This is a genomic window from Pseudomonas sp. BCA17, from assembly GCF_004519405.1.
Taxonomy (GTDB): domain Bacteria; phylum Pseudomonadota; class Gammaproteobacteria; order Pseudomonadales; family Pseudomonadaceae; genus Aquipseudomonas.
This window is the reverse complement of the sequence record NZ_SGWI01000003.1, coordinates 622658-680328: the sequence shown is the minus strand read 5'-3', so window position 1 is coordinate 680328 and position 57671 is coordinate 622658. Positions and strand designations below refer to the sequence as shown.

Below are 57671 nucleotides of genomic sequence, written 5' to 3'. Positions count from 1 at the left end.
GCCGATCTGCTCGGCGCCCTGGCGGAACTGGCGGATCAAGGCATTGAGGTGCTCGCGTCGCCAGTGTTCGGTGCGCAGCAGCTCGAGGCTTTTCAGGGTGGCACAGGCCAGCGCCGGCGGTTGGCTGGTGGTGTAGATATAGGGCCGGGCGAATTGAATCAGGCTTTCGATCAGCGCGTCACTGCCCGCCACGAATGCGCCGGCCGTGCCGAATGCTTTACCCAGGGTGCCGACCAGTACCGGCACGTCTTCCTGGCTCAGGCCAAAATGCTCGACGATCCCGCCGCCGTGCGCGCCCAACGGGCCGAAGCCATGGGCGTCATCCACCATCAACCAGGCGCCTTTGGCTTTGGTAGCGCGGGCCAGCGCGGGCAGGTCCGCCAGGTCACCGTCCATGCTGAACACGCCGTCGGTGACCACCAGCGTATTGCCGGTCGCCTTCTCCAGGCGCTTGGCAAGGCTGTCGGCGTCGTTGTGCAGGTAACGGTTGAAGCGCGCACCGCTGAGCAAGCCGGCGTCCAGCAGCGAAGCGTGGTTGAGGCGGTCCTCCAATACCGTATCACCTTGTCCCACCAGCCCCGTGACCGCACCGAGGTTGGCCATGTAGCCGGTGGTGAAGAGCAAGGCACGCGGGCGACCGGTGAGGTCGGCCAGGGCTTCTTCCAGTTCATGGTGAGGTGTCGCGTGGCCAACCACCAAGTGCGAAGCGCCGCCGCCCACGCCCCAACGGGACGCTCCGGCGCGCCAGGCTTCGATCACCTGAGGATGATTGGCCAGGCCCAGGTAGTCGTTATTGCAGAACGCCAGGAGCGGTTGGCCGTCGACCACCACGTCCGGGCCTTGGGGGCTGTCCAGCAGGGGGCGTTGACGGTAGAGGTGTTCGGCACGGCGAGCCGCGAGGCGCGCAGCGAGATCGAAAGACATGCAGCCCTCGGCTTGGCAGGTTCAACACGGTCAAAAATGTGGAAGGGCCGGCGCGACGATTCGACGTGCCCATGATCGTCGCACCGTCCCTCCCCACATCAGCAGCGCATTTCAATCAAACGGCGGCGTTATAGAACTGCTCGCTGCTCTTTTGCTCCACCAACGCCTGCTCGATCGCCGCCTGATGCACTTCATCAGCGTGCTCTTCGCGGGCTTCCGGCAGGATGCCCAGGCGCGAGAACAGTTGCATGTCCTTGTCGGCCTGCGGGTTGGCGGTGGTCAGCAGCTTGTCGCCGTAGAAGATCGAGTTGGCGCCGGCGAAAAACGCCAGGGCCTGCATCTGCTCGTTCATCGCCTCACGACCGGCCGACAGCCGCACATGCGACTGCGGCATCAGGATGCGTGCCACCGCGAGCATGCGGATGAAGTCGAACGGGTCGATGTCTTCGGCGTTTTCCAACGGCGTACCGGCCACCTTTACCAGCATGTTGATCGGCACCGACTCCGGATGCTCCGGCAGGTTGGCCAGTTGGATCAACAGGTTGGCACGGTCATCAAGGGACTCCCCCATGCCGAGGATTCCGCCCGAGCAGATCTTCATCCCGGAATCACGCACATAGGCCAGGGTTTGCAGGCGTTCGCTATAGGTGCGGGTGGTGATGATCGAGCCGTAGAACTCCGGCGATGTATCGAGGTTGTGGTTGTAGTAGTCGAGGCCTGCCTGAGCCAGGGCTTGAGTCTGGTCCTGGTCGAGACGGCCGAGGGTCATGCAGGTTTCCAGGCCCATGGCCTTCACGCCTTTGACCATCTGCAGCACGTAGGGCATGTCTTTGGCCGACGGGTGCTTCCAGGCGGCGCCCATGCAGAAGCGAGTCGAACCGATGGCCTTGGCGCGGGCGGCTTCTTCGAGGACCTTTTGCACCTCCATCAGTTTTTCTTTTTCCAGGCCAGTGTTGTAGTGGCCCGACTGCGGACAATATTTACAATCTTCCGGGCAGGCGCCGGTCTTGATCGACAGCAGGGTCGACACCTGCACGCGGTTGGCATCGAAATGCGCACGGTGCACGGTCTGCGCCTGGAACAACAGGTCATTGAACGGCTGCACGAACAGTGCTTTGACTTCGGCTAAAGACCAATCGTGACGCAGGGTGGCAGAGGTGCTGGCGCTCATGGGCGATTCCTTGATTATGCTTTGGCAAGCGCTGTGGGAAGGGCAATACCCACAGGCACGACACGGATGCTCGGCATATTTAAGGAAGAATCATGCACTGTCAACCGGACCGCAAACACAAGGTTTACATCTGGTCAAAAAACATACACAACTGTTTAATCTGCGATGAGGCTACCGAATCAAGGGATTGTGTGTGCAACGTCTGCGAAATCGAGCTGCCATGGTTGATGGAGCAGTGCAACGTGTGCGCGCTGCCACTGCCGATGGAGGGCCTGGTCTGCGGACAGTGCCAGAAACATCCGCCCGCGTTTAAACAGGTGGTTGCGCCCTGGACTTATGGCTTTCCGGTCGACACTTTGATCAGTCGCTTCAAGCATCAATCACGATGGCCACTGGGTCATATGCTCGCGCGCCTGCTGGGACACCACCTGCAGCATCGTTTCGACAACGCTGAACTGACCCGCCCCGACTGCCTGCTGCCGGTGCCGCTGGCACGGAACCGCTTGCGCGAGCGCGGCTTCAACCAGGCGTTGATGCTGGCGCGCTGGCTCAGTGACGCCCTCGACCTTGCCTGTGACGAACACCTGTTATTGCGCCCCCATGAAACCGTGGCGCAACAAGCACTCGATGCCAAGGCCCGCAAGCGCAACCTGTTTCGCGCCTTTACCTTGGCCGCTGGCGCCCAGGTGCAAGGCCGGCACTTTGCGCTGGTGGACGACGTACTGACGACCGGCGCTACCGCTGACAGCCTCGCACAATTGTTGATGGACGCCGGTGCACGCCAGGTCGACGTGTATTGCCTGGCCCGCACGCCCAGGCCGGGTACGTAACTTGACTCCCAAGCGCCGCGGCGGCAACGTCCGCTCATTCCATCGAAGCGTGTGCCCATGTCCCTACCCACCCTGCTCAGCCAACACATCGTCCGCCGCCCCCAGCGCATTGCCTTGCTGGCGCATATCGCCGAGCAAGGCTCAATCACCCGTGCAGCCAAGAGCGCCGGCTTGAGCTACAAGGCTGCCTGGGACGCCATCGATGAACTGAACAACCTGGCGCAAAAGCCGCTGGTGGAACGCAACGTCGGCGGCAAAGGCGGCGGGGGTGCCAGGTTGACGGCCGAAGGTGAACGCGTATTGCGCCTCTACCAACGCTTGCAGGTGCTGCAGGCCGAAGTGCTCGGCTCCGATGAAGATGCCAGCGACTTCAACCTGCTGGGGCGCTTGATGTTGCGCACCAGTGCACGTAACCAGCTGCATGGCCAGGTGATCGCCATTGAACAGCATGGCCGCAACGACTCAATTCGCCTGCAACTGGCCGGGGGCTTGAATCTCGACGCGCAAATCACTCACGACAGCACGCTACGGCTGGAACTTGAGGTAGGTGTGGAAGTGGTCGCGTTGATCAAGGCCGGTTGGCTGGAAGTGCTCGCTGTCGGGCAAGCTGCAACACCTGGACACAATTGTATGAGCGGCATTATCGACACGATTCTCGACGCCGATGACGGCCCCAGCGAAGTGCGCATCACCTTGTCTAACGGCCTTGTGTTGTGCGCGCTGGCGCAGCCCGCCGCGCTCAAAGCGTTGGGCGCCGGCGAGCGCCAGCCGATCCAGGTGCAATTCGCCCCGAACAATGTACTGCTCGGCACGCCGGTATAACGCGCCCGCGCCTTCAAACTGCAACAAATTCGTCACGAGGGCTCCTTAAGGTGTCTGCAAAAACCGCAGAGGGAGCCTGAAATGAGCCTATTAGAAGAAAACCAAGCCACCGACCTGGAACAGATGGTCGGCCTCACCCGCCGCCGCTTCATCGGTGCCGGTGCCCTCTGCGGTGCCGCGATGTTCCTGGGCGGCAACCTGCTCAGCCGCAGCGCCCTGGCCGTCAACGCCACCACGGCCAGCCCGCTGCTGGGGTTTACCGGCATCGCCGCCGCCAGCAGCGATGCCATCACCTTGCCGCCGGGCTACAGCGCTTCGGTGCTGATCAGCTGGGGCCAGCCGTTGCACAAGAACGCCCCGGCTTTCGATCCGTCCGGCAACGGTACAGCCAAAGCCCAGGAGCAACAGTTCGGTGACAACAATGATGGCATGAGCCTGTTCGCCTTTCCCGGCGACAACAACCGCGCGCTCCTGGCGATCAACAACGAGTACACCAACTATCGCTACCTCTACGCCCATGGTGGCGCGCCGCAATCGGCCGAAGATGTGCGCAAGGCCCAGGCCAGCGAAGGTGTGTCGGTCATCGAAGTGCAGCGCAAAGGCGGCACCTGGCAGTTCGTCCAGGACTCGCGCTATAACCGGCGCATCCACGGCAACTCGCCCATTCGCCTGAGCGGCCCGGCGGCGGGTCATGCCTGGCTGAAAACCAGTGCCGACAAGTCCGGTAAAAAAGCCCTCGGCACCTTCCAGAACTGCGCCAACGGCAAGACACCGTGGGGCACTTACCTGACGTGCGAAGAGAACTTCACCGACTGCTTCGGCAGCAGCAACCCACAACAAAACTTCGATGCCGGGCAAAAGCGCTATGGCGTGACAGCGGCCAGCAGAGACATCAACTGGCATCAGCATGACCCGCGCTTCGACATGGCCAAGAACCCCAATGAGCTCAACCGTCACGGCTGGGTGGTGGAAATCGACCCGTTCGACCCGCAATCCACTCCCGTCAAGCGCACTGCCCTGGGCCGCTTCAAACACGAGAACGCGGCGCTGGCGGAAACCCGCGACGGCCGCGCGGTGGTGTACATGGGCGACGATGAGCGCGGCGAGTTCATTTATAAATTCGTCAGCCGTGACCCGATCAACCACCACAACTCCAAGGCCAACAAAAACCTGCTCGACCACGGCACTTTGTATGTGGCGATCTTCGACGCGGGCGATGGCAACGCCGACCACCCCAAGGGCAAGGGCCAATGGGTCGAGCTGACCCATGGCAAAAACGGTATTGATGCCGGCAGCGGTTTCGCCAGCCAGGCCGAGGTACTGATCCATGCACGCCTGGCCGCCAGTGTGGTGAAAGCGACCCGCATGGACCGCCCGGAGTGGATCGTGGTCAGCCCCACCGACGGCCAGGTCTATTGCACGCTCACCAACAATGCCAAGCGTGGTGAAGACGGCCAGCCGGTGGGCGGCCCCAACCCACGGGAGAAAAACGTCTACGGCCAGATCCTGCGCTGGAAAGCCGATAAGGATAACCACGGCGCCAGCGAATTCACCTGGGACCTGTTTGTGGTCGCCGGCAACCCGGGCGTACACGCCGGTACGCCAAAAGGCGGCTCCTCCAACATCAACCCGCAAAACATGTTCAACAGCCCTGACGGCCTGGGCTTCGACAAGGCCGGCCGCCTGTGGATCCTGACCGATGGCGACTACAGCAACGCGGGCGACTTCGCGGGAATGGGTAATAACCAGATGCTGTGTGCCGATCCGGCCACCGGAGAAATCCGCCGTTTCATGGTCGGGCCGGTAGCGTGTGAAGTGACGGGGATCAGCTTCTCGCCAGACCAGAAGACGCTGTTTGTGGGCATCCAGCACCCGGGCGAAACCGGCGGTTCGACCTGGCCGGAACACTTGCCGAATGGCAAGCCAAGGTCTTCGGTGATGGCAATTCGACGGGATGACGGCGGCATCATCGGCGCCTGATAAAATGCCATCGGAACAAGCCCCCTCCAACTGTGGGAAAGGGCTTGTTCCCGATAGCGATAGCACAGGCGCCCCTATCTCAAGCCTGGTGCGTTACCATACCCGGCCGGACGCGGCGCCCTGCTGCGCGCAGGAGTTCGCATGGCCCATCCGTTTGAAACACTCACCCCTGACTTGGTTCTTGACGCCGTCGAAAGCATCGGTTTCCTCAGCGACGCTCGCGTAATGGCACTCAACAGCTACGAAAACCGCGTCTACCAGGTGGGTATCGAAGGCTCCGAGCCGCTGATCGCCAAGTTCTACCGACCACAGCGCTGGACCAACGAAGCGATTCTCGAAGAACACCGCTTCACCTTCGAACTGGCCGAGTGCGAAGTGCCGGTGGTAGCCCCGCTGATCCACAACGGCGAAAGCCTGTTCGAACACCAGGGCTTCCGCTTCACGCTGTTCCCTCGTCGTGGCGGCCGGGCGCCGGAGCCAGGCAATCTCGACCAGCTTTATCGCCTTGGGCAACTGCTCGGCCGTTTGCACGCGGTGGGTGCCACTCGTCCGTTCGAACACCGTGAGGCGCTAGGGGTGAAGAACTTCGGCCAGGACTCCCTCAACACCCTGCTTGAAGGCAATTTCATTCCCAAAAGCCTGCTGCCGGCCTACGAGTCCGTGGCCCGCGACCTGCTCAAGCGTGTGGAAGAGGTGTACAAGGCCACACCGCACACGAACATCCGCATGCACGGCGATTGCCACCCCGGCAACATGATGTGCCGCGATGAGATGTTCCACATCGTCGACCTGGATGACTGTCGCATGGGCCCGGCGGTGCAAGACCTGTGGATGATGCTCGCCGGCGATCGCCATGAATGCCTGGGCCAGCTGTCGGAACTGATGGACGGCTACCAGGAATTCCACGACTTCGACCCACGGGAACTGGCCCTGATCGAACCCCTGCGCGCCCTGCGCCTGATGCATTACAGCGCCTGGCTCGCGCGACGCTGGGATGACCCGGCGTTCCCCCGCAGCTTCCCCTGGTTTGGCAACGAACGGTATTGGGGCGATCAGGTGCTGGCGTTGCGCGAGCAACTGGCCGCCCTCAACGAAGAACCCTTGAAGCTGTTCTGACCACTTTATGGGAGGGGCAAGCCCCCCACATGAAGCAAGGCCAATCCCATCAACTGACAAATATCCTTACAATCACGCCTTTGTCAGTTGCCTAAGCAAGGATTTTGCAATGCAAGCCGCCAACCCCCGCAAGGGGTACATCCTGGGCCTGAGCGCCTATGTCATCTGGGGTCTGTTTCCGCTCTACTTCAAAGCCATCGCCAGCGTACCCGCCGCCGAAATCATCGTGCACCGCGTGTTGTGGTCGGCGCTGTTCGGCGGCTTGCTGTTGATGGTGTGGAAACACCCGGGCTGGTTCCGCGAGCTGCGTGACAATCCCAAACGCCTGGCCATCCTGGCACTCAGTGGTTCATTGATTGCAGCCAACTGGCTGACCTATGTGTGGTCGGTGAACAGCGGGCGCATGCTGGAAGCGAGCCTGGGTTACTACATCAACCCGCTGGTGAATGTACTGTTGGGCATGCTGATCCTCGGCGAGCGCCTGCGCCGCCTGCAATGGGTCGCCGTCGGGCTGGCGGCGGCGGGAGTGGCGCAACAGGTATGGCAGGTGGGCAGTTTGCCGTGGGTGTCGTTGGCGCTGGCGCTGACCTTTGGCTTCTACGGGCTGATCCGCAAACAGGCACCTGTCAAAGCGCTGCCCGGGCTGGTGGTGGAGACGTGGATGCTGGTGCCGATCGCCATCGCATGGCTGCTGTTCAACCCTTCGGCCCACAGTGCTCAGCTTGAGTTCTGGGGCACTTCCGAAGCCTGGTGGCTGGTAGCCGCCGGCCCGGTGACGCTGATCCCGCTGGTATGTTTCAACGCTGCCGCAAGGCATTTGCCCTACACCGCACTGGGCTTTTTACAGTACGTGGCACCCACACTGGTGCTGCTGGAAGCCGTGCTGCTGTTCGGCGAACACCTGGCACCCAGCACCCTGATTGCCTTCGCCTTTATCTGGGCGGGGCTGGTGGTGTACAGCCTGGATGCCTGGATGAGCGTGCGCAAACGCTGATCAAATAACGTACAAACCTCTGCAAGCCACAGTGCACGTGGCTTGCAGGCATCCACCCCAAGGTTATCCACAACCTGATCCCCGCCATTTGTGCACAAGCCTTTGAAACTGCTCGTTTTTTGCTCAAGTAGCGGAGAGCCCCGGCCAGTGCGGCCTGGCCTCGAGTCTCTACAGGTTATCCACAGGCCCATGCAAGATTTCCATGCATAACCTTGTGGGTGGATCATTCCTCGTTGTGCAGTTCCACCATCAAGTCATCCGCCAAGGTTTCCAACGACTCCTGCAACGTGTCCAGGGACAATGTCGTCGGCACCTGCAATAACGCCTCGGCAGTGAACAATGGGTCGCCGCTCATGGGGGCCGGGCGTACATCCGTGCTCAGGCTCTCCAGGTTCACCCCCTGCTTACTCAACAACGCCGTGATCTCGCGCACAATGCCCGAGCGATCATTACCCACCAACGTCATCACGATCGACTTGGATGTAGAGGCCTGCCCGCTGCTGCCCTCCCCCACCAGCACGCGAATGCCGTGTGTGGATAAGTCGTCCAGCGCATTCACCAGGTTCTGACGATTCTCAGCAGGCACACTGACCCGCAGGATGCCGGCGAATTGCCCGGCCATATGCGCCATTCGGCTTTCCTGCCAGCTGCCACCGTGGGTGGCGATGTTATGCGCGATGCGTTCAACGACGCCGGGTTTGTCGGCGGCGATAATTGTGAGTACAAGATGGTCCATGGCGAAGCCCTCTGGAATTCAACCTACAAGGTGGACGCAGGCGCCCTCGAAAACAAATCGTGTACCATTTTTATATTTATCTGGAACAATCCAATAGTTTTTTGAGAACATCTCATTCTCCGCTGTGACCGTACGACCAAAGTGGGTCGCTAAACGACGTATTTAGTCTAATTTTCACAACCGCAAGTCATCATGTAGTATGCAAACCCGTGCACTACATAATGAAAATCTGAAAAAGCGCATAAGCTCCGCAGAGTGAGGCAAGCAATGACTGAACACGTTCAAGTCGGTGGCCTGCAGGTCGCCAAAGTCCTGTTCGACTTCGTGAACAACGAAGCCATTCCCGGTACCGGCATCACTGCCGACCAGTTCTGGGCCGGCGCCGACAAGGTTATCCATGACCTGGCACCGAAGAACAAAGCCCTACTCGCCAAACGCGACGATTTCCAAGCGCGGATCGATACCTGGCACCAGACCCATGCCGGCCAGGCCCACGACCCGGTGGCTTACAAAGCCTTCCTGCAAGACATCGGATACCTGCTGCCAGAAGCCGCAGATTTCCAGGCCACGACCCAAAACGTCGATGACGAAATCGCGCGCATGGCCGGCCCACAGCTGGTCGTGCCGGTGATGAACGCCCGCTTTGCCCTCAACGCCTCCAATGCGCGTTGGGGCTCGCTGTATGACGCGCTGTATGGCACCGACGCCATCAGCGAAGCCAATGGCGCCGAGAAGGGCCAGGGCTACAACAAAGTACGGGGCGACAAGGTGATTGCCTTCGCCCGTGCCTTCCTCGACGAAGCCGCACCGCTCTCGGCGGGCAGCCACGTCGACTCCACCGGCTACAAGATCGTCGATGGCAAGCTGATCGTCAGCCTCAAGGGCGGCAGCAACAGCGGCCTGCGCGACGACTCGCAACTGATCGGCTTCCAGGGCGACAGCGCCCAGCCGATTGCCGTGCTGCTCAAGCATAACGGCCTGCACTTCGAGATCCAGATCGACGCCAGCACGCCAGTCGGCCAGACCGACGCCGCCGGCGTCAAAGACGTGCTGATGGAAGCGGCGCTGACCACCATCATGGACTGCGAAGACTCCGTCGCCGCCGTCGATGCCGATGACAAAGTGGTGATCTACCGCAACTGGCTCGGCCTGATGAAGGGCGATCTGGCAGAAGAAGTGGCCAAGGGCGGCAAGACCTTCACCCGTACCATGAACGCTGACCGCGTTTATACCGGTGTAAATGGCCAGGACGTAACCCTGCACGGCCGTTCGCTGCTGTTCGTGCGCAACGTCGGCCACCTGATGACCATCGACGCGATTCTCGACAACGCCGGCAATGAAGTACCGGAAGGCATCCTCGACGGGCTGATCACCAGCCTGGCGGCGATCCACAGCCTCAACGGCAACAGCAGCCGCAAGAACAGCCGCACCGGTTCCGTATACATCGTGAAACCGAAGATGCACGGCCCGGAAGAAGCCGCGTTCACCAACGAGCTGTTTGGCCGCATCGAAGAGGTGCTGAACCTGCCGCGCAACACCCTCAAAGTCGGGATCATGGACGAGGAGCGCCGCACCACGGTCAACCTCAAAGCCTGCATCAAGGCGGCCAGCGAGCGCGTGGTGTTCATCAACACCGGCTTCCTCGACCGTACCGGCGATGAAATCCACACGTCCATGGAAGCCGGCGCGATGGTGCGCAAAGCGGCCATGAAGGCGGAAAAATGGATTGGCGCTTATGAAAACTGGAACGTCGATATCGGCCTGAGCACCGGCCTGCAAGGTCGTGCGCAGATCGGTAAAGGCATGTGGGCCATGCCCGACCTGATGGCGGCAATGCTCGAACAGAAAATCGCCCATCCCCTGGCAGGCGCCAACACCGCCTGGGTGCCGTCGCCTACGGCGGCTGCACTGCACGCCCTGCACTACCACAAGGTTGATGTGTTCGCGCGTCAGGCCGAACTGGCCAAGCGCGAGCGCGCTTCGGTGGACGATATCCTGACCATTCCTCTGGCGACCAACACCGACTGGTCTGACGAAGAGATCCGCAACGAGCTGGACAACAACGCCCAGGGCATCCTGGGTTATGTGGTCCGCTGGATCGACCAGGGCGTCGGCTGTTCGAAAGTGCCGGACATCAACGATGTGGGCCTGATGGAAGACCGCGCCACCCTGCGTATCTCCAGCCAGCACATCGCCAACTGGTTGCGCCATGGCATCGTCACTGAAGCCCAGGTGCTGGAAAGCCTCAAGCGCATGGCGCCGGTGGTGGACCGTCAGAACGCCGGGGATGCGCTGTACCGCCCACTGGCGCCGGATTTCGACAGCAACATCGCGTTCCAGGCAGCGGTGGAGTTAGTGATTGAAGGCACCAAGCAGCCGAATGGATATACCGAGCCGGTATTGCACCGTCGGCGTCGGGAGTTCAAGGCTAAAAACGGGCTTTAAAGACCCGTGAAAACCAAAGAAGCCCTGTCTCGAAAGAACAGGGCTTCTTTGTGTGGCAAAGGTTAATTTGAAGTACATCTGAACGTACCATTGAGCGCCACTTTCTTATCCCCGGACTCCAAGCGCACGTTCAATAGAATGCCCCTGTGCGTAAACTCTGTTCCGAATGGACGCTCGACCTCCAACAGGATTTCCCCTGCTGTCGCTTCGTAAAAAAGCGTCCCATCGGGGTCCGTGTAGGTGATATGTCTGAACCCGGCGACGGGAAAGGTATGCAAGCCTGCGGGCACATCGTGACCATAATCGGTTTGTATGCGTTCAGGCCATTCCCCCAGAATAGCGGTCCAGGACAAGTACCCGATCGTCTCTCCAGTTGTAAAGAAACGCGCGGTATTGTCACGTAATACCAAGATCTGGGCGTCTCCCGATACCATCCTGGCTTTAGCCGCCTGAAGTGCATCTTCGTCCACTTCAAAATAAGTCTTGCTCATAAAAATAACTCCTGTTCATGGGTTTAATGAGGTGGCCGTCATGACCGCCCCTCAGACCACTAAACAGCAGTTACGCAGGCACGCCTACTGTCATAAATGACAGTTGGATCATCAAGCCGATAACCGGTATTACTGCACCATCCCCAACTCCCGCTTCACCAACTTCGCCAGCTTCACGCTATCAATCGGCTTGAGCAGGAAGTCCACCACGCTCAAATGCATGGCATCGATCACATCGGGGGCTTCAGCGTCCCCCGACATGATGATGATGGGCAACGCGGCCCGGGAGGATTCGCGCACCTGGCGGATCAGTTCCAGGCCATTGCTAGGCGCCATGCGCAAGTCGGTGATCAACAAACCGATGGAGCTGTTGGTATTGAGCAAATCCCATGCTGCCTCGCCACTCTCCGCGGTCAAGCAGCGAATACCGTCCAAACCCAGAATTTCCGCCAGCAACTCACGCGCGTCTTTGTCGTCGTCAACAATCAGCACACGTTGTGGCGGTAAATCAGGTTCCAGCATCACGGCGCTCAGCGCCTCACGCTCGGCATCGCTCAGAATATCGTGGTCGGTCATACATCTCTCAGCAGTTCTCATCATCTCCCAGCACACTCGTCAGACATCTGCTGAGGGGAGAACAATGTGCACTTCGTCGGAAAGTTTGCCTAGTGGGTGTTCTACGGGTTTTGCACGATAGCTTGTAAGGTTTTTCCCTAGTCATGAATCGTTCAGCCGCTACCTAGACTTACGTCCAATGGGCACCCGCGGCACGGGAGTTGACCATGAAGGACGATAACGACAAAAAACTGCGGTCACTGTTATGAGTAAAGCTGATGCTTTCACGCAGGCGGGAAAAACCGCCGTGTTGCAGAACATCCACGGCACCCTGCAATTCCTGCAACGCTTTCCCCCGTTCAACCAGATGGAAAATGCCCACCTGGCATTTTTGGTTGAACAATGCCAATTGCGCTTCTATGCGCCCGGCGACAGCATCCTGAAACCGTCGGGCGGCCCGGTTGAACACTTTTATATCGTCAAGCAGGGTCGCGTCGTGGGCGAGCGACCGGACAGCACCGAAACCACCTTCGAAATCACCACTGGCGAGTGCTTCCCCCTCGCCGCCCTGCTCGGTGAACGGGCCACCCGCACCGAACACAAGGCCGCCGAAGACACCTTCTGCCTGCAACTGAACAAGCCGGCCTTTATCAAGCTGTTCGCGCTTTCCAGCCCGTTTCGCGATTTTTCCCTGCGCGGGGTCAGCAGCCTGCTGGATCAGGTCAATCAACAAGTCCAGCAAAAAGCCGTGGAAACCCTCGGCACTCAATATTCGCTGAACACCCGTCTTGGTGAGTTGGCTATGCGCCACCCGGTCACCTGCTCTCCGTACACGCCGCTGCGCGAGGCGGTGACGCTGATGCACGAGCAGCAAGTGGGCAGCATCGTGATCGTGGATGAACACAAAGCACCCCTGGGGATTTTCACCCTGCGCGACTTGCGTCAGGTGGTGGCCGACGGCACGAGCGATTTCAACCGGGCCATCGAAGGCCATATGACCCAGGCGCCGTTCTTCCTGAGCCCGGACCACAGCGCCTTTGACGCCGCCATCGCCATGACCGAACGGCACATCGCCCATGTGTGCCTGGTCAAAGACCAGCGCCTGTGTGGCGTGGTGTCCGAGCGTGATCTGTTTTCCCTGCAACGGGTCGATCTGGTGCACCTGGCTCGCACCATCCGCAATGCGCCCCGTGTGGAAAACCTGGTGGCGATTCGCGGCGAGATCGGCCAGTTGGTCGAGCGCATGCTGGCCCACGGCGCCTCTTCTACCCAAATCACCCACATCATTACCTTGCTCAACGATCACACCGTGTGCCGGGTGATCGAACTGACGCTTGCCGAAAAAGGCGACCCGGGCGTGCCGTTCAGTTGGCTGTGTTTCGGCAGCGAAGGTCGCCGTGAACAGACACTGTTCACCGACCAGGACAACGGTATTTTGTTCGAGGCCAGGGACGCCGCCGAAGCCGCATCGATCCGGGCGCGGTTGTTGCCCCTGGCGCAGCAGATCAACCAGAGCCTGGCGTTGTGCGGCTTCAGCCTGTGCAAGGGCAATATCATGGCCGGCAACCCGGAACTGTGCCTGTCACGGGCCGAATGGGCGCGGCGCTTCGCAGCGTTCATACGCGAGGCGACGCCGGAGAATCTGCTGGGGTCGAGTATCTATTTCGACCTGCGGGTGGTGTGGGGCGATGAGCGCGGTTGCGAACAACTGCGCCAGGGCATTCTGGATCAGGTTGCGGATAACCGTCTGTTCCAACGCATGCTGGCTGAGAACGCCCTGCGTCAGCGTCCGCCAGTCGGGCGTTTCCGAGAGTTCGTGCTGACGCGCAAAGGCGGCGAAAAGGCCACGCTCGATCTCAAGGTGCAAGGCCTGACCCCCTTTGTCGATGGCGCGCGCCTGCTGGCCCTGGCCAATGGTATTCACGCCAATAACACCCTGGAGCGTCTGCGCCAACTGGTGCTCAAGGACGTCATCGAAGCGCTTGACGGCGCCGCCTATGAAGAGGCGTATCACTTTATCCAGCAAACCCGCATGCAGCAGCACCAGTTGCAAACCCGCGAGAACCTGCCGTACTCCAACCGCGTCGACCCCGACAGCCTCAACCACCTGGACCGGCGCATCCTGCGTGAATCTCTGCGTCAGGCTCAACGCCTGCAAAGCAGCCTGACCGTGCGGTACCAGCTGTGAACTGGCTGGGTTGGCTACGCCCGAAAAAACCCGGGCTCGACGCGGCACAACAGCAGCGCCTGGAGCAACTGCCCAAAGCCGTGGTACTGGGCGATGGCCCCCTGCGCAGCCAGCGTTGGGTGGTGGTGGACCTGGAAACCAGCGGCCTGAACCTCAACCGTGACCAGGTACTGTCGATCGGCGCCGTGGTGATCGAGGACGGCGCGGTGAACTTCTCGCAGCTGTTTGAGCGCACCCTGCACCGCACCGCGACCAAACTCAGCCCCAGCGTGCTGATCCACGGCCTGGGGCCTAGCGCGATCGCCGCCGGCAGCGACCCCGTCGACGCGCTGCTGGACTTTATGGCGTTCGTCGGTGACAGCCCCCTGCTGGCTTTCCACGCTCCCTTCGATCAACACATGCTGTGCCGGGCGCTCAAGGACAGCCTGGGCTATCGCCTGGCCCATCCGTTTCTCGACGTCGCCGACATTGCCCCGCTGCTGTGCCCCGACGCAAATATTCGCGAAGCCGGGCTCGATGACTGGATCAACCACTTCCACTTGCAAGTGGGCGAGCGCCATCACGCCAGCGCCGATGCATTGGCCACGGCGGAACTGATGCTCATCCTGTTCAGCCGCGCACGTCAGCAACAAATCGACTCACCGCAGCAGTTGCAAGAACGCTTGAGCCAATGGAAACGGCGTAAACAAGCGCCATCGTTTTAATAGCACCGCCCGACGGACGCCAATTGCACCTGCCCGACGTCTCTGACACAATCGCGAATAATTCTCGTTAGTTTAAACTTCTTGTTTATTCGGTGATGCCTTGTCGTCGGTCCCAAACCCACACAGTGACCTGGTTGGCGCGTTGTATCGCGACCATCGTGGCTGGCTGTTGGCGTGGTTGCGACGCAACGTGGCCTGCCCGAGCCGCGCCGAAGACCTCAGCCAGGACACATTCATACGCCTGCTGGGGCGTGACGAGTTGCGCGAACCCCGTGAGCCACGGGCGTTTCTGGTGGCAATCGCCAAAGGTTTGCTGTTCGACTACTTCCGTCGCGCGGCGCTGGAACAGGCCTACCTCAACGAACTGATGGTGATCCCGGAAAGCGAACACCCTTCGCCGGAAGAGCAGCACATGATCCTCGAAGACCTCAAGGCCATCGACCGCCTGCTCGGCAAGCTGTCGAGCAAGGCCCGCGCCGCCTTCCTCTATAGCCGCCTCGACGGCCTGGGCCACGCAGAAATCGCCCGGCGCCTCGGGGTGTCGGTGCCCCGCGTGCGCCAGTACCTGGCCCAGGGTATTCGCCAGTGCTACATCGCACTGTATGGCGAGCCGCTGTGACAGGTTCCCGGGCGGTTTCGGCCCGCGTGCTGGATGCGGCAATCGCCTGGCAACTGTCCCTCGACTCCGGTGACGGCAGTGCGGTGGAGCAGGAGGAATTTGCCAAGTGGCTGGCCAGCGATGAAGAGCATGCGCGGGCCTGGCGCCAGTTGGGCATGCTCGACCAGCGTTTCAGCGTGGCGTCGGGCCCGGCGCGGGCGGCGTTGTTGCAGTCGCGTGAAGGTATTCGCCAGCGCATGCGCAAGCTGGGCAGCGGCCTCGCCAGTATCGCGCTGGTGTGCGGCCTGGCGTTGCTGGCCGGTGAGCGCTACGTGCCCATCCACTATTGGTTGGCCGACCAACGCACCGCCACCGGCGAGCAGCGCACGCTGAAATTGACGGACGGCACGCAGATCAACCTCAACACCCACAGTGCCATAGACGTACGTTTCGATGAAAAACGCCGGCTGATCGTGTTGCAGGAAGGCGAGATCCTGATCGAGACGGGGCACAACGATGGCCGGCCGTTCTACGTGCAAACCCGCGACGGCAGCCTGCGCGCACTGGGCACGCGGTTTATCGTCAAGCGCGAAGACGGCGCTACGCGCTTGAGCGTGTTGCAGTCTGCCGTAGCTGCCCAGCCCGAGGCGCTGCACCAGGAACAGATCTTCAAAGAGGGCCAGCAAGTGCTGATGCGCAGCGACGGTCTCGGCCCGCTGCTTGCCGTCCCCCCTGCCAGCGACGCCTGGACCCGCGGCATGCTGGTGGTGGATAACGCCCGCCTGGGCGATGTGGTCGACGAGTTGAGCCGTTACCGCACCGGCCACCTGGGTGTGGATAAAGACGTGGCCGACCTGCGCATCACCGGCAGCTTCCCGCTGCACGACACCACCCTGGCGCTCAATGCGCTGTTGCCCACGTTGCCGGTGCGGATTGAGCAGCGCACACCGTGGTGGGTGACGGTGAGAAGTAAGCCTTAGGTTCGGCAGTGACTGGGCTTGCTCCCGATAAAGCGCTGAAGAACCCCTCAAAGCGCTCAAGGCAAAAATATTTTCATCCTGCCCTATCACTTTTCGAATCTCGCTCGGCACCTAGGCAATTGAGAAATATTTCCATTCAGGAGCCGATCTATGTCCCGCACGCTAGACACCTTGTTGCGCCCCAGCCTGTTAGCCATGGCCATCGCCCTCGGCGCCCCGCTGGCCAGCACCACGCTGATCGCCGCCGAGCAAGCGTCCAGCGTTCGCGCCTACAACCTGCCGGCCGCGCCGTTGGCCACGACCCTGAACCAGATCGCCAGCCAGGCGGGCCTGGCGCTGGCTCTCAACCCGACGCTGGCGTCGGGCAAGACCTCGGCGCCGGTCAAAGGCCAGTTCGATGCACAGGGCGCGTTGCGTGAGGCGTTGCGTGGCACCGGGTTGCAGCTGGAGCAAAGCAGCGCGGGGACATTTACGTTGGTACCGGTTCCGGAAGGCGTCGTGGCGTTGCCGCAGACCAGCATCATCGCGCAAGGCGACACCGAAAGTGCATGGGGCCCCGTGACAGGCTATCTGGCGACGCGTACCGCCGCCGGTACCAAGACCGATACCGCACTGGTCGAAGCCCCGCGCTCGATCTCCGTGGCTACCCGCGAGCAGATGCAGGATCGCAACGTCCAGAACCTGGATGACGCCGTCAAGTACATGCCCGGCATCGTGTCCGCCAGCTACGGCAGCGACACCCGTTATGACTGGATGCGCGTACGCGGTTTCGAACCCACCCAATTCCTCGACGGCCTGCCCTTGCCGCGTGGCGTCTACGCCAACCCGAAAGCCGAAACCTGGAACCTCGACCGCCTCGCACTGCTGCGCGGCCCGGCGTCATCGGTGTATGGCCAAACCCCGCCGGGCGGTCTGTTGGACATGGTCAGCCGCCGCCCCAGTGCGGAGTCGAGCAACGCCATCCAAGTGCAATACGGCAGCGACAACTACCGCCAGATCAACTTCGCCAGCACCGGCAAGATCGATGATGAAGGCCAGTTCCTCTATGGCCTCAGCGGCGTGGTGCGCGATGCCGGCACCCAGGTCGACCATATCGACAACCAGCGCTACAACATTGCGCCAAGCCTGACCTGGAACATCGACAGCGACACCAAGCTGACCCTGCTCTCGCAGTTCACCCGCGACGATACCGGCGCCACCAGCCAGTTTCTGCCGATCGTAGGCACCAAGATCAAATCGCCGCTGGGGGACGTGTCACATCACAAGAACCTGGGCGACCCGGACTACGAATTCTACGACCGCACTTACTACGCGCTGGGCTATGCGTTCGAGCACCGCTTCAACGATACCTGGCAGTTCAAGCAGAACCTGCGTTACACCAAGTCGGAATTGGCGTTCCAGCAATTGACCGTGGGCGCCTATAGCTATTACCCGGTCGATGCCGCTGGCAATATCGGCCGTACCTCAACCAACGTTGACGAGAACATCGGCCAATTCGCGGTCGACAACAACCTCCAGGCCGATTTCGCCACAGGCGACGTCACCCACACCCTGCTGCTCGGCCTGGACCATCAACGTACCGATACGTCCTATCTGTCGATTTATGGTTCCGCCGGGACCGTCAACATCTTCAACCCGGTCAACACCCAACCTGTGGAACGCCCTGCGCGCTCAACGGCGTATTACGACTACAACCAGAAAACCGTCCAGACCGGCCTCTACGTGCAAGACCAGATGGCCCTCGACAAATGGCGACTGACCCTCGGCGGGCGTGAAGATTGGGTGCATCAAGGCACCACTTATTTCAACAAGAACGATGCGACCAATACCGACCGCAGCAAAAACTTCAGCGGTAACGCGGCGCTGAGCTATGTGTTCGATTCAGGCTTTGTGCCTTACCTGTCATACGCCGAATCCTTCCAGCCGGCGAGCAACGCCAGCGTCGACCCACTGCAGTCGTACAAACCCACGGAAGGTAAGCAATGGGAGCTGGGGATCAAGTATCAGCCCCCGGGCTCCAACACCTTATTGAGCGCCGCAGTCTACGACCTGACCCAGAAAAACGTGCTGGTCGCCAGCACCGGGGCCGGTGGCCAATCGGTCACAGACCAGACCGGCGAGGTGAAAGTCAAAGGCCTGGAGCTGGAAGCCGTGTCTGACGTCACCGAAAACCTCAAAGTGATCGCCGCGTACACCTTGGCCAAATCCGAAGTACAGAAGGGCAACTTCAAAGGCAACCGCCTGCAACTGATGCCAAACCAGCAAGCCTCCCTGTGGACCGACTACACCTGGCACACCGGCGTGCTCGACGGTTTCGGCGTCGGCTTGGGTGCCCGCTACACCGGCAACACTTACGGCGACCAGGCCAACACCTGGCTGGGCAAGGCCAACGCCTACACCGTGTTCGACGGCACCGTGCATTACGACCTGGGCCGCCTGGACAACAGCCTCAAAGGCGCCTCGTTGAAGTTGAACGCCACCAACCTGTTCAACAAGGACTACATCTCCACCTGTGACGCTTCCTACTGCTACTTCGGCGACCAACGCAGCGTCGTCGCCAGTGCCACCTACCAGTGGTAATCGGCTGAGTTAACCACCAGGCCGTCCTTCGGGGCGGCTTGGGCGTGTCTGAAGGCTAGAAAATGAAAAGCAAAACCATCCGCCGCTGGTCCTTCATCCACACCTGGACCAGCCTGATCTGCACGGTATTCCTGTTGCTGCTCGCCCTCACCGGCCTGCCGCTGGTGTTTCACCATGAGATCGACCACCTGCTGGGCAACGAGCCCACACTCGCGCAGCTGCCTGCCGATACGCCCCAACTGAATCTGCAGCAACTGGTGGCGAAGGCCCAGGCCCATCGCCCCGGCGAAGCCATGCAATACCTGGCATGGGACGAAGACGACAAGAACGGCGTGATAGCGATCATGGCCGCCACGGCCGGCACCGAGCCCAATTCGTCCCACACCTTCATGCTCGACGCCCGCACCGGTGAAGCCGTGGAAACCCCGGCGGCCAACGGCGGGCTGACGTTGTTCCTGCTGCGCCTGCATGTGGACATGTTCGCCGGCCTGCCGGGCAAGTTGCTCTTGGCATTCATGGGCGTGCTGTTTGTGCTGGCGATTGTCTCAGGCACGGTGTTGTACCTGCCGTTCATGCGCCGCTTGAAGTTCGCCACCGTGCGCAACGACAAGTCCACCCGCCTGCGCTGGCTGGACCTGCATAACCTGATCGGCGTGGTCACCCTGACCTGGGCGCTGGTGGTGGGCGTGACCGGTGTGATCAGCGCCTGCGCCGATCTGATCATCGCCGCCTGGCGCCAGGACAGCCTCAGCGCGATGATCGAACCTTACAAAAACGCCCCGCCGTTGACCCAACGTGCGCCGGCCACGGAGCTGCTGGCGATTGCCGCCAAGGCCGCGCCCGGCATGGAACCGGACTTCATCGCTTTCCCCGGCACACGCTTTTCCAGCGAGCACCATTACGCGGTGTTCATGAAAGGCAGCACACACCTGACGTCCCACCTGCTCACGCCGGTACTGATCGACGCCAGCACCCTGGCCGTCACCGCCATTGCCGAACGGCCGTGGTACATGGACGCCATGGGCCTGTCCCAACCGCTGCACTTCGGTGATTACGGCGGCATGCCGATGAAGATCCTCTGGGCAGCGCTGGATGTGCTGACGATCATCGTGCTGGGCAGCGGAGTTTACCTGTGGGTCGTACGGCGCAAGGCGGGTAAGGCATGAAGCCGCGCCAGTCGAATTTCTGGAAGGTGTTTGGCCTTCCGCTGGGGATCGGCCTGCTCAGCGCGGCCGGGTTGTTTGCGGCGTTGCTCGGGAATGGGCTGTGGGATTCGCTCAGTTGGGTCGGGTTGGGCATTCCCGCTGCAATTGGCACTTGGGCCTTGCTCAAGCGGTGAGATAGATTATCCCGGACCTTTCTTGAGGAATGCCCATGTCCGCTCCCAGCATGACTTTGTTCCACAACCCCGCGTCACCCTTCGTTCGTAAGGTTCGCGTGCTGTTGGCTGAAACCGGCCAGCAGGACCGTGTAACGCTGCAAGGCAGCATGCCGACACCGGTCAACCCGGATGCGCAGTTGGTGCAAGACAACCCGGTGGGCAAGATCCCGGCCCTGCGCCTGGCCGATGGCACGGTACTGCACGACAGCCGAGTGATCCTCGACTACTTCGACCACCAGCACGTCGGCACCCCGCTGATCCCGCGCGACGGTTCCGCCCGGTGGCGCCGCCTGACACTGGCCTCGATGGCCGACGGCATCATGGATGCCGCCGTGCTGGTGCGCTACGAGACCGCCATGCGGCCGGCGGAAAAGCACTGGGACCAGTGGCTCGACGAACAGCGCAACAAGATCCGCCGCACCCTCGCCGAACTTGAAGCGCATGCCATCGCCGAACTGACCAGCCACTTCGACATCGCCGCCATCAGTGTGGCCTGCGCCCTGGGTTACCTCGACTTCCGTCACCCTGACCTGCAATGGCGCCACGACAACCCGCAGCTTGGCGCCTGGTACGCCGAAGTCAGCCAGCGGCCTTCAATGTTGGAGACGCAGCCACCGGTTTGACCCTGTGCCCAGGTGGCGGGGGAAGAAAGGCCATGATCCTCGCCACCAACTGCGCCTTGATGTGCTGATCCTCACGCAAGCCGATCATTGCACTGCCTCCAGGTCAAACTGCAAGGGCTCGACGAGCTTACGCTTGCCTACGCCATACCAGTCCAATTTGCGCGTCAGCACCATCACCGTACCCAACAGCCCGAACAGCAACAGCGAGCCCATCAGCAACGCGTAATCCTCGGCACTCAACAGCCCATATAACAAGCCATACAACGCCGCCAATCCTGCCGAGAAGCCCAGGCCATGGGTGACACTGCGCAGCACGTGGCACACATAGAAGCCGATCAACGACACGCAGGCACCGGCGGAGATGAGGTAAGCCATGGCGAAGCCAATGTGCTCGGACAACGACAGCAACAGCAGGTAGAAAAACGCCAGCGCAAACCCCACCAGCGCGTACTGCACCGGGTGTACGGCCAAGCTCTTGAGCACTTCGAACAGAAAGAACCCGGCAAACGTCAGCGCGATAAACAGCAGTGCATATTTGATCGCGCGATCGCTCTTGAGGTACTGGTCCACCGGGTCGATGAAGTTCACGCCGAAACCGCGATTGTTGAAGTCGTTACAGCCCTGGCCATCCAGGCAGGTTTGCAGGGCTTGTTCAAGGTTGGTGGAAAAAAACGAGGTCTGCCAGTTGGCGGTGAAACCCTTGTCGGTGACCTCACGCTGGGCCGGGAGGAAGTTGCCGATAAAGCTCGGATGCGGCCAGTTGGAAGCCAGGGACACTTGGCTGACCTTGCCCACCGGGACCACTTGCAGTTGCTCGGTGCCTTGCAGGCGCAGGTCAAAAGCGAAATCCACCATGCCTGGTTTTTTGCTGTCCAACTCCGGCAGCGTCACGTGGACGCCCTCCCCCAGCCAGTCCACTTGTGAACCAGGCTCGAAGTCCAGGCGCTGGTTACCCAGCTCAAGCTTCAATGCGTTTTCGATGCCGCGAATATCGCTGATACCTACCGCCAGAAACGCCGCTTCAAAGCGGTAATCGGCAAAATCCTCGGTGATGCCCAGTTGTGCAGGCAGCTCGAAACGCCCGTTGATACGGTTGTCGGCATGGAACAGCCGCGCCTGATAGATGCCTCGCGCACGCAGTTCGGTCTGCACCTTGCCGTCGAGCTCGAAACGATCCGGCAAGAAATACAGACGACCGCGCTCCTCACGGGTTTCTTCGTAGCGCTTATTGAGCTTTTCATTGAGCTTCCACTCACGCACGGTCTTGCGGTAGGGCACCACCATTACCGGCCCCGTGAGGCGCTGGCTGTAGCTGGAGCTGCGGGCGATGTCCATCAATACGCCGTCGCGCAGCTGCTGGCGGTCACTGATAATGCCGTTGATCATCAGCAGCGGAATCAGCAACAACAGCATCAGCAGCGCAATCGCGCCAAGTTTGAAAAGCAGACTGCGGTTCATGGGGCTCTCCCTGTTTTTGATGGGGAGAGACTGCGTTACGCGTGTGGGAGATTTATGTAGGCAATGTGGAGACTGTGTGGAGATGCAGCACCACCTGCACACCGCCCGGCACATTGCCGATCTGCAACGCGCCGCCGTGCAACTTCATCACTTCCTCAACAAAATTGAGCCCCAGGCCGGTGCTTTTGCGCCCGCTGCCCGGGCGTGGAAGTGAGTAAAAGCGTTCGCTCAAACGTGGCAGCGCATACTCGGGAATGGGAGCCGCCTGGTTGAACAGGCTCACCTGCACGTCGTTGTGCAGTGTCTGTGCGCTGAATCGCAGGGCGCCACCGGGTGGCGTGAAGTCCAAAGCGTTATCCAGCAGATTGCCCAGGGCCTGGCGTAACAGGAAAGGTTCGCCGTACACCCTCACTTCTGCGCCAATCAGTTGCTCGATACGCAAACCCGCGCCTTCGATGCGCGCGCATTGCGCCTTGAGCACCTCGTCGACCATCGCTGCCAGCACGATGCTTGCCTGTTCTTCCAGACCCTGGCGTTGCTCGACTTGTGCCAGGTTCAGCAGCCGTTCGATCAGTTGCTGCAGGCGTGCACTTTCACTGTCGATATTGCCCACGAAGCGCTGCTGTTGCTCGCGGGTCATATCGCCCTGCAGCAACTCCGCCGCACCGCGTATCGCCGCCAAGGGGCTTTTCAACTCATGGGTCAAGGTGTGTACGTAATGTTCGACGTAGGCCTTGCCTTCCAACTGCGTGCGCATGTGCTCCACCGCCGTGGACAGCTGCTTGAGTTCACCGCCGCGGTAATGCGGCAACTCGGCACGCCGCCCCTCGCTGACAGCCTCTGCGTAAGCCGTCAAACGGCGCAGGGCGACGCTTAGCCACCACGACAACACAGCCCCGAGCAACAGGCCCAGCACCACCAACCCGGCGCCGTACCACAGCAGGCGCCGTTCGGTGCGGTCGACATAGGGCTGCAACGAGCTGTTGGGCTTGGCCACGGTGACCACGCCGATGATCTGACCGTTGTCGCGGATCGGCGCCCCGACGTGCATCACCGAGGACGTCGGATCGTCCGGCGTGCTACGGGTGGAGCGGGCGCCGTATTCACCGCGCAAGGTCAGGTACACATCGTTCCATTGCGAATAATCCTGGCCCACCGCTTCGCCGCTGGAGTCGAGCAGCACGATGCCCTTGGCGTCGGTTACGTAAATGCGGTGGTTGACCTGATTCTTCGGCAGCCCCCAGATGGTCGCGCCTGGCTGGCGATTGCCGTAGGCCTTGAGTAACTGCGGCCAATGGCTCTCGCCGAGAGTGCCGTTCCTGACGTCATCACGCAGGATCTCGGCCAGCAGGTTGGCGGTGTCCACCAGGGTCTCTTCGGTGGACTGTCGCACGCCGGGGCGGATTTCCTTCATCACCGTGTTGAGCACGAAATAACCGGTCAGGCCGATAAACAAGGCGTACACCAGGAAGATCCGCAGCCCCAGGCGCATCAGCTATGGCCCGGACTGTAGCTGTAGCCCAGGCCACGATGGGTCTGGATCGGTTCGGCATCCGCCGCGATGCTGCGCAGCTTGCTACGCAGGCTTTTGATATGGCTGTCGATATTGCGCTCGTAGCCGGCATCGGCGGCTACACCCACTGCATCGAGCAACTGCTCGCGGCTGAAGACGCGTTCGGGCTGCTCCAGAAGGCTGTGCAAGAGGCGAAACTCGTGCCGAGTCAGGCTTAGCGGCTGGCCGCGATACTGAATCTGCATGCGCTCCAGGTCCACCTGGAATGAAGTCGGCGCCACGCTGGGGCCGACCCGTTTGAGAATCGCCTTGACCCGCGCAGCCACTTCCCGAGGGCTGAACGGCTTGACCACATAATCGTCGGCGCCGATCTCCAGCCCCACCACTCGGTCGATTTCACCATCCCGGGCACTTAGAAACATCACCGGCACTTCCGTGAAGCGGCGCAGTTGCTTGCAGGTTTCAAAGCCACTGATGTCCGGCAGCCCGATGTCGAGGATGATCAGGTCCGCCGGGGTCTGGCGTTGATAAGCCAACGCCTCCTGGCCAAGACTCAGCCACGTGGTGCCGAAGCCCTCGCCTTGCAAGGCGAATATCAGCGTATCGGCAATCGCCGCTTCGTCTTCGACAATCAGGATGTGCGGCATGGGCTCGATCAGCAGTCGGGTTTGTCGGCAGTGTAACGGCGGGCCGGGTTTACCGCTGCGCCGAATTCACGCAACGCCTTGGCGCCGATCAACAGCGGGTAATTGAAGCTGCTGCGGTCGGTGAGGTTGACCTCGACCGTGCGCTTGACGTTGCCCAGGCACATCTCCAGGTCGATGACCGGGCGCTTGGCCACTGTGGCGTCGTCCTTGTCCTCGTCCTCATCGGCGCGACTTTTGATCTTGCTGATACGCGACACCTTGTGTTCAAACACCTTGTCGCTCGCCTCCTTGCCACCGAGGCGGAAGCGTACCCAGTCGTCGCCGTCACGCTGGAAGGTTTCGATGTTGCGCGCCGACAGCGACGCGGTCAGTGCACCGGTGTCCATCTTGGCCTTGAAGGTTTGGCCGATCTCCGGCAACTGAATGTATTCGTAACGACCGTAGAGGGTCGGTTCGGCAGCCATGACAGGCAAGGCGACCAGGGCGAGCGAGGCAAGGAGCAGTTTCACGGAATGATTTCCTCGAAAGAAGTAGGCGGATTCTAGACCGCAAAAGTGCTGCTGAGTTAGCTCACTCAACCATACCCGGCACATTGTGAAACATTCGTCCGGCAAGATGCGATTTGGCCTCTAGACTCAGCTTGCTTATCATGGCCCGCCCAGACAATTCCAAGAGTTGCTTATGCGCCGCCTGCTCACCGGCTGTTTTGTCACACTGCTGTTATTACTCAACACCCTGGTGCTGTTCGGACCGTTGATGGTGTTTGCCCTACTCAAACTGGTGGCCCCCGGTCGCTTTCGCGACTACGCCTCATGGGCGGTGATGTGGATTGCCGAAACCTGGGCCGAGATCGACAAACTGATCTTTTCGCTGTGCATCCCGACCCAATGGGACATTCGCGGCGGTGATGACCTGCGCGGTGACACCTCCTACCTGGTCATCGGCAACCATCAATCCTGGGTCGATATCCCGGCGCTGATCCAGGCGTTGAACCGACGCACGCCGTTCTTCAAGTTCTTCCTTAAAAAAGAACTGGTCTGGGTACCCTTCCTGGGCCTGGCCTGGTGGGCGCTGGATTACCCGTTCATGAAGCGCTACACCAAGGCGTTCCTGGCCAAGCACCCGGAATTGGCGGGGCAGGACTTGAAGATCACCCGGCAGGCTTGCGAACTGTTCAAGCGCCAGCCGGTGACGGTGGTCAACTACCTGGAAGGCACGCGCTTCAGCAAGGCCAAACACAAGCAGCAGGATTCGCCCTTCACGCGGCTGCTCAAGCCCAAGGCGGGCGGCGTGGCATTTGTATTGGCGGCCATGGGCGAACAGCTGGACGCGATCCTCGACGTGACGGTGGTCTATCCGCAGCAGAAGATTCCGGGGTTCTGGGATTTGATCAGCGGCGCGGTGCCGAAAGTGATCATCGATATCCGTACCCGCGAACTGGACCCGGCGTTGTGGCAGGGGGATTACGAGAACGATCCGGCCTTTCGCCAGACCGTCCAGAACTGGGTGAACCAGCTCTGGAAGGAGAAGGACCAGCGCATACAACAGCTGTTATCGGATTAAGCTGCGCCTTACTGGAGAAGCAGCCTTTTCTCCAGCATCATCAGGCCAAGGGATGCAGGCGTTTCAGTCAGCTTACTGGGATGAATAAACTCAGGGGTTGATGAAGCAATCAACTCTTCATCCGTTAGACGCTTGTCAATGTCCACTTGAAGCCCGGCGCCCCGCACGGCCTGTGCCAGCTCATCCGCTGAAGGGGTGTCGCTCAAGCGCTGCCCCAGGGGATGGTGGTACCTGCGAACCATCGTGTCTTGCTTGGCAACCGCATCCGCGTGTTCCTGTATACATTGATAACTTGCTTTGCCTGGCCCGGATGCAGCAGCGGCGCCGCTGGCGATCAGTCGGAAGGCGTCATTGAGGCTCGATGCATGAATAATGTTCATAGGAAATGTTCTACCTGAATGGATTGAAGAATCCGCTCCGGCAACTCTGCGCGCCGGAACGGTCTCCCTGGGTGGTAAAACATCCCATACGGTTCAACGAAAAATGTTGCACAACATTCTCAAAATTCTTCGGATCGACTCGCGTCAACTCCCCCAGACACTGCCCAGGCTTTGCAGCAAGGAACCGCCCACGCCTTGGTCGCCCAGGTATTTGAGGATCACCGGCGCAAATTGGCCGACCATTCCACTGTCCATGCCCAGGGCGCTGAATGCGGTGTTCAGATCGTTAGTGTTTTTCACATTACCCAGCAGGCCATCCAGGCCGCTGGTCTTGCTGCCGCCGCTCTGGCCGAGCATGCCGCTCAACGCGCCCAGGCTACCCAGGGAGTTGGTGCCCGACAGCTTATCCAGGCCTGGAACGCTCTTGCCCAGCTGCGAATAGTCAGTGCTGCTCAGTTGATTCTTGGCCAGGCCCAGCATGGCGCCGGTACCGCCGATCGCTTGTTCCGGGGTGACGTTCAGTTGCGAGGTCAGCGCCTGCAGCAGGCCGGCGGTCTGGGAGCTTGGCGCTGCGGCAGCCGCCTTATTGTTGCCCTGGGCGCCGGAAACGGCGTTGGCCACGTCGCCCAAGCTGAAACCTGCGGCAAACACCGGGCTGGCAGCCACGGTCAACAGGCAGGACAGGGCAAAACCGCGTGAAATCTTCATCAAGACAACCTCAGAATGTATGAGCTAAAAAGCAGGCGTTTGACTGACATCCCTGGAGGAATGTTCCCACTCACAGATTAGTTCAGAATATTTTGCATCCGATTTACCTGCGCCCGCTTACACCCGGCCTGCACCACCCGCAGTCGTGAGCCATTCCGACGAGGTGCGGCGCCCATATCACCGGGCTCAGGAACCCATCGCCATTGGCAAGGTCCATGAACTGACTACAAAATTTGTCAGGAACAGACTTATGACTGCGATCCAACCCCAAGTAATTGAGCACAAACCCTCATTCTGGAGCGGCCCTCGCCTGTTCATCGGCGCCTGCGCAGTGGTGGTTGCCGGCATCGGCGGCGCCCTTTATACCCAGGACAACGTCAAAGCCGCCGCCACCCTGGTGACCACCGAACAACAACCGGCCGCGCAGATCATGGCGCACAAGGATTACCTGGAAGTGCAGCCGATCGCCGCCACTGCCCCGGCACCGGACCACAGCCTGGAGCTGTGGGCAATCCCCGAGGGCGGAACGCCTGTGTCACTGGGCCTGTTGCCGGAAGACGGCAAAGGCATCATCGGCCTTAATCCTCGCCAGCAGGAATCCATCAGCAAACCGGTAGAGTTGATGGTGAGTGCGGAAACCAAAGGCGGCTCGTTGAGCAAACAGCCAACGGGGCCGACGGTGTACCAAGGGGCGCTGGCGGCTCGATAACGCCATAGCCTGAATGCGCAAGCCATAAGGGCGGTCCTCGGACCGCCCTTTTTGCATCCAGGGTAATCTGCGGTAGCAGCTTTCACAGGAACGAAAGCCCCGCAGCCTCCCACCCAGGCTCGCCTACCGCGTACCGACAACCGCGCAGGCTTACCCGTTAACAAGGAGTTAGAACTATGGTAATCGGCCCTCTGCTTTATGCTGCGCGCACCCAACTGCTGCCGCCCCCGCCTCCCGGCATCGACCAATGCCCTGCGACACAAGATATCCAATCCACGCCCTACACAGACCCTGATCTGCCGCCCCCATACGGCGACGGTTATCAATACACGGCCACTGCCAACGGCAAGACGTGGACAGGGCAAACGGCGGCGACCCACGATGATTACCTGGCACCTGAATACGCGCTGAAGCCCGAGGCCATCCATGAACGGAACGGCAAGCTCCTGTGTGATTACGGTGGCAATCGCGTGGTCAAAAACGGGGAAGTGGCCAATCCCTACCTGAGGCTTTCGGCACTCAAATGATCAAAAAAATGGCGACCTCCGGGGTTAATGCCAGCCAGTTAAGAGTGAACGCTGTATGTGTGGCGAGGGAGCCTGCTCCCGTTGGGTCGCGAAGCGGCCCCATTCTTTGTTTACAAAGCATGGGACTGCTGCGCAGTCCAACGGGAGCAAGCTCCCTCGCCACAGGTTACTTTTTAGCCTTTCCTTCTTAACTGACTGGCATTAACCCCGGGGGTCGCCATTTTTCAGCATTGCACTTTATGCCGCACTGAACAGTTTGTGCGGGTCAATCACAAACTTCTTCGGCACGCCCGCATCGAACTCACCATACCCACGCGGTGCATCATCCAGGCTGATCACCTGCACGCCGACGATCTCGGCAATGTTGATGCGGTCCCACATGATCGCCTGCATCAGTTGGCGGTTGTACTTCATCACAGGCGTTTGCCCAGTGTGGAAGCTGTGGGATTTGGCCCAGCCCAGGCCAAAGCGGATGCTCAGGCTGCCCATTTTCGCAGCGGCATCCACCGCGCCTGGATCTTCGGTCACGTACAGGCCCGGAATACCAATCTTGCCCGCCACGCGCACCACACCCATCAGCGAGTTGAGCACGGTGGCCGGCGCTTCGGCTTTCACGCCTTCGTGGCCGTGACCACGGGCTTCGAAACCTACGGCATCGACGGCGCAGTCCACCTCAGGTTCACCCAACAATGCGGCGATTTGTTCGTGCAGTGGAGTGTCTTTGGACAGGTCAGCGATTTCAAAACCCTGGGCCTTGGCGTGGGCCAGGCGGACCGGGTTGACGTCGCCGATGATCACCACCGCCGCGCCCAGCAGGCGTGCAGAGGCGGCAGCGGCCAGGCCGACCGGGCCGGCGCCCGCGATGTACACGGTGCTGCCCGGCCCAACGCCCGCAGTGACGGCGCCGTGGTAGCCGGTAGGCAGAATGTCGGAGAGGCAGGTCAGGTCGCGGATTTTCTCCATGGCCTTGTCGCGGTCCGGCAGTTTGAGCAGGTTGAAGTCGGCATAGGGCACCAGCACGTATTCGGCCTGGCCGCCGGTCCAGTCGCCCATGTCGACATAACCGTAGGCGCCACCGGCACGGGCCGGGTTGACGGTGAGGCACACACCGGTGTGTTGCTCTTTGCAGGAGCGACAGCGGCCGCACGCGACGTTGAACGGCACCGACACCAGATCACCGATCTTCAGGTTCTCGACGTCGCTGCCCTTCTCGATCACTTCGCCGGTAATTTCATGACCGAGCACCAGGCCGGTCTGGGCAGTGGTACGGCCGCGAACCATGTGTTGGTCGGAGCCGCAGATGTTGGTGGAAACCACGCGCAGGATGACGCCGTGCTCAATCTTCCTGCCACGGGGGTCCTGCATTTTGGGATAGTCGATTTTCTGCACTTCGACTTTGCCGTTGCCGAGATACACGACACCACGATTACCAGACATGTCAGTCACCTCTATATTTATCGTTGTTAAGAGAGTGGAATGAGCTTCAAGCGGCCAGCTACAAGCCGCAAGAAGTGTGCAGAGCCGCTTTTTCCTGCGGCTTGAAGCTTGCAACTTGCCACTACAGGACGACCGTCCTGTTAGCGTTCAAGAACACACGTCTTTCAATGTGATAACCCACAGCTCGAGCCAATGTGAGTCCTTCGATATCCCGTCCCTTGGCAATCAAATCCTCGGGATAATGGCTGTGATCCACCACCTCCACACCCTGGGCAATGATCGGCCCTTCATCCAGATCGTTGTTGATGTAATGCGCCGTGGCCCCCACCAACTTCACGCCCTTGTTGTACGCCTGGTGATAAGGCTTAGCGCCCTTGAAGCCCGGCAGCAACGAGTGATGAATGTTGATGGCCTTGCCATCCAGCTTGCGACACAGTTCCGGCGACAGCACTTGCATGTAGCGCGCAAGGATCACCAATTCAGCGCCGGTGTCTTCCACCACTTGCCACACCTGACGCTCCTGGGACGGTTTGTCATTGGGGTCGAGGGGGAAATGGTAGTAGGGAATCTGGTGCCAGTCGGCCAAGGGTTTCAAATCAGGGTGATTGGACACCACCGCCACTACGTCCATCGACAGTTGGCCAATGCGCTGGCGGTACAACAGGTCGTTGAGGCAGTGATCGGCCTTGGAAACCATGATCACTACTTTTGGCCGATAATTCGGCGCCGTCAGCTCGAAGATCATGCCGAAGGCCTCACCACGCGTGGCCAGGCCCTCGCGGAAAGCCTGTTCGTCAAATCCGTCGGGTTGGCGGAATTCCACGCGGATGAAGAACCGTCCCGAGAGCCGGTCATCGAACGAGTGGTGCTCGGTGACATAGCAGCCCTGTTCGAACAGGTAGCGGGTGACCGCGTCCACCGTGCCGAGCACGCTGGGGCAGTCGGCGGTCAAAATCCATGTATCGGGTGCGCGGCTCATGGGGCATTCCTCAGGCTTGAACGCTCAGGCCAAATTCGGCAGATGCATCCTGCAACCACAACCACCAGTAATCCGAGAAGCTGCGACGAATCACCAGTTCCCAGGTGTCTTCAGCGGTGTGGCGGATCACCAATTGCGACTTGGCGAACACCGTACCCACTGCCTTGCCTACCGGGAAGTTGTTGGGGTGCACGTCGTAGCTGGTGGACTTCATCAGCACATCGCGCACATTCGGGCCGCTGAGTTCGAGGATCTGCTGGCCACCACTGACGTTGACGATCTGGATATGCAGGTCGCCCAGGGCGGCGCGCAGGTTTTGCTCGGCGGCGAACTCTTCACCGCTCGGCACAACGAGCAGCCACTCATCCGGGCCGAGCCATTGCAGGCTGGTTTCGCCCTTGACGATGACTTGCAGGGCACCGGGCAGTTCGATGCCGAGCGCCTTGTGCACGCCGGCAGCGAAGGCGGCGTCATGGCCGTCGCCGCGGATGGTCAGATGACCCAGGAGTTTCTTTTCACGCACGATCACGCCGGCGTTCTTGCGACCTTTGCCGACCAGGCTGGCGAGGTCGGCATGGTGCAGCGACGACTCGGCCTTGGCGCCGGTGGTGGGGCGTTGCTGGTATACGTTGGCTGCTGTCATAGAGCACCTGTTCTGAATTCTGTGGTGACTGTTCCGGCCTCATCGCGGGCAAGCCCCCTCCCACCTCTGGAATGCACTCCACTGTGGGAACTGGCTTGCCTGCGATGCAGGCGCCTCGGTCCATCAAATGTTCTGACGATCGCCTTTCGGGTCGAAGAACACCGAAGACACAATCTCCGCTTCGATCACGCTGCCATCCGCCTGCGGTGAGAACACCCGCTCGCCGATGCGCTTCAAGCCGCCCTTCACCACCGCCATCGCGAACGAATAGCCAAGGGAGTTGTGGGCGTAGCTCGAGGTCACATGACCGACCATCTTCATCGGGATCGACTGCTTCGGATCGAACACCAACTGCGCGCCTTCCGGCAGCCACACTTTTGGATCGACCGGCTTCAAGCCCACCAGTTGTTTACGCTCTTCACGCACGCAGTCTTCACGGTTCATGCCGCGCCAGCCGATCCACGAGAACGGCTTGGTACGCCCGACACACCAGCCCATGTTCAGGTCATCCGGGGTCATCGAGCCATCGGTGTCCTGGCCGACGATGATGAAGCCCTTCTCGGCCCGCAGGACGTGCATGGTTTCGGTGCCGTACGGGGTCAGGTTGTACTTCTTGCCGGCCTCGACGATCTTCTCCAGCACGCCCATGGCGTAGTCGGCCTGCACGTTGACTTCGTACGACAGCTCACCGGTAAACGAGATCCGGAACACACGAGCCGGTACCCCGCCGACCAGGCCTTCCTTCCAGGTCATGAACGGGAAGCCATCCTTGTCCAGGTCGATGTCGGTGACTTCAGCCAGCAGCTTGCGGCTGTTGGGGCCGGACAGCGTCATGGTCGCCCAGTGGTCGGTGACCGAGGTGAAGTACACCTTGAGGTCCGGCCATTCGGTCTGTTGGTAGATTTCCAGCCACTGGAGCACGCGAGCGGCGCCGCCGGTGGTGGTGGTCATCAGGAAGTGGTTGTCGGCGAGACAGGCGGTGACGCCGTCGTCGAAGACCATACCGTCTTCCTTGCACATCAGGCCGTAGCGCGCCTTGCCCACGTCGAGCTTGGTCCAGGCGTTGCTGTAGATGCGGTTGAGGAACTCACGGGCATCCGGGCCTTGAATGTCGATCTTGCCGAGGGTGGACGCATCCAGCAGGCCGACGCTGTCGCGCACGGCCAGGCATTCGCGCTTGACCGCGGCATGCAGGTCTTCGCCGTTGCGTGGGAAATACCAAGGGCGTTTCCACTGGCCGACGTCTTCAAACTCGGCGCCGCTCTTGACGTGCCAGGCGTGCAGCGCGGTGTAGCGGACCGGCTCGAAGATGTGCCCACAGTGGCGGCCCGCTACCGCGCCGAAAGTCACCGGCGTGTAGTTGGGGCGGAACATGGTGGTGCCCATCTGCGGGATGGTCACGTTCAGGGAGCGAGCGGCAATCGCCAGGCCGTTGACGTTACCCAGCTTGCCCTGGTCGGTACCAAAGCCCAGTGCGGTGTAGCGTTTGACGTGTTCGACCGACTCGAAACCTTCGCGGGTCGCCAGTTCGATGGCCGCGGCAGTGACGTCGTTCTGCAGGTCGACAAATTGCTTGGGTGCCCGCGCGGTGGCTTTTTCGTGAGGCACCTGGAACAGCGCCAGGGTCGGTTCTTCCAGACGGCTCAAGGCTTTGGGCAGCGTGCCTTCCACCGGTGCAAAACCGGCTTCGCTGGCTGCGCGTACGCCCCCTTCAAAACCGTCGGCCAGGGAATCGCCAAGGCCGTAGACGCCGTTGATGCCGCCGACACACACACGTTTCTGCGGTGCTTCGCCCGGTACAAAACCGAGGATGTCTTCACGCCAGGTCGGCTTGCCGCCCAGGTGCGAGGCCAAGTGAACCACGGGGCTGTAGCCGCCTGAGCTGGCGACCAGGTCGCAGTCCAGCCACTCGCCGGGGCTGGTGACTTTATGGGCCTTGACGTCGATGGCCGCCACACGGGCGCCGGTCACATGCTTGCTGCCACGGGCTTCGATCACGGCGCTGCCGGTGAGGATGCGGATGCCTTTGGCGCGGGCTTCTTCAACCAGGGCACCGCGGGGGTTGTGGCGTGCATCGGCTACGGCCACCACTTGCAGGCCCGCGTCGAACCAGTCCAGCGCCACGCGGTAGGCGTGATCGTTGTTGGTCGACAGCACCAGTTTTTTGCCGGGTGCCACGCCGTAGCGGCGCACGTAGGTGGAGACCGCACCGGCGAGCATGTTGCCCGGCACGTCGTTGTTGCCGTACACCAGCGGGCGCTCGCAGGCGCCGGTCGCCAGCACCACTCGCTTGGCCCGTACACGATGGATACGCTGACGCACCACGCCAATCGGCGCGCGGTCACCGAGGTGATCGGTGAGGCGTTCGTGAATGGTCAGGAAGTTATGATCATGGTAGCCATTGACGGTAGCGCGGGGCAGCAGCACCACGTCCGGCAGGGCCTTCAATTCGGCGATCACACTGGCGACCCATTCCATGGCCGGTTTGCCGTCGAGGCTTTCGCGGGAGTCGAGCAGCGAGCCGCCGAACTCTTCCTGCTCATCGGCAATGATCACCCGAGCGCCGCTGCGCGCGGCAGCCAGTGCAGCGGCCAGGCCGGCAGGGCCTGCGCCGACCACCAGCACGTCGCAGTGACGATTCATGTTGTCGTAGGTGTCCGGGTCGTTCTCGGTCGGCGAGCGGCCAAGGCCTGCGGCCTTGCGGATGTACTTCTCGTAAGTCATCCAGAACGATTGCGGGTACATGAAGGTTTTGTAGTAGAAACCCGGCGGCATCAGCTTGCCGCCGACCTTGCCGAGGATGCCCATCATGTCATTGTTCACGCTCGGCCAACCGTTGGTGCTGGTGGCGACGAGGCCCTGATACAGCGCCTGTTGCGTAGCGCGCACGTTGGGAATCTGGGTGGCTTCGGTGGCGCCGATCTGCAGCACCGCGTTCGGCTCTTCGGCGCCGGCGGCGAAGATGCCCCGAGGGCGCGAATATTTGAAACTGCGGCCGATGATGTCGACGCCGTTGGCCAGCAACGCGGCGGCCAGGGTGTCACCTTCAAAGCCTTTGTAGCTCTGGCCATTGAAGGTAAACGTGAGGACTTTATTACGGTCGATGCGGCCACCGTTGGACAGGCGATTGGTCTGGCTCATACCTTCTCTCCAGAGGCCTTGGCGGTGAATTGTGGCTTCTCACCGATCTTGTAGGTTTCAAGAATTTCGTAGGTCACGGTATCGCGCGTGGCGTTGAAATACTGGCGGCAACCGGCAGCATGAATCCACAGCTCGTGGTGCAGGCCGCGCGGGTTGTCGCGGAAGAACATGTAGTCGCCCCACTCTTCATCGGTGCAGGCGTTCGGGTCCAGCGGGCGCGGGATGTGCGCTTGGCCGGACGCATGGAATTCCTCTTCGGAGCGCAGTTCGCCACAGTGAGGACAGAAGATATGCAACATAGGAAATTTCTCCTGTTAGTGGGCGACGGCCGCAGCGCCGTGTTCATCGATCAACGCACCGTTGTGGAAACGGTCGATGGAGAAAGGTGCGGCCAGCGGGTGCATTTCACCCTTGGCCAGGCTGGCGGCAAACACGTTGCCTGAGCCCGGTGTGGCCTTGAAGCCACCGGTGCCCCACCCGCAGTTGAAGAACATGTTCGGTACCGGGGTTTTGGAAATGATCGGGCACGCGTCCGGCGTGGTGTCGACGATGCCGCCCCACTGACGGTTCATGCGCACGCGCGACAGCACCGGGAACATCTCGACGATGGCCTGGATGGTGTGTTCGATCACCGGGTACGAACCACGCTGGCCGTAACCGTTGTAGCCGTCGATACCGGCGCCGATCACCAGGTCGCCCTTGTCGGACTGGCTGATGTAACCGTGCACGGCGTTGGACATGATCACGCTGTCGATAATCGGCTTGATCGGCTCCGACACCAGGGCTTGCAACGGGTGGGACTCGATCGGCAGGCGGAAGCCGGCGAGCGACGCCATGTGCCCCGAGTTACCGGCGGTGACCACACCAACGCGCTTGGCGCCGATGAAGCCTTTATTGGTTTCCACGCCGATGCACACGCCGTTTTCCTTGCGAAAGCCGATCACTTCGGTCTGCTGGATCAAGTCCACGCCGAGTGCGTCGGCCGCACGGGCAAAGCCCCAGGCCACGGCATCGTGACGGGCCACGCCGCCGCGCCGTTGCACGGTGGCGCCGAGCACCGGATAGCGGGTGTTTTTCGAGCAGTCGAGGTATGGGATCTCGTCGGCCACTTGTTTGGCGTTGAGCAGCTCGCCGTCCACGCCGTTAAGGCGGTTGGCGCTGACACGGCGCTCGGAATCACGGATGTCCTGCAGGGTGTGGCACAGGTTGTACACACCACGCTGGGAGAACATCACGTTGTAGTTCAGGTCCTGGGACAAGCCTTCCCACAGCTTCATCGCGTGTTCGTACAGGTGCGCCGACTCGTCCCACAGGTAGTTGGAACGCACGATGGTGGTGTTGCGCGCGGTGTTACCGCCGCCCAACCAACCTTTCTCGACCACCGCCACATTGGTGATGCCGTGTTCCTTGGCCAAGTAGTAGGCGGTCGCCAGACCATGCCCGCCACCGCCGACGATGACCACGTCGTAGACCTTCTTAGGGGTCGGCGTGCGCCACATCTTCTGCCAGTTTTCGTGGTGGCTGAGTGAGTGTTTGAAGAGGCCGAAGCCCGAGTAGCGTTGCATAGTCATTACTCCAAAACCGCGCTCAGCGATAAACCGGGAAATCAGCGCACAGGGCAGACACGTGCTTGGCCACGTTGGCCTCGACATCGGCATCGCCGAGGTTGTCGAGGATGTCGCAGATCCAGCCGGCCAACTCGATGCATTGCGGCACCTTGAAACCACGCGTGGTCACCGCCGGGGTGCCGATGCGCAGGCCCGAGGTTACGAATGGCGACTGCGGGTCGTTCGGCACGGCGTTCTTGTTGACGGTGATGTGGGCACGCCCCAGGGCCGCGTCCGCCTCTTTGCCGGTGAGGCCCTGACGGATCAGGCTGACCAGGAACAGGTGGTTGTCGGTACCACCGGACACTACATCGTAGCCGCGCTTGATAAACACGCTGGCCATGGCCTGGGCGTTATCGATCACTTGTTGCTGATAAGCCTTGAAACCAGGCTCCAGTGCTTCCTTGAAGCACACGGCCTTGCCGGCGATGACGTGCATCAGCGGGCCGCCCTGGGCGCCGGGGAATACGGCAGCGTTGAGTTTTTTCTCGATCTCTTCGTTGGCCTTGGCCAGGATCAAACCGCCACGCGGCCCGCGCAGGGTCTTGTGGGTAGTGGTGGTGACCACGTCGGCGTAAGGCAGTGGGTTCGGGTACAGGCCAGCGGCAACCAGGCCGGCGACGTGGGCCATGTCGACGAACAGCAGCGCGCCGACCTTATCGGCGATCTGGCGGAAGCGCGGGAAATCCAGGGTCTTGGAGTAGGCAGAGAAACCCGCCACGACCATCTTCGGCTTGTGCTCAACCGCCAGGCGCTCGACTTCGTCATAGTCGATCAGGCCGGTGTCGGTGTTGATGCCGTACTGCACGGCGTTGTACAGCTTGCCCGAGGACGAAACCTTGGCACCGTGGGTCAGGTGGCCGCCGTGGGCCAGGCTCATGCCGAGAATAGTGTCGCCGGCATTGATCAGCGCCAGGTACACCGCGCTGTTGGCGGAAGAACCGGAGTGTGGCTGCACGTTGGCATAATCGGCGCCGAACAGCTGCTTGGCGCGCTCGATGGCCAGGGCTTCAACCTTGTCCACGTGCTCGCAACCGCCGTAGTAGCGCTTGCCCGGGTAGCCTTCGGCATACTTGTTGGTGAGGCCGCTGCCTTGGGCTTCCATCACGCGTTTGCTGGTGTAGTTCTCCGACGCGATCAGCTCGATATGATCTTCCTGGCGCTGCTCTTCGGCATTCATCGCCGCCAGCAGTGCGTCGTCATATCCCTGAATCTGGTCTTTTTTGCTGAACATCGCGTCTCTCCCAGCCTTTCGTATTGGTGAGGCCCATACAGGCCCTTTGATGCGATGGTAGGGCTGGCGCAGACAGGTCAAATGCCTACGCACGCCACGCAAAGGTGCGTTTACGACATGGCATCACGTGTAAGCAGATAAAAACGAGCACTGCCTCGTCCCACAGAGCACCGAGAACACATAATTAAAGTGTCCTTTCTACACAAACAAAATATTTAATTATCAAAATATCCGACACTCACTTCCTACAAAACTACAAAAACAAACACAGAAATTAAAAATTAAAAACCCTAAAACAAATAACTTTTTACAAAGTTAATTTTGCAAATAAGACCACACCAACATCAACTATACGAGGCACGTTCACCCCAACTAACTTGCAAACCCGGCTTGAAATCCACATCCCGCACAGGAGTACAGGCATGGATTTACTTCACCAAGTTGTCGACATTTGCAAACGGCTGGCCCCAAGTGGCTGGCACAACTTACTGCTGCACCACGGTCTGGATATCCTCGCGCCCAATCTTGAACAGGAACTTCGTAAACCACTGAGCGCGGACAGAACACTCCCTGGTTTTGAAGACTTCACCTTGAGCGCAACACGTGGCATTGAGCCTGGCAAGCCAGCGCACAGTTTGCTGTACCATGCGATGGCCCACGCCAACGTTACAACAGACGCCCAAGGCCACCCTCTCCAGGCTTATCCCACGGCCGCCGAACTTGAAACCGTTATCAACTATGTTTATGGCTGCCAGCCCCCCAGCCTTGAGCAACTCAAAGAGCGTGCAGATGGACACCTGATGGCCGTTGTTGTGTTCGCTGTCGAATACCGCCCGGCGCCGGACACCGTACATAAGGTGCAGGCCGATCTGTGTTTTTCACGAACCGGTGTCTCTCGGGTCGGGACTATGGCGCCTTTATACGACGCTCAAAGCAGAGGTTTTCTACCTTTTGTCGAAGAAGACAGTCACGCCATTCGAGTCCTGCCGGCACGATACAGTGCCTACATCGCGGTCCGGCTCAAAGGTGACAGCGCCAGTTTCGGGCCTATGCGTTTTGGTGAAAAAGACGCCACCCATGACTTCTGGGTGCCGCTGCATAAACTGTTCAACGGTAACGAGTGCATTGCCGGCATAACCCTGGACGTTCAGCTCCAGGCCCAACACAAAAACGAGAAACTACGCCGCATACACCTGCAACTGGGAGCTGAGTCGGGCTGGGAAGAGCACCATATCAGCCAGCCTGCCTTCGTTCTGACCGAAGGCCTTGGGGACTGGCTTCCCGAGCGCGTGTTCGGCCCCGGATTAATGGCCGCCACGCCGCGCAAACATCTGGTTGAAGCCGCCCGATACCAAGGCCAACCGTTGACGTTCAATGTCCCTACCGCACCTCAACTGCTGGTTTCCAGCTTGCGTATTCCCGAAAATGCCCCGGAATACGTACATATCCGCCATACAGTCGATGACGCCGGGCAGGTCACCAATCTCAATCAGCGACCGGATATGTTAAAGGTGTTGGAGAAGGGTAACTTCAAAGCCCTGCATTACCTGGACTTTACCGCCGATGGGTGGATTCAAGCCCAGTGCGCGGCATTGGACACCGCCATCGCACAGCGCATACCCGCGTATTCATTGATCTGCGCACCCGACTTTTATCCCCTGTGCACTCAGCGGCACCTGATCGAATGGTTGGAGAGCCTGGCTCCAGACGTACGGAACAACGTATTTCCTACACCACCGCAATGCCTGTCGGACGCTCGTTACCCTGCCAACATCCAATCTTTTCCAGAGACCTTCACCGGTACGGATGTGAGCATTACGGCGATCATTGCCCAGCTTCATTCCGTGCCCACCCTCGCTACACACCTGAAGAGGCCGAGAGGCGCTTCCGCCAGGCGCGCCTCATGCCTGCCTGATGCCGGAGCCGGGGTGTTCGCACCAGGCTGGGACGTTGGCATCGTTGACCACGAAACCGAACAGGACGACGTCACACACCTGGCGGCTTACAGACTGGGCAGCCCATTCCCCGAAGATGCCAAGCTTTGCGCGGCACTGAGTTCATTTTGGCCGGCCGTCGCACCGGACTCAGCCCAATCCTATGAACCGAACGGTGGCGCCGGGCCGACCATCAAGCCGATGCTGGATCATGAAATCGGCAAAGACGCCGGCTTCCCCTGGGACGGTACACCGCCCCCGCGCCGCTATAACGTCAATGACGTGCCACATAGGGCCTATCAGGCTTACCTCTACGCCGATTACACGGAAAACGCGCTGGAAGGAAAGTTCTCGCTGGCACTCACGGGCAAAGTCGACTCGCAGGAATATCAACGTCGCATCGATGCTTTTCGACGCGTAAAACTGTCATTGGGCGATTCGGCCGCAGAATGGTTTATTGACGCGTTCAATATTGCAACGCCCGATGATCTTAAAATAATCACGTGCAATACCCACTTGCCGGTGACGCCACTAGCCGTCGGCTATCGATTAGAGATGTTCCGTTATAAATCGATAGCGTCGCCCACGCATAACCCATTACATATCCAACTAATCGACACTTCTACTTACCTGATATGGCCACACGTCATTTTGCGCCAACACGGCATTCAACCTTGGCGGTGTCTATAGAAAGTTCCGATCAACCACCATGAATAACTACGATGTCATCATAATAGGTGCCGGCCCGGCGGGTTGTTCGGCGGCCATTACTTGCGCTCGACATGGGCTGAAGGTAGCACTTGTCGAGCGCCTGTTGTTTCCGCGTAAACGCCCCGGTGAAACATTGCACCCGGGTATAGAGCCGCTGCTCCAGCAATTGGGTGTGGCTGACAAAGTACGCGGGGATACCTTCATGCGTCCCACCGGGAACTGGGTACAGTGGGGCGAAGCCCGGCACTTCGTTCCATTCGGGGAAGATGCACAAGGGCCGTGGCGTGGATTTCAGATCCCAAGAGCAACGCTGGATGGCTTTTTATTGGATAGCGCCATCTCACTGGGCGTCCATGCCCTGCAACCCTGCCAGGCAAAGGCTGTGTTGCTGGAAAACAATTGCATCGTGGGCATCCGGACCCAGACGGAGCAATTGTTTTGCCGGCATCTTGTTGACGCAAGCGGCGCTCATGGTTGGCTGGCCAGACAACTGCGGCTGAAAGTGCGTCGATACTCACCCGCCCTTACGGCCGTGTATGGCTATAAGCAGGGGACCGTCGAAGAGTGTGCCCTCGGTATGTTCGCAGATCCACAGGGCTGGTATTGGACGGCCAACATCGGCCAGGGCCTCTACCACTGGACACGACTGCGCTTTGCGCAAGACAAGGTGCCGAGGGCATCGGCGGCTCCGGCCTGTTTGGCACGGCTGGCGTGTGCGGGGCAGGTACAAGGGGCCGACGTCACCTGGAAAATCTGTGACCAATCGGCCGGCAACGGTTATTTCATCATAGGCGATGCCTGTGCCGTGTTGGATCCAGGTGCTTCCCACGGGGTGCTCAAGGCCCTGATGTCGGGAATGATGGCGGCGCACTGTATCGTCGACGCAAGTGCTACCCCGATGCGTTGGCCCGCTGTTTCACGGGAGTATCGTCAATGGGTACGGGATTGGTTCGAAAGCGACGTTCAGAAAATGCGTTCGCTCTACGCAGCGCATCCGTTTCCACCCCAGTGGCTCGACCAACAGTGGTGATCGCTTCAGCTGATGGCACGCCGCACCACAAGCAATAGAAAAAAATGCAAGGGGTATAGGATATAGGCCCACCGTTGCATCGCGGGTGGCGCGAAATTCCCGGCGTGTCGCAACAGCAAAAGCCCAGCGAGCGGCGCAACCAGACAAGCCACCCCCCCTGCCAGCGCAACCCACGTTCCGCTCTCGAGCAGGACCTGCCATTGATTGGCGGCGATGCACACCAGCCCTGGCAACAGACTGAAATACCATGACCGGCGAAACACCAGCAGCATCGCCATTGGCAACAAAACCCCGAAGAAGCCGAACATCAGGTGGGTAGAAAACACACCGGCGATTATCAGGGCGATCAAGGCCAGGCCTCGATCAAGCAGCGTCTTGTGCTGCCATCCTCGCGCAACCAGAAGGCCCAGCGCCAGGGTCGGCAACACGTTCAAGGTGTCGGCATCGTCGATAAACATTCGGTACGGCACTTCGCTGATCACACTGAACAGCAACAGCCAGCCCAGGTAACGCCATTGGCCGCTCACGGGAGCGTTTCTGACGCGATGCAAATTCGCCGCAATCGCCAGGCAAAACCACGGGAATGCCAGGCGCCCCGGCACATACAGGCCATCGAGGCTCAAACCGACATAGCGCAGGTGATCCAGGACCATGCTCAGCAGCGCCAGCCACTTGAGCAGGTCCAAAGCGCCATCACGGACGCGTCCGACATCCAATGTTTCGGTACCGTGCATAATTCCCCAGTAACTCTGCATTTACAGCGCGTGCGTACGCCCGACAATCTTGGTTACAGTGCGCACCAACATCGACCACAGGAATGGGCCATGACCGACAAGAGCCAACAATTCGCCAGCGACAACTACTCCGGGATTTGCCCGGAAGCCTGGGCCGCCATGGAACAAGCCAACCAGGGCCATCAACGCGCCTACGGCGATGATGAATGGACCCATCGCGCCGCCGACGGTTTCCGCAATTTGTTCGAAACCGACTGCGAAGTGTTCTTCGCCTTCAACGGCACCGCGGCCAACTCACTGGCGCTGTCTTCACTGTGCCAGAGCTACCATAGCGTGATTTGCTCGGAAACCGCCCACGTCGAAACCGACGAATGCGGCGCACCGGAGTTTTTCTCCAACGGCTCGAAGCTGCTCATCGCCCGCACCGAAAATGGCAAGCTGACCCCGGAATCAATCCGCGAGATCGCCCTCAAGCGCCAGGACATCCACTACCCCAAACCCCGTGTGGTCACCCTGACCCAGGCCACCGAAGTCGGCAGCGTGTACACCCCGGATGAAATCCGCGCCATCAGCGCTACCTGCAAGGAACTGGGCCTGAACCTGCACATGGACGGCGCACGCTTCTCCAACGCCTGCGCCTTCCTCGGTTGCTCCCCCGCCGACCTGACCTGGAAAGCCGGTGTGGACGTATTGTGCTTTGGCGGCACCAAAAACGGCATGGCCGTGGGTGAAGCGATCCTGTTCTTCAATCACAAGCTGGCTGAAGACTTCGACTACCGTTGCAAACAGGCCGGCCAACTGGCCTCGAAAATGCGCTTTCTCTCCGCCCCGTGGGTGGGCCTGCTGGAAAACGACGCCTGGCTCAAACACGCACGCCACGCCAACCACTGCGCACAACTGCTGAGCAGCCTGGTGGCGGATATTCCCGGGGTTGAATTGATGTTCCCGGTACAGGCCAATGGCGTGTTCCTGCAGCTCTCGGAACCGGCCATCGCCGCGCTGACGGCCAAGGGCTGGCGCTTCTACACCTTCATCGGCAAAGGCGGCGCACGCTTCATGTGTGCGTGGGATACCGAGGAAGAGCGTGTAAGAGAATTAGCTGCGGATATTCGGACAGTGATGGGCGCCTGAACGTAGCGAATACTGGCGCAATGCCGAGTCTGTCATTTGATATTTCTGACAGCAGCAGGCTGTATTTTCATTGACTAGCCTCTTGGAACCCGAAAGGAAAAGGCCGCATTCAGAGGCTAATGCCAGTCAGAAGGCTTTTTGCAGGAGCGAGCTTGCTCGCGAAAAACTCACAGGCGCCGCGTTCATTCAGGCAACACGCGTTACCGTTGACGTTTTTCGCGAGCAAGCTCGCTCCTACAGAAGGCGCTTACGCTTAATTGCCTGGCATTAGCTGCAGAGGCCGCCTTTCGGGACGACCACCTGCCGAATCATCGGCCGGAAACGGACATCCAGCAGAGGCTAACCCCATGGAATACCAGAGCAACGGCAACACCCTGCAAGGCGACGGCAGCATCAGCACCACGGTGATTGACTGGGATGAGTTCAGGAAGCACGCAAAAGTCGGGGACACCATCCGCGAACCGTCGAGAACCTTGAGGATCTACGACAAAGTCTATGAATTGACAGCTTCAGGCCAGAACTTCGTGGTTCATCTCTACGCTCAGTAACCGTTAACATCCTGTGTGGGAGGAATCTTGCTCCCACACAGGAATATGCCCCACTTGAGCAGGTTGTTAATCAGAACTCGATACGCACATCGCCCTTCGGCACACTGCAGCACGACAGGATGTAACCCTCGGCTTCGTCTTCCTCGGTGATCCCGCCGTTGTGCTCCATCTCGACTTCCCCACCCAACTTCATCACCTTGCACGTTCCGCAGATGCCCATGCCGCAAGCTTTGGGGATCAGCAGGCCAAGCTTGGCCGCCGCTGCGTGCACGGTTTCGCCCGGCGCCACGCGGATGCTTTTGCCCGAGGCAATGAATTCCACCTGATGCAGGTCAGCCAGATCGGGTTCCGGTGCTTCGGCGGCTTGTTCGGCCTGCTCCACCGCATCGGCTCGGGCTTCAGGTGGCGTGGCCCCAAACGATTCTTCGTGGTAACGCGCCATGTCGAAACCGGCGGCCTCCAAGAGGCGCTTCACTGCATTCATGTACGGCGTAGGGCCGCAGCAGAACACTTCGCGCTCCAGGAAGTCCGGCACCATCAGTTCGAGCATTTTGTGGTTCAGGTAACCGCGGTACCCCGCCCAGGGCTCACCCAACCCATGCTTCTCACAAATCAGGTGCAGGCTGAAGTTATCAATCCGCGACGCCATGTGTTCCAGCTCGCGGTGATAGATGATGTCCTTGGGCGAGCGAGCGCTGTGGATAAATGTCATGTCGACGTTAGCGTTGGTGTCGTAGAACCAACGGGCCATGGACATCACTGGCGTGATGCCGACGCCGCCGCTGAGATACAACACTTTCGGGCTCGGAAAGTCGATGGCGTTGAACAGCCCGACCGGCCCGTGCACCGCCAGCTCCTGGCCTTCATGCAGGGTGTCGTGCAACCAGTTGGACACGCGGCCACCCGGCACACGCTTGATCGTCACCGAAAAGCTGTAGGGCACCGATGGCGAACTGGAAATGGTGTACGAGCGCATGATTGGCTGCCCGTCGATTTCCAGTTCCAGGGTGACGAATTGTCCCGGCTTGAAAAAGAACAGGATTGGCTGGTCGGCCATGAAGCAAAAAGTGCGCACGTCCCAGGTTTCCTGGATGACTTTGACGCAACGGACGATGTGTCGACCATTGGCCCAGGTCTGAGTAGTTACCGGGTTCAGGAAGTTATTGGACATGCTGTTCTCCGTAGCCGTAGGTCGGCCTGATGAAGGCGATTTTGCGTAACGCCGAATGCGCCCATTTACCTATCTGCGACATTCACATACTTATCGCGACCAGCCCCCATACCACGGGGGTTGCGCGTCGGGATCAGAGTGGGCCATGTCGCTAATGGACAAGGTTCTGGCCTTCAGCGGCCCCACACTCACGCCCAACAACCACGCTTTCTTTACGCCTTGCGTAGTACAACCGTAGCCACTATTCGCCGGCCACATTGAATGGCCATGAGGACACATACGATGGACGTCACCGCAACCTTAAGCTTGGGCGATCCGCTGGAACCCGCACGCAAGGCCACCGCGCAAATGCTGCAAGAACGTGAGCGCACCTTTTCGCTGCCGCAACCGTTCTACTCGGATGAACGACTGTTCGATATCGACATGCAGGAAATCTTCCAGAAAGAGTGGTTGATCGCCGGCATGACCTGCGAGATCCCCGCCAAGGGCAACTACCTGACCCTGCAAGTGGGCAAGAACCCGATCATCGTGATCCGTGGCGCCGAAGGCGTGGTGCATGCGTTCCACAACGTGTGCCGTCACCGTGGCTCGCGCCTGTGCACCAGCGACAAGGGCAAGGTCGCCAAACTGGTCTGCCACTACCATCAGTGGACCTACGAGCTGGACGGCCGCCTGCTGTTCGCCGGCACCGAGATGGGCGCCGACTTCGACATGAAGCAGTACGGCCTGAAACCGGTGAATGTGAAGACCGCCGGCGGCTACATCTTCATCAGCCTGGCCGAAAATCCGCCGGCCATCGATGACTTCCTGTCGACCCTGAACCACTACATGGAACCCTACGACATGGAAAACACCAAGGTGGCGGTGCAAACCACCTTGATGGAAAAAGCCAACTGGAAGCTGGTGCTGGAGAACAACCGCGAGTGCTACCACTGCAACGCCTCGCACCCGGAACTGTTGAAAACCCTGCTGGAATGGGACGACGTCACCGACCCGCGCGCCGACCAGGCGTTCAAGGACCACGTTGCCGCTTCCGCCGCTGCCTGGGATGCCGAGAAAATCCCTTACGCCCACGCCAGCTTCGGCTTGCGTAACCGCATCGTGCGCATGCCGCTGCTCAAGGGCACCGTGTCGATGACCATGGACGGGAAACAGGGCTGCGCCAAACTCATGGGGCGCATCAAGAACCCGGACCTGGGCTCCATGCGCATCCTGCACCTGCCCCACTCGTGGAACCACTGCATGGGCGACCACATCATCGTGTTCACTGTGTGGCCGATCAGCGCCCAGGAAACCATGGTCACCACCAAGTGGCTGGTACACAAGGATGCCGTGGAGGGTGTGGACTACGACGTGGAGCGTATGCGCCAGGTGTGGGACGCCACCAACGACCAGGACCGACGCCTGGCCGAAGAGAACCAGCGCGGCATCAACTCCACCGCCTACCAGCCTGGCCCGTACTCCAAGACCTACGAGTTCGGCGTGGTGAACTTCGTGGATTGGTACAGCGAACGCATGTTGAACAACCTCGGCGCAGCCCCAGCCCCTTACCTCAAAGGCGTGGCTGCACACGAATAACCGATACCCACAGCTCAAACATGTTGGAGGGGGCTTGCTCTACTACCCGTCAGTTAAGAAGTAGAAAGGCGACAACGTAACCTGTGGCGAGGGAGCTTGCTCCCGTTGGACTGCGCAGCAGTCCCATGCTTTGTAAACAAAGAGCGGGGCCGCTTCGCGGCCCAACGGGAGCAAGCTCCCTCGCCACAGATACAGCGTTCCCCCTTAACTGACTGGCATGAGGGCAAGCCTCCTCCCACAGTTGAAGCTCACACTGCTTAATATTTGATCAAATCTCTCGCAGACCACTGCCAGCCTGCCTTACAGCCGTTACCCAACAACTTATCCACAAAGCCACCCATAGCAATTGTGGGCAAGTGTGCTCCCGGCCTAAAAATAAATGAAGAAATTCCGTGACTTATTCAAGTCGACGGGATTCACACACCACTGATCATTTATTGATCAAATTCTTGCAGACCACGAAAAACGTGGCCTGTAGCACTACGCGAACACCTTATCCACAGATACACCAACAGACTTTGGGGGCAACTTTTCCCGGGCTGTGGAAAAGGCCGCCAAAGCTTCATAAATCGGGCTATTCAGGCTTTTCAGAGGGTAAAACGACAAGATTGATCAAATTTCGAACAACCTCATGAAAGCCTTGTTTTATATGGGCTGTAGCTGATAGCGAACATCTTATCCACAGAGGCGCCAACAGACTTTGGGGGCAAGTCTGCGCAACGAAATGAATGAAATCAGGTAAAAAACCCAGGAAAAACCGCCAGTTAGGCTGGTTATTTTTCGTACAGGGGATTGCAGGGCTTGATTTGCATGGGGTGTAGACGACCGCGAACAGGTTATCCACAGACGGGTCAACAGGGATTGTGGGTAATATCAGTTTCCCTGTAAGAGCGAGCTTGCTCGCGAAGAACCTGAGAGCGCCGCGTCAAACCAGGCACGCTGCGTTATCGTTAAGGTTCTTCGCGAGCAAGCCCGCTACTTGTAAGGTTCAGCGAACCACGCCTTCCTCAACCAGCAGCTTGAGGATGGCTTCGGCGCCCGCTTGCGGGCTGAGATCCTTGAGAATCTGCCCACCGCCGCCACTGGCCTTGGCCGTTGCAGCCTTCATGCGGTCGGCACCGCTCTTGGCCTTGATCACCTTGAGGCGCTTGGGCCGAGGCTTGGCCGGCTGCAGCACGGCGCCTGTGAATAACTCATCCTCTTGCACTTCGACCTCATGGGCTGCCAGCTCGCCGCGTTGGGCTGGCCCGTAAGCACTTTGCCGAGGCTTGGGCGCCGCGTTATCCACCGTGGCCAGAAACGGCAGGCGCACCTTCAAGCGCCGCCGCTGACCACGGGGCAAGGCTTGCAGCACGTGGGCTACGCCGCCGTCGATAGACTCCACCTGTGCGAGCCCGACAATCAGCGGCCAGCCCAATTGCTCGGCCAGCAGGAACGGCAACATGCCCGAACCTTCACCGGTTTCCGCCTGGCTGCCGGCGAGCACCACCTGGGCTCCCGCGTCACGCAGGTACTCACTGAGCACCGGCAAGGCATCGCTGCCCGCCGGTTGCTCCAGCACATGCAACTGCGGCAAACCCATGCCCAGGTAACTGCGCAAGGTCGGTTCGGCGACATCGCCGGCGTGCAGCACCTGCAACTTATCCCCAGCCATTTGCAGGCCGAGTTCGACCGCGCGCGCATCCTGCTCCGCACGACGCGGGCGCCCGGAAGTGGGATGGGCACCAATCGAAACCAGGCTGATTACATTCGTCGTCATGGTCATATCCCTAAGCTGCATCGCGCTTGGCGCCGTTGCGGTAGGCCGCGACCGCATCGATCAAGGCTTGCAATATCGCGGCGCTCTCGCCGATCACCGACAGGTCGGCACGCTTGATCATGTCGCAGCCGGGGTCGAGGTTGATCGCCACCACCTTGTCGCAGGCACCAATGCCTTGCAGATGCTGGATCGCTCCGGAAATGCCCACGGCCACATAGACGCGGGCGGTGACCCAGGTGCCGCTCGCGCCGACCTGGCGATCCCGGGCCATGAAGCCGTCGTCCACCGCCACCCGCGACGCGCCTTCGGTGGCGCCCAGGGCGGCAGCGGTCTGGTGGAACAGCGCCCAATCCTTCACGCCATTGCCGCCAGAGAAGATGAATTCAGCTTCGGCCATGGGGATCGCCGCCGGGTCCACCGCCACCGCACCGAGATCTTCGATGCGCGGCAGGCTGCGAGCCAGGGCTGTGGATAACTCCACGGGCAACACTTCGTGGCGGGTCTCGCTGACCGGGTCGGCACATTCGGCAGCCGCCAGAATCAAGCGTGGCAATGGCCGAGCCAAATCTTCCTGGCCGGCGCCGGCGCGGCCGATGCATTCCCCCCCCTTGATCTGCCATACCCGCGTGGCGGGGCGCTCCTTGAGGCTGGCGGCAAAACGCCGCCCCAACTCACCCCCCCCACTGCGGCTATCCGGCAAGAGCCAGTGACGCGGGTTGAACTGGTTATCCACAGCGCGTAAACCCTGCACACGTTGCTCCGGTGAATAACCGTCGAACTCATGCCCTTCCAGCACCAGCAGGCGATCCACACCGGCGGTGGCAAAGGCACTTTCCTTATGCTCCCCAAACACCACGGCCAGCACGGCGCCGTCGCTGCCGGCGAGTTGCCGCGCCAGGCCGAGCAAGTCGCGGTCGTGGCTGCTCAAGCGGCCACCGACCATGTCTGGCACCACGTTGATGTAGAACGCAGGCGCCGCCACCTGATGCAGTGGCAACTGCACTTCGGCGGCCGCCGTACGCTTGGTCGCGCCTCCCTGCTGGGCGCCGCTGCGGTCGATGCGCTTGATGCCATTGGGGCCGATGAAACCGACACCGTGCACGTTCTTGCGGATGATGCCGTTGGGCCCCATCCAGCTGTGTTGCACCGGCTGCATCGCCGCATGCAACGGGTGCAGGCGGTTGCGTGCGATCCATTCGGCCCGTGGGTCGCGGCGGATAATGTCGCTCATCAGTGCACCTCCGCAGGTTCACGTTTCAAAGGGGCTTTGGCAGGCGTGGCGTCTTCGAGCAACGCGTCGGCGACCAGTTCAGCGATGTCCTTGATCAATGGCCGAGGCTCCACCACACCCTCAAGCATCGCCGTACACTGCGGGCAGCCCACGGCCACCAGCTCGGCGCCGGTTTCACGGATGTCCTCCATGCGCATATCGGGGATACGTTGCTTGCCGGGAATGTCAGTGATCGGTGCGCCGCCACCGCCGCCGCAGCAGCGTGAACGGAAGCCGGAGCGTTGCATCTCCTTGACCTCGATACCCAGTGCACGCAGCACTTGACGCGGGGCTTCATATTCGCCGTTGTAGCGGCCCAGGTAACAAGGGTCGTGGTAGGTCACGCTGTTGCCCTTGTGCTGGCCCAGGTTCAGCGCGCCCTCGCCGATCAGCTCGGCCATGAAGGTGCTGTGGTGTTGCACCAGGTAGTTGCCGTTGAAGGCGCCGTATTCGTTTTTCAGCACATGGAAACTGTGCGGGTCGCAGGTGACGATGCGCTTGAAGCTGTACTTGGCCAAGGACTGGATGTTGCGCGTGGCCAGCAGTTGGAAGGTGGCTTCGTCGCCCAGGCGTCGCGCCACATCGCCACTGTCACGCTCTTCCAGGCCGAGTACGGCGAAGTCGACCTTGGCGGCTTTGAGTACTTTGACGAAGGCACGCAGGGTGCGCTGGTTGCGCATGTCGAAGGCGCCATCACCGACCCAGAACAGCACCTCGCAGCGGCCCGTGTCACTGAGCAATGGCAGGTTCAGGTCGGCCGCCCAGTTCAGACGACCGCCCGGTGCGAAACCGCCAGGGTTGTCGGTGGCGATCAGGTTTTCCAGGACTTCGGCACCTTTGTTCGGCGTGGCGCCTTTTTCCAATGTCAGGTGGCGGCGCATGTCGACGATGGCGTCCACGTGCTCGATCATCATCGGGCACTCTTCCACACACGCACGGCAGGTGGTGCACGACCACAAGGTTTCGGCGTCCACCAGGCCATTGACGATCGGCTGATGCGGGTTGCCGCCGTGTTCGCCAATGGCTTTGCCTGGATACGGGCTGCCGGCAAACTTGGCGTCGGTGCCGCCAGCCAGGCCGACCACCATGTCTTGAATGAGTTTTTTCGGGTTCAGCGGCTGGCCCGCAGCGAAAGCCGGGCACGCGGCTTCGCATTTGCCGCATTGCACACACGCGTCGAAGCCGAGCAGTTGGTTCCAGGTAAAGTCCTTGGGTTTCTCCACCCCCAGCGGCGCGGTTTTGTCACTCAGGTCCAAGGGTTTCAAACCGGTGGAACGCCCGCCGCCGAAGCGCTCGGCGCGACGGTGCCAGGCCAGGTGCAGGGCGCCGGCAAAAGCGTGCTTCATCGGGCCGCCCCAGGTCATGCCGAAGAACATCTCCGATACGCCCCACAGCACACCCACGCTCAACAACGCCGCGAGCAGCCAGCCGCCGAAGTCGGCAGGCAGCACCCCGGCTACCGGCAGGGTCACCAGGAAGAAACTCACCGAGAATGCCATCAGGCTTTTCGGCAGGCGCATCCACGGGCCTTTCGACAGGCGTGACGGCGGGTTGCGTCGACGCAGATAGACAAAGGTGGCGCCGACAAACATCAGCACCGAGGCCAGCAGCAAGGCATAGCCGAGGATGCGGTTATGCAAGCCGAAACCATGCACCAGGATCGCCAGCAATGCCGACAGCACAAAGCCCAACGCCGTGGCGACGTGAGTATTGGCAATGTATTTGTCACGGGCCACCACGTGGTGCAGGTCGACCATGTAGCGCTTGGGCATGGCCAGCAGGCCGCCGATCAAATCGACTTTGGACGCGCGGCCCCGGCGCCACATCGCGACACGCCGAAGCGCCCCAAGGACAGCAAGCCCCAGGGCGGCAAATAAGAGAATAGGCAGCAAGGTGTTCAACATGGTGAAGCTCCCACAGACCTCATAGGTCTACTGTGAAACGGGCCTTGAATGCGGGAGGGGGCTGGCCCCGATGGCAGAGTGTCAGTTGGTAGAGCTGTAGCTGACCCATCGCTATCGGGGGCGAGCCCCCTCCCACATTTAAACCGAGTCCACTTTGGTTCAGTGTCGACTTAGAAATCCTTGCACAGGCGCAGGGCGTCATAGATCGCGGCGTGGGTGTTGCGCTGGGCCACACAGTCACCGATGCGGAACAGCAAGTACCCATCACCCGGCTCACTCAAGATGGGCTGCGGCTTGATTGCGAACAGCGCTTCGACGTCGATCTGCCCCTTGTTGCGCGAACCTTCCTTCAGCGCGTAGTAGATCGCTTCGTCAGGGCGCACGCCGTTCTCGACGACCACCTGGTCCACCACCCGCTCCTCTTTGGCACCGGTGTATTCGTTCTCCAGCACCGCCACCAACTTGTCGCCCTCGCGGTAGACCTTTTCCAGCATCATGTCGCCGGTCATGATCACTTCCTTGGGGTACATGCTGCGGTAGTAGGTCGGGAACGACGTACCACCGATGGCCACGCCCGGCTTGATGTCGTCGGTGACGATCTCGACCTGGCTGCCTTTGTCCGCGAGGAAGTCCGCCACCGACATGCCGGTGAACTCGCAGATGGTGTCGTAGACCAACACGTTCTTGCCCGGTGCGACTTTGCCGTCGAGCACGTCCCAGCTGCTCACTATCAAGCCTTCTGCGGCGCCCCAGTGTTCGTTCTGCTCCACGTTCGGCTGCCCACCCACTGCCAGCACGACCACATCGGGACGCAGGTCGAGGATGGTGTCGGCATCGGCCGCCACCCCCAGGCGCAGGTCGACTTTCAAGCGCGCCAGCTCCAACTGGTACCAGCGGGTGATGCCAGCGATCTGGTCGCGCTGCGGTGCCTTGGAGGCCGTCGTGATCTGCCCGCCGATGAATTCTTTTTTCTCGAACAGGGTCACGTCGTGGCCACGCTCGGCGGCAACCCGTGCCGCTTCCATCCCGGCAGGGCCGGCGCCGACCACCACGACTTTGCGTTTGGGCCCGGTGGATTTCTCGATGATGTGCGGCACGCCCATGTATTCACGGGAGGTCGCGGCGTTCTGGATACACAGCACGTCCAGGCCCTGGTACTGGCGGTCGATGCAGTAGTTGGCGCCCACGCATTGTTTGATCTGGTCGATCTGGCCCATCTTGATCTTGGCGATCAGGTGCGGGTCGGCGATATGCGCACGGGTCATGCCGACCATGTCCACATAACCGCCTTCAAGGATGCGCGTGGCCTGGTTCGGGTCCTTGATGTTCTGCGCGTGCAGCACCGGGACCTTGACCACTTCCTTGATACCGGCAGCCAAGTGCAGGAACGGCTCCGGTGGATAACTCATGTTCGGGATCACGTTGGCCAGGGTGTTATGGGTGTCGCACCCCGACCCCACCACGCCGATGAAATCGAGCATGCCGGTGTCGTCGTAATACTTGGCGATCTGTTTCATGTCCTCGTGGGACAGGCCATCCGGGTGGAACTCGTCACCGCACAGGCGCATGCCTACGCAGAAGTCGTCACCTACCTCGGCACGCACGGCTTTCAACACTTCCAGGCCGAATTTCATGCGGCCCTCAAAGGTGCCGCCCCATTCGTCGGTACGCTTGTTGACCCGTGGGCTCCAGAACTGGTCGATCATGTGCTGGTGCACGGCGGACAGTTCCACCCCGTCCAGGCCACCGGCCTTCGCGCGACGCGCAGCCTGGGCGTAGTTGCCGATCACGCGCCAGATTTCTTCCGGCTCGATGGTTTTGCAGGTGGCACGGTGCACCGGCTCACGCACGCCGGACGGCGACATCAAGGTCGGCCAGTTGAAGCCGTCCCAGCGGGAGCGACGACCCATGTGGGTAATCTGGATCATGATCTTGGCGCCATGCTTGTGCATGGCGTCGGCCAGGTTCTGGAAGTGCGGGATGATGCGGTCGGTGGACAGGTTCACCGAGCTCCACCATTCCTGGGGGCTGTCGATGGCCACCACCGAGGAGCCGCCGCAGATCGCCAGGCCGATACCGCCCTTGGCTTTCTCTTCGTAGTACTTCACATAGCGGTCAGTGGTCATCCCGCCGTCGGTGGCATACACCTCGGCGTGGGCGGTACTGAGCACGCGGTTGCGGATGGTCAGTTTGCCGATCTGGATCGGCTGGAACATTGCTTCGAAAGCCATGGCACGGTCCTCGGCTTACAACGGCTTGACGGTGAACAAGCCATCATCGTGGCCCTCTTCGGAGCCTCCGTAGACTTGTTCGGCCACAGTGCGGATCTTGCTGCCACGCGCTTCAAGGATCTGGTCCATGGCGCCGGCAAACCAGCCGGTGAACATGTAGTCGACCTTGCGTCCGACCTTGCCATACACGTAGACGAAAGCGGAGTGTTCGAGCTTGACGCTGGCGGTGCCTTTGTCGAGGTCGATGTCCTGGATCTTGAACAGGCCCCAGCCGCGTTGCGACAGGCGCTTCATGTAATGTTCGAACACCGCGACGCCTTCCAGGCCATGGCACTCGGCTTCTTTTTCACACCAGTGCCAGGCGGACTTGTAGCCGGCCTTGTAGAGAATTTCGGCGTAGGCTTCAGCGCCCAACACCTCTTCGATGCCCATGTGGTTGTTGACGAAGAAGTGGCGCGGCACATACAGCATCGGCAGGGCGTCGGAGGTCCAGACACCGGTTTCGCTGTCGACTTCGATTGGCAATTGCGGGGCGATCTTGGCCATGGAAACTTAACTCCAGAAAATTCTTGTGTAGTTCCCCCGACACGAACGGCCGAGGGAGAAGATGCGTTGGCGGTGGCTTATTCGCCCCAGACGTCCTTCAGGACATTGACCCAGTTCTCGCCCATGATCTTGCGCACTACCCGTTCAGGGTGGCCGCGCTTGAGCAGGGTCTCGGTGAGGTTGGGGAACTCACCCACGGTGCGGATGCCCAGCGGGTTGATGATCTTGCCGAAGTTGGTCAGGCGGCGGGCGTAGCCCTTGTCATGGGTCAGCATCTCGAAGAAATCCTGGCCATGCCCCTGGGTGAAGTCGGTGCCGATACCGATAGCGTCTTCGCCGACGATGTTCATGGTGTATTCGATGGCTTCGGCGTAGTCGTCGATGGTCGAATCGATGCCCTTGGCCAGGAATGGCGCGAACATGGTCACGCCGACAAAACCGCCGTGATCGGCGATGAACTTCAGCTCTTCATCGGATTTGTTGCGCGGGTGCTCTTTAAGGCCCGATGGCAGGCAGTGGGAGTAGCACACCGGCTTTTTCGATTCGAGGATGACTTCTTCGGACGTTTTGGAGCCCACGTGGGACAGGTCGCACATGATGCCGACGCGGTTCATCTCGCCGACAATCTCGCGCCCAAAACCCGACAGGCCGCCGTCGCGCTCGTAGCAACCGGTGCCGACCAGGTTCTGGGTGTTGTAGCACATCTGCACGACGCCCACGCCGAGCTGCTTGAAGATCTCGACATAGCCCAACTGGTCTTCGAACGCATGGGCGTTCTGGAAGCCGAAGATGATGCCGGTCTTGCCCAACTCCTTGGCGCGACGGATATCCGCGGTGGTTTTCACCGGGATCACCAGGTCGCTGTTCTCACGGATCAGGGTCTGGCTGGCCACGATGTTATTGATAGTGGCCTGGAAGCCTTCCCACACCGACACGGTGCAGTTGGCGGCGGTGAGGCCCCCTTTGCGCATGTCCTCGAACAGATCGCGATTCCACTTGGCAATAATCAGCCCGTCGATAACGATGCTGTCGGCGTGCAATTCGGCTGGGCTCATCAGGCGTCCCCTTATGGCGATTCATGCGCCGAATCGTCTGCCGGCGCTTTGGGCCAGCATATGCCCAGGGGCCGACGGAACCGGGTGCAAAAACGACAGGGGAATTGCCGAAAGCGTCAATCCGCGACAAAGGCTGTTAAGAGAGGCCTGACTGGCGGCTGTTCTTTGTCTTACGCTTGAGCCAGAATTCGGCCATTACCTGATATGAGACGGCGCAATGAAATCGATTTTCCTGGCTTTGGCACTCATCGCAACCACCGCCCACGCGGCTGAAGACACCGACAACACGCCGTGCGATGGCATCGAAAACGACAAACAAACCCTGGAATGCGCCACTTTCAACAAAACCACCGCCGAGCAATTGCTCAAAGATAACTACCAGGGCCTGCTCGAACGCATGGCGTCGACCTACGGCAGCAACAAGTCGCAGCTCGCCGACATTACCGCTCGTCTGAAGGACGCCCAGCAGAAGTGGGAAAAACTGCGCGACGCCGATTGTGCGGTGGACACCTTTCCGGCGGTGACGGGCACCAAGGACTACGCCATTCAACAGAATGATTGCCTGGCGCGGATGAGTGATGAGCGGTCGGAGTTTTTGGAGTCGATCGGGCAGGAATAAGCGACAATCTGCGCTATTTCTTTCTTAACCAAGGCCACTCATGACTATTTGCGGCATCGAAATCAAAGGCAGCGAAGCCATCCTCGCCGTCGCCTCCCTGGGCAACCAGGCGCTGAGCCATGTCGCGCTGTCCACCAAGAAAATCGCCCTTGAAGACGATGACGAGGCGGCCAACGTCAAAGCGTTCGCCGCCCAGGTGAAGGCGTTTGTGCAGGAAAACGCCATCACCCGTATCGCGATCAAGAAGCGCAGCAAGAAAGGCGAGTTTGCCGGTGGCCCGACCACGTTCAAGATTGAAGGCGTGTTTCAGTTGCTCGACGGGGTTGAGGTGACGCTGCTGTCGCCGCAGACCATCAACGCGCAGAACAAGAAGCACAGCTTTGAACTGCCGACGACGTTGAACAAGTATCAGCACGAAGCTTATAAAGCGGCTTGTTCGGCCTTGGTAAAGAAGTAAGTCACACCGAAGTACAGTGTGGGAGCGGGCCTGCTCGCGAATGCGGCGGGTCAGTACCGAATGCGCCAACCGACACACTGTATTCGCGAGCAAGCCCGCCCCCACATTGGATGGGTGTTGCCTCAGGCCGGTGTACGGCGCTTGTGCAGCAGCCACTCCCCGAAGGATTTGTCTTCCAGGGCATACCCACCCCGGCTCGACTTCCACACCAGTTCTTTATCCCGCAGGGCATCGATACACGCCTGAATGGTCTGGGTGCCCGGCACCACATCACTGCCCATGTCTTCCAGCACTTTGCTGACGGCCGTGATCGTGCTGTCGGTGAAGGGGGCGAAAGGTTCGTTGTTTTGAGAGCGCTCCACCATGACTTCCAGCACGGCGCGTTGGGGCACGGTGAGGTTGTTCCAGGCGCTTTCGAATTCAGTCCATACACCCGCGCGCAGCAATTCGGCGCGACTGTGCAGCAGTTGGCCGAGGTTGCTCGCCTCACCCAGCTCCAGCGCCACTTCACCGATGATCGTGCGCAGCATCTCGGGGCGTCGACCTACCAGCTCGAAGGCTTCATCAATATCGGCCGCGTTGAATTGGTTGGTCTGGGCCAGGTGCGCGTTGAGGTGTGCAGTGTAGGCCCGGGTGAACTCTTTACCCAGCAGCGGAAACGGCGTGATGCTGGAGCCGAAGAACGGCTGACTCTTACCCAACACCAGATGGGCCAGCTTGTCGCGGTTGGAGCCGGTGAACACCAGGTGCAAACCGCTGCCATCCTCGTCACGGCCTTGGTTGAGCTGATCCCGGGCGGCCTTCAACGCAAACATCGCGTTGATCCCCGACTCGCTGGTTAAAGCGTGCTGCGCCTCGTCAATCACCAGCACGACGGGTTTTTCCGCAGCATTGTGGAGTAATTCCAGGGCCTGGGTCAGCGTCGCACCGACAGGCAGTTGTGGCTTGGTAAAGTCCCAGGACAAGGTACGCAGAAAGCTCAGCTTCTCGATCCCGATGTTCTTGGCCAGTTTACGAATACCCTTTTCGTAGGGCACCAGGGCAGCGGCGATAGCGCCGGCGATCAGCTCCGCCGGGTCTTGCTCTTTGTCGGCCCACAGATCGACGTAGACGGTCAGCCAACCCCGCAGTTGACACTCGGGAATCAGGTCTTCACGCAAAAAAGTGCTTTTCCCGGTGCGCCGGGGTGCTGCGAGGAACAGGCCCGACGTGAAGTCCTGAATACCCGCCCCCACCAAACCGTCGGCTATGCTGCTTGCCAGGGCGGGGCGGCGAAACACAAAGCCGCTGTTCTTGGACATGCTTTTATACTCAATTATTGATTAGGCT

The 57671-nt window shown here is 60.4% G+C and carries 51 protein-coding genes (1 of these 51 cut by a window edge); 24 read left to right on the top strand and 27 right to left on the bottom strand.

What is annotated here, in order from left to right:
- Together bioF and bioB are read right to left on the bottom strand one after the other, a co-directional pair.
- Positions 1–924: the 5' portion of an 8-amino-7-oxononanoate synthase gene (gene bioF / locus EXW71_RS15665; protein ID WP_123717289.1), read on the bottom strand. It extends 258 nt beyond the left edge of the window; the window shows 924 of its 1182 coding nt (coding positions 1–924); its start codon is at positions 922–924; the stop codon falls past the left edge of the window.
- A 115-nt stretch (positions 925–1039) separates the two neighbouring features.
- Positions 1040–2095, bottom strand: coding sequence for a biotin synthase BioB (gene bioB / locus EXW71_RS15660; protein ID WP_123717288.1), 1056 nt, complete (start codon positions 2093–2095; stop codon positions 1040–1042).
- Between the two features lie 92 nt (positions 2096–2187).
- Here bioB and EXW71_RS15655 point away from each other — a divergent pair, with 92 nt between their 5' ends.
- From EXW71_RS15655 to rarD, 5 genes are all read left to right on the top strand, one after another.
- On the top strand, positions 2188–2925 hold the full coding sequence (locus EXW71_RS15655; protein ID WP_134659029.1) for a ComF family protein: 738 nt from the start codon (positions 2188–2190) through the stop codon (positions 2923–2925).
- A 57-nt stretch (positions 2926–2982) separates the two neighbouring features.
- A complete protein-coding gene (locus EXW71_RS15650) occupies positions 2983–3747 on the top strand; it encodes a TOBE domain-containing protein (protein ID WP_134659031.1) in 765 nt (254 codons plus the stop codon).
- Positions 3748–3828: 81 nt separating this feature from the next.
- Complete coding sequence (locus tag EXW71_RS15645) at positions 3829–5727, top strand: PhoX family phosphatase (protein ID WP_134659033.1); 1899 nt, start codon at positions 3829–3831, stop codon at positions 5725–5727.
- 141 nt (positions 5728–5868) lie between these two features.
- A complete protein-coding gene (locus EXW71_RS15640; RefSeq protein ID WP_123717284.1) occupies positions 5869–6843 on the top strand; it encodes a serine/threonine protein kinase in 975 nt (324 codons plus the stop codon).
- Between the two features lie 109 nt (positions 6844–6952).
- Positions 6953–7837, top strand: a complete 885-nt coding sequence (gene rarD / locus EXW71_RS15635; RefSeq protein WP_134659035.1) for an EamA family transporter RarD — start codon at positions 6953–6955, stop codon at positions 7835–7837.
- Between the two features lie 223 nt (positions 7838–8060).
- On the opposite strand, the gene EXW71_RS15630 is transcribed toward rarD, so the two are convergent.
- A complete protein-coding gene (locus EXW71_RS15630) occupies positions 8061–8573 on the bottom strand; it encodes a glycine cleavage system protein R (RefSeq protein WP_134659037.1) in 513 nt (170 codons plus the stop codon).
- 267 nt (positions 8574–8840) lie between these two features.
- On the opposite strand from EXW71_RS15630, the gene EXW71_RS15625 reads away from it, so the two are divergent.
- Positions 8841–11018: a malate synthase G gene (locus tag EXW71_RS15625; RefSeq protein ID WP_134659039.1), complete on the top strand. Its 2178-nt coding sequence runs from the start codon at positions 8841–8843 to the stop codon at positions 11016–11018.
- A 62-nt stretch (positions 11019–11080) separates the two neighbouring features.
- Here EXW71_RS15625 and EXW71_RS15620 read toward each other — a convergent pair whose 3' ends face one another.
- The gene (locus tag EXW71_RS15620; protein WP_134659041.1) at positions 11081–11509 is read right to left on the bottom strand and encodes a hypothetical protein; all 429 of its coding nucleotides are present in this window, start codon (positions 11507–11509) and stop codon (positions 11081–11083) included.
- A gap of 129 nt (positions 11510–11638) precedes the next feature.
- A complete protein-coding gene (locus EXW71_RS15615) occupies positions 11639–12085 on the bottom strand; it encodes a response regulator (protein ID WP_134659043.1) in 447 nt (148 codons plus the stop codon).
- 244 nt (positions 12086–12329) lie between these two features.
- On the opposite strand from EXW71_RS15615, the gene EXW71_RS15610 reads away from it, so the two are divergent.
- The 8 genes from EXW71_RS15610 to EXW71_RS15580 all read left to right on the top strand — a co-directional run bounded on the left by EXW71_RS15610 (position 12330) and on the right by EXW71_RS15580 (position 21118).
- The gene (locus EXW71_RS15610) at positions 12330–14252 is read left to right on the top strand and encodes a putative nucleotidyltransferase substrate binding domain-containing protein (protein ID WP_134659045.1); all 1923 of its coding nucleotides are present in this window, start codon (positions 12330–12332) and stop codon (positions 14250–14252) included.
- The gene (locus EXW71_RS15605; protein ID WP_134659047.1) at positions 14249–14956 is read left to right on the top strand and encodes a PolC-type DNA polymerase III; all 708 of its coding nucleotides are present in this window, start codon (positions 14249–14251) and stop codon (positions 14954–14956) included. Before EXW71_RS15610 ends, EXW71_RS15605 begins: the two co-directional genes overlap by 4 nt.
- Before the next feature lie 100 nt (positions 14957–15056).
- Entirely contained in the window at positions 15057–15575 is a 519-nt protein-coding gene (locus EXW71_RS15600; RefSeq protein ID WP_134659049.1) for an RNA polymerase sigma factor, read from the top strand.
- Positions 15572–16534, top strand: a complete 963-nt coding sequence (locus tag EXW71_RS15595; RefSeq protein WP_134659051.1) for a FecR domain-containing protein — start codon at positions 15572–15574, stop codon at positions 16532–16534. The genes EXW71_RS15600 and EXW71_RS15595 overlap by 4 nt, the downstream gene beginning before the upstream one ends.
- A gap of 150 nt (positions 16535–16684) precedes the next feature.
- Positions 16685–19114 (top strand): TonB-dependent siderophore receptor, encoded by a 2430-nt coding sequence (locus EXW71_RS15590; RefSeq protein ID WP_134659053.1) that lies wholly within the window; start codon positions 16685–16687, stop codon positions 19112–19114.
- Positions 19115–19176: 62 nt separating this feature from the next.
- Positions 19177–20280 (top strand): PepSY domain-containing protein, encoded by a 1104-nt coding sequence (locus EXW71_RS15585; RefSeq protein WP_134659055.1) that lies wholly within the window; start codon positions 19177–19179, stop codon positions 20278–20280.
- Positions 20277–20453: a DUF4175 domain-containing protein gene (locus EXW71_RS28795; protein WP_148046912.1), complete on the top strand. Its 177-nt coding sequence runs from the start codon at positions 20277–20279 to the stop codon at positions 20451–20453. The genes EXW71_RS15585 and EXW71_RS28795 overlap by 4 nt, the downstream gene beginning before the upstream one ends.
- A gap of 35 nt (positions 20454–20488) precedes the next feature.
- Positions 20489–21118, top strand: coding sequence for a glutathione S-transferase (locus EXW71_RS15580; RefSeq protein ID WP_134659057.1), 630 nt, complete (start codon positions 20489–20491; stop codon positions 21116–21118).
- Between the two features lie 84 nt (positions 21119–21202).
- Here EXW71_RS15580 and creD read toward each other — a convergent pair whose 3' ends face one another.
- The 4 genes from creD to EXW71_RS15560 are packed head-to-tail and all read right to left on the bottom strand — an operon-like array spanning position 21203 to position 25245.
- Positions 21203–22576 (bottom strand): cell envelope integrity protein CreD, encoded by a 1374-nt coding sequence (creD, locus tag EXW71_RS15575; protein WP_134659059.1) that lies wholly within the window; start codon positions 22574–22576, stop codon positions 21203–21205.
- Between the two features lie 52 nt (positions 22577–22628).
- Positions 22629–24068, bottom strand: a complete 1440-nt coding sequence (creC, locus tag EXW71_RS15570; RefSeq protein WP_134659061.1) for a two-component system sensor histidine kinase CreC — start codon at positions 24066–24068, stop codon at positions 22629–22631.
- On the bottom strand, positions 24068–24736 hold the full coding sequence (creB, locus tag EXW71_RS15565; RefSeq protein ID WP_123717269.1) for a two-component system response regulator CreB: 669 nt from the start codon (positions 24734–24736) through the stop codon (positions 24068–24070). The genes creC and creB overlap by 1 nt, the downstream gene beginning before the upstream one ends.
- 8 nt (positions 24737–24744) lie before the next feature.
- Positions 24745–25245: an ATP-dependent zinc protease gene (locus tag EXW71_RS15560; protein WP_123717268.1), complete on the bottom strand. Its 501-nt coding sequence runs from the start codon at positions 25243–25245 to the stop codon at positions 24745–24747.
- 172 nt (positions 25246–25417) lie between these two features.
- Here EXW71_RS15560 and EXW71_RS15555 point away from each other — a divergent pair, with 172 nt between their 5' ends.
- On the top strand, positions 25418–26299 hold the full coding sequence (locus EXW71_RS15555) for an acyltransferase (protein ID WP_123717267.1): 882 nt from the start codon (positions 25418–25420) through the stop codon (positions 26297–26299).
- Positions 26300–26307: 8 nt separating this feature from the next.
- On the opposite strand, the gene EXW71_RS15550 is transcribed toward EXW71_RS15555, so the two are convergent.
- Together EXW71_RS15550 and EXW71_RS15545 are read right to left on the bottom strand one after the other, a co-directional pair.
- Positions 26308–26679 (bottom strand): hypothetical protein, encoded by a 372-nt coding sequence (locus EXW71_RS15550; protein ID WP_134659064.1) that lies wholly within the window; start codon positions 26677–26679, stop codon positions 26308–26310.
- A gap of 144 nt (positions 26680–26823) precedes the next feature.
- A complete protein-coding gene (locus tag EXW71_RS15545) occupies positions 26824–27387 on the bottom strand; it encodes a DUF2780 domain-containing protein (protein WP_123717265.1) in 564 nt (187 codons plus the stop codon).
- 250 nt (positions 27388–27637) lie between these two features.
- Here EXW71_RS15545 and EXW71_RS15540 point away from each other — a divergent pair, with 250 nt between their 5' ends.
- Together EXW71_RS15540 and EXW71_RS15535 are read left to right on the top strand one after the other, a co-directional pair.
- Entirely contained in the window at positions 27638–28096 is a 459-nt protein-coding gene (locus EXW71_RS15540; RefSeq protein WP_123717264.1) for an anti-sigma factor domain-containing protein, read from the top strand.
- 176 nt (positions 28097–28272) lie between these two features.
- The gene (locus tag EXW71_RS15535; protein ID WP_256657148.1) at positions 28273–28623 is read left to right on the top strand and encodes a hypothetical protein; all 351 of its coding nucleotides are present in this window, start codon (positions 28273–28275) and stop codon (positions 28621–28623) included.
- A 237-nt stretch (positions 28624–28860) separates the two neighbouring features.
- Here EXW71_RS15535 and fdhA read toward each other — a convergent pair whose 3' ends face one another.
- The 7 genes from fdhA to glyA all read right to left on the bottom strand — a co-directional run bounded on the left by fdhA (position 28861) and on the right by glyA (position 37664).
- Positions 28861–30060 carry a formaldehyde dehydrogenase, glutathione-independent gene (fdhA, locus tag EXW71_RS15530; protein WP_016972852.1) on the bottom strand — a complete coding sequence of 400 codons (1200 nt, stop codon included), beginning with the start codon at positions 30058–30060 and terminating at the stop codon, positions 28861–28863.
- Positions 30061–30181: 121 nt separating this feature from the next.
- The gene (gene purU / locus EXW71_RS15525) at positions 30182–31039 is read right to left on the bottom strand and encodes a formyltetrahydrofolate deformylase (protein ID WP_123717262.1); all 858 of its coding nucleotides are present in this window, start codon (positions 31037–31039) and stop codon (positions 30182–30184) included.
- A 10-nt stretch (positions 31040–31049) separates the two neighbouring features.
- A complete protein-coding gene (locus EXW71_RS15520; protein WP_123717261.1) occupies positions 31050–31682 on the bottom strand; it encodes a sarcosine oxidase subunit gamma in 633 nt (210 codons plus the stop codon).
- Between the two features lie 123 nt (positions 31683–31805).
- Positions 31806–34823 carry a sarcosine oxidase subunit alpha gene (locus tag EXW71_RS15515; RefSeq protein WP_134659068.1) on the bottom strand — a complete coding sequence of 1006 codons (3018 nt, stop codon included), beginning with the start codon at positions 34821–34823 and terminating at the stop codon, positions 31806–31808.
- Entirely contained in the window at positions 34820–35122 is a 303-nt protein-coding gene (locus EXW71_RS15510; RefSeq protein WP_027605979.1) for a sarcosine oxidase subunit delta, read from the bottom strand. Before EXW71_RS15510 ends, EXW71_RS15515 begins: the two co-directional genes overlap by 4 nt.
- Before the next feature lie 15 nt (positions 35123–35137).
- Complete coding sequence (locus tag EXW71_RS15505) at positions 35138–36388, bottom strand: sarcosine oxidase subunit beta (RefSeq protein ID WP_010207084.1); 1251 nt, start codon at positions 36386–36388, stop codon at positions 35138–35140.
- A gap of 22 nt (positions 36389–36410) precedes the next feature.
- Complete coding sequence (gene glyA, locus EXW71_RS15500; RefSeq protein ID WP_123717259.1) at positions 36411–37664, bottom strand: serine hydroxymethyltransferase; 1254 nt, start codon at positions 37662–37664, stop codon at positions 36411–36413.
- 422 nt (positions 37665–38086) lie between these two features.
- Here glyA and EXW71_RS15495 point away from each other — a divergent pair, with 422 nt between their 5' ends.
- Together EXW71_RS15495 and EXW71_RS15490 are read left to right on the top strand one after the other, a co-directional pair.
- Positions 38087–40288, top strand: a complete 2202-nt coding sequence (locus tag EXW71_RS15495; RefSeq protein WP_134659070.1) for a hypothetical protein — start codon at positions 38087–38089, stop codon at positions 40286–40288.
- Positions 40289–40307: 19 nt separating this feature from the next.
- Positions 40308–41339 (top strand): NAD(P)/FAD-dependent oxidoreductase, encoded by a 1032-nt coding sequence (locus EXW71_RS15490; RefSeq protein ID WP_134659072.1) that lies wholly within the window; start codon positions 40308–40310, stop codon positions 41337–41339.
- Between the two features lie 5 nt (positions 41340–41344).
- Here the strand turns inward: EXW71_RS15490 and EXW71_RS15485 are convergent, their stop codons facing one another.
- Positions 41345–42073, bottom strand: coding sequence for a TraX family protein (locus EXW71_RS15485; protein WP_134659074.1), 729 nt, complete (start codon positions 42071–42073; stop codon positions 41345–41347).
- A 90-nt stretch (positions 42074–42163) separates the two neighbouring features.
- On the opposite strand from EXW71_RS15485, the gene EXW71_RS15480 reads away from it, so the two are divergent.
- Together EXW71_RS15480 and EXW71_RS15475 are read left to right on the top strand one after the other, a co-directional pair.
- Positions 42164–43204, top strand: coding sequence for a low specificity L-threonine aldolase (locus EXW71_RS15480; protein ID WP_060753363.1), 1041 nt, complete (start codon positions 42164–42166; stop codon positions 43202–43204).
- A gap of 347 nt (positions 43205–43551) precedes the next feature.
- A complete protein-coding gene (locus EXW71_RS15475; protein ID WP_123717255.1) occupies positions 43552–43752 on the top strand; it encodes a hypothetical protein in 201 nt (66 codons plus the stop codon).
- Between the two features lie 70 nt (positions 43753–43822).
- Here the strand turns inward: EXW71_RS15475 and gbcB are convergent, their stop codons facing one another.
- Complete coding sequence (gene gbcB, locus EXW71_RS15470) at positions 43823–44923, bottom strand: glycine-betaine demethylase subunit GbcB (RefSeq protein ID WP_123717254.1); 1101 nt, start codon at positions 44921–44923, stop codon at positions 43823–43825.
- Between the two features lie 282 nt (positions 44924–45205).
- Here gbcB and gbcA point away from each other — a divergent pair, with 282 nt between their 5' ends.
- Positions 45206–46501 (top strand): glycine-betaine demethylase subunit GbcA, encoded by a 1296-nt coding sequence (gbcA, locus tag EXW71_RS15460; protein WP_123717253.1) that lies wholly within the window; start codon positions 45206–45208, stop codon positions 46499–46501.
- A gap of 988 nt (positions 46502–47489) precedes the next feature.
- On the opposite strand, the gene EXW71_RS15455 is transcribed toward gbcA, so the two are convergent.
- From EXW71_RS15455 to EXW71_RS15430, 6 genes are all read right to left on the bottom strand, one after another.
- On the bottom strand, positions 47490–48260 hold the full coding sequence (locus tag EXW71_RS15455) for an electron transfer flavoprotein subunit beta (protein ID WP_134659076.1): 771 nt from the start codon (positions 48258–48260) through the stop codon (positions 47490–47492).
- Positions 48261–48270: 10 nt separating this feature from the next.
- Complete coding sequence (locus tag EXW71_RS15450; protein ID WP_123717251.1) at positions 48271–49491, bottom strand: electron transfer flavoprotein subunit alpha/FixB family protein; 1221 nt, start codon at positions 49489–49491, stop codon at positions 48271–48273.
- Complete coding sequence (gene dgcB / locus EXW71_RS15445; protein WP_134659078.1) at positions 49491–51434, bottom strand: dimethylglycine demethylation protein DgcB; 1944 nt, start codon at positions 51432–51434, stop codon at positions 49491–49493. The genes EXW71_RS15450 and dgcB overlap by 1 nt, the downstream gene beginning before the upstream one ends.
- A 170-nt stretch (positions 51435–51604) precedes the next feature.
- Positions 51605–53665, bottom strand: coding sequence for a dimethylglycine demethylation protein DgcA (dgcA, locus tag EXW71_RS15440; RefSeq protein WP_123717249.1), 2061 nt, complete (start codon positions 53663–53665; stop codon positions 51605–51607).
- Between the two features lie 15 nt (positions 53666–53680).
- Entirely contained in the window at positions 53681–54211 is a 531-nt protein-coding gene (locus tag EXW71_RS15435; protein ID WP_008083165.1) for a DUF5943 domain-containing protein, read from the bottom strand.
- 77 nt (positions 54212–54288) lie between these two features.
- Complete coding sequence (locus tag EXW71_RS15430) at positions 54289–55266, bottom strand: dipeptidase (RefSeq protein ID WP_060753372.1); 978 nt, start codon at positions 55264–55266, stop codon at positions 54289–54291.
- Between the two features lie 217 nt (positions 55267–55483).
- On the opposite strand from EXW71_RS15430, the gene EXW71_RS15425 reads away from it, so the two are divergent.
- Together EXW71_RS15425 and EXW71_RS15420 are read left to right on the top strand one after the other, a co-directional pair.
- Positions 55484–55885 carry a lysozyme inhibitor LprI family protein gene (locus tag EXW71_RS15425; RefSeq protein WP_123717248.1) on the top strand — a complete coding sequence of 134 codons (402 nt, stop codon included), beginning with the start codon at positions 55484–55486 and terminating at the stop codon, positions 55883–55885.
- Positions 55886–55925: 40 nt separating this feature from the next.
- Positions 55926–56342, top strand: coding sequence for a DUF3010 family protein (locus EXW71_RS15420; protein WP_123717247.1), 417 nt, complete (start codon positions 55926–55928; stop codon positions 56340–56342).
- A 122-nt stretch (positions 56343–56464) separates the two neighbouring features.
- Here the strand turns inward: EXW71_RS15420 and EXW71_RS15415 are convergent, their stop codons facing one another.
- Positions 56465–57643: an AAA family ATPase gene (locus tag EXW71_RS15415; RefSeq protein WP_134659080.1), complete on the bottom strand. Its 1179-nt coding sequence runs from the start codon at positions 57641–57643 to the stop codon at positions 56465–56467.
- Between the last annotated feature and the right edge of the window lie 28 nt (positions 57644–57671).

Excerpts from the sequence above, each read along its gene's own strand:
- EXW71_RS15450 (WP_123717251.1), bottom strand. The coding sequence starts at position 49,491 with ATGAGCGACATTATCCGCCGCGACCCACGGGCCGAATGGATCGCACGC.
- EXW71_RS15550 (WP_134659064.1), bottom strand. The coding sequence starts at position 26,679 with ATGAACATTATTCATGCATCGAGCCTCAATGACGCCTTCCGACTGATC.
- EXW71_RS15490 (WP_134659072.1), top strand. The coding sequence starts at position 40,308 with ATGAATAACTACGATGTCATCATAATAGGTGCCGGCCCGGCGGGTTGT.
- EXW71_RS15555 (WP_123717267.1), top strand. The coding sequence starts at position 25,418 with ATGCGCCGCCTGCTCACCGGCTGTTTTGTCACACTGCTGTTATTACTC.
- EXW71_RS15615 (WP_134659043.1), bottom strand. The coding sequence starts at position 12,085 with ATGACCGACCACGATATTCTGAGCGATGCCGAGCGTGAGGCGCTGAGC.
- EXW71_RS15520 (WP_123717261.1), bottom strand. The coding sequence starts at position 31,682 with ATGACAGCAGCCAACGTATACCAGCAACGCCCCACCACCGGCGCCAAG.
- EXW71_RS15620 (WP_134659041.1), bottom strand. The coding sequence starts at position 11,509 with ATGAGCAAGACTTATTTTGAAGTGGACGAAGATGCACTTCAGGCGGCT.
- dgcB (WP_134659078.1), bottom strand. The coding sequence starts at position 51,434 with ATGTTGAACACCTTGCTGCCTATTCTCTTATTTGCCGCCCTGGGGCTT.
- creB (WP_123717269.1), bottom strand. The coding sequence starts at position 24,736 with ATGCCGCACATCCTGATTGTCGAAGACGAAGCGGCGATTGCCGATACG.
- EXW71_RS15625 (WP_134659039.1), top strand. The coding sequence starts at position 8,841 with ATGACTGAACACGTTCAAGTCGGTGGCCTGCAGGTCGCCAAAGTCCTG.
- EXW71_RS15655 (WP_134659029.1), top strand. The coding sequence starts at position 2,188 with ATGCACTGTCAACCGGACCGCAAACACAAGGTTTACATCTGGTCAAAA.
- EXW71_RS15420 (WP_123717247.1), top strand. The coding sequence starts at position 55,926 with ATGACTATTTGCGGCATCGAAATCAAAGGCAGCGAAGCCATCCTCGCC.
- EXW71_RS15580 (WP_134659057.1), top strand. The coding sequence starts at position 20,489 with ATGTCCGCTCCCAGCATGACTTTGTTCCACAACCCCGCGTCACCCTTC.
- EXW71_RS15495 (WP_134659070.1), top strand. The coding sequence starts at position 38,087 with ATGGATTTACTTCACCAAGTTGTCGACATTTGCAAACGGCTGGCCCCA.
- EXW71_RS15590 (WP_134659053.1), top strand. The coding sequence starts at position 16,685 with ATGTCCCGCACGCTAGACACCTTGTTGCGCCCCAGCCTGTTAGCCATG.
- EXW71_RS15610 (WP_134659045.1), top strand. The coding sequence starts at position 12,330 with ATGAGTAAAGCTGATGCTTTCACGCAGGCGGGAAAAACCGCCGTGTTG.
- creC (WP_134659061.1), bottom strand. The coding sequence starts at position 24,068 with ATGCGCCTGGGGCTGCGGATCTTCCTGGTGTACGCCTTGTTTATCGGC.
- gbcB (WP_123717254.1), bottom strand. The coding sequence starts at position 44,923 with ATGTCCAATAACTTCCTGAACCCGGTAACTACTCAGACCTGGGCCAAT.
- EXW71_RS15435 (WP_008083165.1), bottom strand. The coding sequence starts at position 54,211 with ATGGCCAAGATCGCCCCGCAATTGCCAATCGAAGTCGACAGCGAAACC.
- EXW71_RS15650 (WP_134659031.1), top strand. The coding sequence starts at position 2,983 with ATGTCCCTACCCACCCTGCTCAGCCAACACATCGTCCGCCGCCCCCAG.
- EXW71_RS15485 (WP_134659074.1), bottom strand. The coding sequence starts at position 42,073 with ATGCACGGTACCGAAACATTGGATGTCGGACGCGTCCGTGATGGCGCT.
- EXW71_RS15585 (WP_134659055.1), top strand. The coding sequence starts at position 19,177 with ATGAAAAGCAAAACCATCCGCCGCTGGTCCTTCATCCACACCTGGACC.
- EXW71_RS15545 (WP_123717265.1), bottom strand. The coding sequence starts at position 27,387 with ATGAAGATTTCACGCGGTTTTGCCCTGTCCTGCCTGTTGACCGTGGCT.
- EXW71_RS15415 (WP_134659080.1), bottom strand. The coding sequence starts at position 57,643 with ATGTCCAAGAACAGCGGCTTTGTGTTTCGCCGCCCCGCCCTGGCAAGC.
- EXW71_RS15515 (WP_134659068.1), bottom strand. The coding sequence starts at position 34,823 with ATGAGCCAGACCAATCGCCTGTCCAACGGTGGCCGCATCGACCGTAAT.
- glyA (WP_123717259.1), bottom strand. The coding sequence starts at position 37,664 with ATGTTCAGCAAAAAAGACCAGATTCAGGGATATGACGACGCACTGCTG.
- EXW71_RS15540 (WP_123717264.1), top strand. The coding sequence starts at position 27,638 with ATGACTGCGATCCAACCCCAAGTAATTGAGCACAAACCCTCATTCTGG.
- EXW71_RS15480 (WP_060753363.1), top strand. The coding sequence starts at position 42,164 with ATGACCGACAAGAGCCAACAATTCGCCAGCGACAACTACTCCGGGATT.
- dgcA (WP_123717249.1), bottom strand. The coding sequence starts at position 53,665 with ATGGCTTTCGAAGCAATGTTCCAGCCGATCCAGATCGGCAAACTGACC.
- EXW71_RS15510 (WP_027605979.1), bottom strand. The coding sequence starts at position 35,122 with ATGTTGCATATCTTCTGTCCTCACTGTGGCGAACTGCGCTCCGAAGAG.
- EXW71_RS15430 (WP_060753372.1), bottom strand. The coding sequence starts at position 55,266 with ATGAGCCCAGCCGAATTGCACGCCGACAGCATCGTTATCGACGGGCTG.
- rarD (WP_134659035.1), top strand. The coding sequence starts at position 6,953 with ATGCAAGCCGCCAACCCCCGCAAGGGGTACATCCTGGGCCTGAGCGCC.
- creD (WP_134659059.1), bottom strand. The coding sequence starts at position 22,576 with ATGAACCGCAGTCTGCTTTTCAAACTTGGCGCGATTGCGCTGCTGATG.
- EXW71_RS15645 (WP_134659033.1), top strand. The coding sequence starts at position 3,829 with ATGAGCCTATTAGAAGAAAACCAAGCCACCGACCTGGAACAGATGGTC.
- EXW71_RS15475 (WP_123717255.1), top strand. The coding sequence starts at position 43,552 with ATGGAATACCAGAGCAACGGCAACACCCTGCAAGGCGACGGCAGCATC.
- EXW71_RS15630 (WP_134659037.1), bottom strand. The coding sequence starts at position 8,573 with ATGGACCATCTTGTACTCACAATTATCGCCGCCGACAAACCCGGCGTC.
- purU (WP_123717262.1), bottom strand. The coding sequence starts at position 31,039 with ATGAGCCGCGCACCCGATACATGGATTTTGACCGCCGACTGCCCCAGC.
- gbcA (WP_123717253.1), top strand. The coding sequence starts at position 45,206 with ATGGACGTCACCGCAACCTTAAGCTTGGGCGATCCGCTGGAACCCGCA.
- EXW71_RS15455 (WP_134659076.1), bottom strand. The coding sequence starts at position 48,260 with ATGACGACGAATGTAATCAGCCTGGTTTCGATTGGTGCCCATCCCACT.
- bioB (WP_123717288.1), bottom strand. The coding sequence starts at position 2,095 with ATGAGCGCCAGCACCTCTGCCACCCTGCGTCACGATTGGTCTTTAGCC.
- EXW71_RS15425 (WP_123717248.1), top strand. The coding sequence starts at position 55,484 with ATGAAATCGATTTTCCTGGCTTTGGCACTCATCGCAACCACCGCCCAC.
- EXW71_RS15505 (WP_010207084.1), bottom strand. The coding sequence starts at position 36,388 with ATGCAACGCTACTCGGGCTTCGGCCTCTTCAAACACTCACTCAGCCAC.
- EXW71_RS28795 (WP_148046912.1), top strand. The coding sequence starts at position 20,277 with ATGAAGCCGCGCCAGTCGAATTTCTGGAAGGTGTTTGGCCTTCCGCTG.
- EXW71_RS15535 (WP_256657148.1), top strand. The coding sequence starts at position 28,273 with ATGGTAATCGGCCCTCTGCTTTATGCTGCGCGCACCCAACTGCTGCCG.
- fdhA (WP_016972852.1), bottom strand. The coding sequence starts at position 30,060 with ATGTCTGGTAATCGTGGTGTCGTGTATCTCGGCAACGGCAAAGTCGAA.
- EXW71_RS15640 (WP_123717284.1), top strand. The coding sequence starts at position 5,869 with ATGGCCCATCCGTTTGAAACACTCACCCCTGACTTGGTTCTTGACGCC.